Genomic DNA, 43454 nt, shown 5'->3' on the forward strand with positions numbered 1-43454 from the left:
TTTGGAACATTATAACTCTCATCATTCTCTGGGTAGAAATAATACATTGGGCTAATTAAAGGGGCACCTTCCTCGTGTGTCTTTACATTCATAGTGTATAGATATGGAATCATCTGATGTCTCAAACGAAGGTATTTCTTCATAATCTTAGATGTTGTTTCTGAAAAAAACCAAGGTTCTTTACTATTGAAGGGACTTCTAGAACTATGTAATCGAGTAATCGGACTAAAAACGCCAAACTGTAGCCATCTAGTTTGTAGCTCTTCGTCATAATCCCCCAGCATGTGTCCACCGATATCATGACTCCACCAACTATAACCGATATTAGATGCTGTCGCTGTAAAATAAGGTTGAAATCTTAAGGAATTCCAACTAATAATAGTGTCCCCTGAAAAACCAACAGGATATCGGTGACTGCCAGGACCTGCATATCTTGATAAAATCAAACCACCTTCTGAATGTTTACAACTATCCTGATAATGATAATGGTTTAAAAGCCATAGAGGATCCAACATGCCTTGTGTCCCTTGTTGCCAGTCAATCCACCAAAAATCTACTCCCTGCTTTTCTAGCTCATAATGAACATCTTTAAAGTAGGATTCTCTAAAAGAGGGATTAAAAAAATCAAAAATAGCAGGTTCTTCTAATTCTACATTTAACCCCAATCGTTTGGCAACTCGAGGATAAGCTTCTTCATAAGCCCGTATACCATCAGCAGGATGGACATTTAAGGAGAGTTTCAACTTTCTATCATGAAGTTGTTGCAATAACTGTTCTGGATTAGGTATTAAGTTTTTATTCCAACTATATCCTGTCCACCCACTTCCAAAACGTGCTGGAATTTCAGTTATATGCCAATCCATATCTAACACACCGATAGATAATGGAATTTTCTCTGTTTCAAATCTGTCTATTAAATCCAAGTATTCATCCGACGTATAAGGCCAATATCTACTCCACCAATTACCTAAAGCGTATCTTGGCAACAAGGGTGTTGAACCAGTCAAATGGTAAAAGTCTCTGATTGCTCCTCTATAATCATGCCCATAGGCAAAGAAATAGAGGTCAATTTGATTTTCTCTCTCAATATAACCAGACTGTTCATCCCAAATAAATCCTTGAGAATCATCCAATAAGGCTATACCATTTCGGCTAATAATTCCATCTTCTAACGAGATTGCTCCATCTGCCTTATCCAGAGTCCGAGCTGTTCCTTTTAACGTTTCAATCGATTCACCAAAATACCAGCGACTACCATATACGGCAAAATTTCCTTTTAATTCTATAAATAAATTTTCGGCGTTAAATTCTCCTTTATTAAAGTGCAGATGAAAATAGTCCGTCATAATATCTAGTACGTTTGATGTCTCGATATAATCTAACGAAACTTGGCCAAAATCTCTATTATAGATAAGTTGTGTAGTTCTATCCTCAAAACTTCCAGTTTGAGAGTATTCTAACCTTACTAGCTTGTCTGTTAATACAGAGATTCGATAAAACTCTCCCTTAAAAATTTTCAATTTGTTTCCCTCCTTTTAGTAAATTTCTTTACCTTATCAAACATTTTATTTGTTATCGTTACATTCATCAATCCGCAAAAAGCAAATCCCCCAAATGTAAATACGTAAATAGCTGTTAAAACTCGTTCTGGACTACTAAAACTCATATACAGTACAGAAATATTAAATAAAGCCAACATGATAGCTTGTATTGGATTTAACATACAAATTAATACGCTATTTACAATACTATTTTTTAGATTATCTTTAAATAGACCAATATAGGGAAAAATAACACTCATCAAAAGTATTATAACAAATAAAAAGGGCAACACTAACAATAAACTATACTCTGAAAATAAACTTGAATAGCCCCAAAGACAATAGTTCACATATAAAAGTAATTCTATTAGGAGGATAAACAACCAAATAAAAGTTGACTGTTTAAAATTTCGTCTAAAGATCCGAAAATAATGATAAGCAATATCGGTATCTTTACCTTTTAAAATACGATACCACATTGTCGTAAGAGAAGTTAATGATGCCCCAATTGTAACTATTGGAATACAACTAACAATAAATAGAGTATTTAAAATAATTAAATCTGTCAAAAAAGTTAAAATTCTAACCACTTTTCCATCTAATGAAAATAATTTTTGCATAATATATTCTCCATGAAATCAATCGTCTTAACTCTATATTTTAGAATGTCAGTTGCACAAAAATATTACCTAAATTATTAAAAAACATTTCCAAATTTCTTTAAAAATTAGAATAAAGGAAGCGAGATAATTTGATGTTATCAGTCTCGCTTCCTGTAATTAGCTAGTCCCTTGTTTATACAACCAAGAGTTCATATAAAGTATTACTCTTTGACTTCTTTTTGGTAACGATTATATGCTTCCTGTTGAATCTTCATAAATTCGTCCAATCCCATATTCTTAAGAGTTTCTTTGTATGAGTCCCATTCTTTTTCTATGCCACCTTCAACTACCCATTTAGATGCTTGTTGTTTGACATAGGATTCAATACTAACATAGATTGATGATAATTTGTTAAGCTCTTCTTGTGAATAAATCACATTAGGGTAAGCTGGCAACGCAAATTGTTTCAAATCTTGGTCCATCTTCAATTTCAATCCATCACCTTGTGTTTGATCGATTTCTACGCGACTATTGATATCATCACTTACGTATTTAGGACCAAAATCCCGAAGTGAATTAATCCATGCATACTCATCGGCGGATTTACCATCTTTAGGAGGTAATACTTTAAACTTATCACCATTCTTTTCAGTAGCTATTCCAAATGATCCATAGAAATTCTGAATACTTGCTTCATCTGTATATAATTTGTCCAACCATTTCAATAATTTAGCAGGGTTTTTGCTCTTATTTGTAATCAAAATTTCATTTCGACCATAGTTGTAATGATCTGGATCAGAAAAGACATATTGTTTTCCATCCATACCTTTTAAAGCAGGTAGGGCAATATATTCACTTGAATGTAAGCCAAACGTTGCATCTGCTGTCCAACCACTAGAAACACCTACTCTAGATACTCCCTTATCCATACGTTTTGCTACACTCATAGAGGTATCTTCTGTAAAGATTTCCGGATCAATCAAACCTTTTTTATAAGATTCGTGCATTGCTGCAATCCCTTGTTTATAACTTTCTTCTGTACGAAGGTAGACTGGTTTTCCATCTTTTACAGACATTTCATATGTATTATCTGCCCCTAAACGATTATTGAACGGAAGAATATATGAGAATGTTGGATCAAAGTTTCCTGCTCCAAATGGAATTTCATCAGACGCGTCTCCATTTCCGTTCGCATCTTTATCCTTAAATTCTTGCAGTACTTTTACTAAATCATCATAAGTTTCTGGAACCTTTAATCCTAAATTATCCAGCCACTTTTTATTAATAAATAGCTGATTAGCTACAGTAGGACGCATCGGTAATTTTTTAGGTAGACTGTAGATATGACCATCTGGTGAAGTAATCATAGCTTTAATCTTAGGTTCTTTCTCCATAGCCTTAGTTAAATTTGGCATGTTTTCTTTGATTAAATCTTCCAACGGGATAAATAGAGATTGGTTCTGAGCAATTTCTGAATCTGTAAAAGCATTTGAACCTAAAAATGCATCTGGTAAATCTCCACTAGCAACCAACACAGATTTCTTATCTGCCCAATCTGCAGCTACAAGTGTATCCCATTTAACATCGATACCTGATTCTTTGGCAGAATCAGTTAGAAAACCTTTATGATAATCTTCTCCCCAGTCAGACCAACGAACAGTTGTGATTTTATAAGAATCTTCTCCAGACTCATCGTCCTTATTCGCATTATTGGAATTTGCACAGGCTGTTAAGCCAGCAAGTGTAACTGTTCCTAAGAACAAATATGTAAATGATTTATTTTTCATGTTTTTCTCCTATTCTTTCAAAGCGCCAATCATTACGCCTTGATTAAAATATTTTTGAACAAAGGGATATAGCAACATTATCGGAGCGGTTGAAATAACAATTGCTGCATATTTCATCATATCGGCTTTGATACGAAGATCTGATGCCACTTCTCCTGTTGCTTGCGATTGTAACATTTGATTACTAATTAGTAAACGTCGTAAAATTAATTGCAATGGCTGTAAATTTTCATTCGTTAAATAAATTAAAGCATTAAACCACGAATTCCAAATACCAACTGCAGTCCAAAGTCCAATAACTGCTATAATAGCTTTTGATAACGGAACAACTATTTTAATAAAATAACGAATTGTACCACAGCCATCAATTTGCGCAGCCTCCCACATCCCGTCTGGAATACTATTATTAAAGAAAGTTCTAGCAACAATAATATTGTATGATGAAACTGCAAAAGGTATTACCATTACCCAAAATGTATCAATCAAACCTACATTCTTTACTGTTAGGTAGGTAGGAATCAAGCCACCTGATACAAACATAGGGATTATGTATAGAATACTCATCCACTTTCTACCAACTAATTCTTTTCTAGATAAAGCATAACCAGCTGGAATATTGACTACTAAAGCAACTAAGGTACCAACAACAGTATATAAAATTGTATTTAAATAGCTACGTAAAAATAAAGGTTGTTGAATAAGACGTAAATATCCATCTAATTTCCATTCTCTTGGAATAAACCATACCTTCCCATTTGCAACATCTGAAGGATTACTAAAAGATGCAATCACTACAAACCATAACGGATAAACAATTAACAGGATAAGGAAAATTGCTAAACCATAGGTAACTATATCAAATAATAATTCAGAGTTTGTTTTTCTTGATTTATGAAACCATTTCACCTTGAGCACTCCTTCCTTTAAAAAAGACCCGTTCTAGTATATCTTTTCGAGAACCAGTTAACAGATAACAAAATTATTAGATTGACTACGGTGTTAAATAACCCTATAGCTGTCGAATAACTATACTGAAAGTTCACCATACCAACTTTATAAACATAGGTCGAAATTATCTCACTTCCTGCTAAATTAAGTGGATTCTGCAGCAGTAACACTTTCTCAAAACCTACACTTAATAAACTACCTGCTCTTAATATTAGTAAAATCATAGCAGTTGGCAAAAGTAATGGTAATTCTATATGCCTAATTTTTTGTAATCTAGAGGCACCATCCATAGTTGCAGCCTCATAATATGTAGGATCAATTGCAGAAAGGGCTGCTAGATAAATAATACTATCCCAACCAATATGTTGCCATACATCACTCCAAACATAAACACCTGCAAAATTACTAGGTTTTGATAAAAAATCTGGAATAGTAATTCCAACAGACTTAAATACATTCGCTAACAAACCACTAGTAGGAGATAAAAATAAGATGATCATCCCACACATAACCATTGTAGAGATAAAATGAGGTAAGTAAGTTGTCACTTGAAATATTTTTCTAAATTTCCCAACTCTTAACTGATTACTAATGATAGCTAGTATAATAGGTAAGGGGAATCCTACTACAATACTATAAAGTGAAATTTTTAATGTATTGAACATAGTTGTCCCGAATTGGAATGATGAGAAAAATTGAGTAATGTACTTAAATCCTACCCACTGACTAGCAAAGATACCATTGGCTGGTGAATAGTCTTTAAATGCAATAATTAGTCCCAACATGGGAATATAGGAAAATAAAATTAATAGCAATATTGAAGGAAAAAGTAATATATATAACGGAATACTATGCTTTAATTTTATTTTATGAAGTTGAGATGCTACTTTCATGTTTTTCCTCCCATCTGATTTTCTACGATTATTTTACACCATATAGAATTCCCTTAATAGAACTTTTTGGACTAGGTTTATCAATTTTTCAGTTTTTTAATTTTAAAAACTATTACTTTTCCGACATCTTGATAAAACATATCTGTTTTGTTACATGATATCGTATTTTCAAAGTGCTATAATTTTAAGAGGAGAATAGTATATGAAATTAAATCACGACTTATCAAAAAAACATTCCATTCATTTTTTCTTTAAACTCCTACTTGTACTACTATTGATAAATATTTTAATCAATATTGCTATGAGTAACATAACCAGAAATTTTATTAAAAACCAAAATATAGTACACCTACGTAGTTCAATTGAAATTTATGCTGATTCTGTTAATGAGAAATTGCATTCTGTAGAACGCTTTATGTACTCAACAATAACGCATAATGAATCTTTAGAGAACTTAAATCATGTACAAACGTTTCTTGAGTATCAAGAAAATCTTAAAAAAGTTCAAACTAGCTTTATAGAGTTTGAATATCAAAATGAAACTCATATGACGTTCTTATTAGAAACCGATAGTACTGATCATTTTATAAATGTCTCCAATCTTTATATTCCATATGAAGATTATCTACTATTAAAATCAAATCTAAAATCATTGCGTAGTGATATAAGTGACCGTAAATGGAAAAATGTAACTACTAAAAACAGCGAATACTTAGTTAAATCTGTTCATTACGAAGGAAAAATCATTTATGCCGTCATATCTTCAGAAGATATCCTAAAACCTCTCAGAAAACTCAATATTGGAAATAATGGTAAACTTTCCCTAAAAGAGCCTAACAATATACCCTCCGAAAACTACCTAATTCATGCTCAAAATGAAAAAACGCATTTACCTTTCGATATTTATGTTTTAGTCGATTATGCCGAAGTCTTTAGAAATATCACACTCTTAGAAGTATTTTTGTCAGCCGTTCCTATTATTATCACCATTTTATCAATCATCATTATCTTGTATATTCGTCAGTGGATGATTAAACCGATAACAAGACTCACTGAACGACTCTCTCAACTTGGGGACTCCATCCCCCCTTCTGAATTTTTTATATCTGAAGGTATACTAGAAATTGATAAGGCAAATGATAAACTTAATAAAGTAATATTTGACATGCAAGAATTAAAAATACGGGAATACCATTCACAACTAGAACTTAAGAAGATCGAACTTAATTATCTTAAGAACCAAATCCGTCCACATTTCTACTTAAACATGTTATCAATGATTCATAGTATGCTTCAAACAAAAAACTACAAGGAAATTGAAGAGTTAACTATCCTAACTTCAAATTATCTCCGTCATTTATTTATGGCTAATCAAGATTTTTCAGAACTTAAAGATGAAGTTCAGCATATTAAAGATTATTTAGAAATACAACAAATTCGATATGGAAATAGCATCTACTTTTCACTAAACTACAATGATGACCTACAAAATACTCTTGTCCCATCATTACTGTTACAAACATTTATTGAAAACACAATAAAACACGGTTTTTCATTTCAGGATTTATTTACAATTTTACTATCAATAAAAAAAGTAAAAACTGAGGAATCAGATTATATTCAGATTTGTATCGAGGATAATGGTCCAGGTTTCTCTGAAGAAATTTTATCAAAACTAAATCAGAAACAGTCTCTAATAACAGAAGATGGACATCATATTGGGATCACAAATACCATCGAACGTTTAAATCTTCTCTATCCTAATGACTATAGTATTGCATTTGAAAATAATGAAGAAGGTGGGGCTAAAATTCTTTTACTTATTCCATACAAGATTATAGACGGAGGTTATAATGAACATCTTATTAGTTGATGACGATCGTTTTATCATTGAAGCTTTACGAGAGAAAATAAATTGGGCTAAACTACACATTGACACTGTTTATGTTGCCTATAGCCTCACTCAAGCTCAAAATATTATTAGAGAGAATCCTATTGATCTCATGATAAGCGATATAGAAATGCCTCAAGGTAGCGGTCTCGAACTCTTATCGTGGATTAGAAATGAAAAATATGATATAAAAACAATTTTTTTAACCAATTACGCCGACTTCAACTATGCTCAAAAAGCAATTGAATTGCAAAGTTTCGAATACTATCTAAAACCTATTAATTTTGAAAAATTAGAATTTATTATCCAAAAAGCCATTAGTAAAATTGAGAATCATAACTTAAACGGAAAAAATGATGCACTTTTACAAATGGAAGATAACTTCTGGTATGATTACCTTAGAAAACCTCAAATTTCTCGCATTGATGAGCTAGAAAATATAGCAAGCAAACAAGATTTTATTCTTCAAAAACACCAGTATTTTTTTCTTGCAGTTTTAACAATCAATCTTAATGAAGAAGATTATTCTGCAGAAACTCCATCATGGACTTCTCAACTAAAAAGAGAACTTCAAAGAATTTCACAACCTTCTAATAAGCTGATAAGTTTGTTCAAGATGGAAAGCCAGGTCGATCAATATGTTTGTCTCTTTAGAGTAGACTCTTCCAAACGTAGTGACAAATTAGCATATGAGATTCATTCTCAAATTTCTAATAACTTTAGCAAATACTCAAACATTATATATAAGAGTTGCCATAAACTATCCGATATTTTATTTCATACCAAAGAACTCTACACTTATAATGAACAATATGTTTCTTATTGGAATACTATTACATGTGTTCCACATAGTTTTCCAACTTCCTTTAAAATAGAAACTCTTTCAATTACTTTTTTAGATAGCTTAAGCGAATATGAATTAAGAGAAAAAATTAATTCACTTGCTTATAATTCTCAAATTCCTACTTTCACACTACAACAAATTTTACTAGATTGGACTCAACAAATAGGAATATATCTAGATCAAAAAGGAATTTCGGCACATAAATTGTTCCAAAACAGCACTCATGATTTCTTATTCCAACGACGCTTTCATTCAATTGAATCTTTTCAGGATTACTTTGATTATTACTGGTCACATGCTAAGAAATTTGCAACAAACATTGAAAACCAGAAAAATAGTATTCAACGCATTGTCGAATACATAGATCATCACTACTATGAAGATATAAATCGTTCTATATTAGCAGATATGGTTTATCTCAGCGCAGATCATTTAGCTAGAATTTTTAAAAAAGAAACTGGAGAAACTCTTGTTAAATATATAACGGATAAGCGCATTAATGCTGCTAAATCTCTCCTATCTCAAACAAATATCTCGATATCACAAGTATCTTGTCAAGTAGGGTATGATAATTATTCTTACTTTACTAAAATTTTTAAACAAAGGACTGGACTTTCTCCTGGAGATTACCGTAAAACTTATCAAAACAAAATGTAAGTAATCTAAATCATGGAAATGATAAGTAAAATTCAAGGTCTGTAGTAATTTTTGAAATTCTACAGTTTTTCCAAAGATAAGTTTAATGATCATTTTTTAGATTATCATCAGTACAATATCTTTCAGTCCAACATAGCTTCAAAAATGTCTTTAAAATTGTTGATAAGGCAACTTCTTAAAAAGTCAGTTTGAAAAGAAAATCCAGTAAATATTTCTAAGATAAACGTGTACTATCAAGCTTTTATATACCTGATAGTATGCGCTTTTTTATTTGAATACTTGCTACAAAACCTCACAAGATTTACTATCATGCCATACCAAAATGGACTATTTTTTGATTGCACAAAAATATTATTTTCAAACATTTAGAAATAATCGAACAAATTAAATATTATTTCTAAATATTTGAAAATAATTTCTATTTGTATTATACTATCTTTGAGGTATCTATTATGAACTATATCAAAAGACCACATTATTTAGACTTTTTAAGAAGACATCGTGACCGCCAAATCATCAAAGTTGTGAGCGGAGTTAGACGAGCTGGTAAATCTGTGCTTTTTCAACTCTATAAAGAGGAGTTACTAGCAACTGGGGTAGACGAGGATCAAATCATATCCATCAATTTTGAGGATCTGAGTTACTATGACCTCCGACATTTTCAAACATTATACGCTTATATAAAAGATCAATTAGTTAGCGAGAAAACATACTATATCTTTTTAGATGAAATTCAACATGTTGAAAAATTTGAACTGGTAGCAGATAGTCTATTCATCCTACCAAATGTTGACCTCTATTTGACTGGATCAAACGCCTACTTTATGAGCAGCCAATTAGCTACAAACTTGACTGGTCGGTATGTTGAGATAGAGGTTCTTCCTTTGTCATTTGAAGAATACCTATCAGGCCAATCTCTCTCAGAGAATCTGAATACAACAGAAATTTTTAACAATTATCTCTTTAGTGCTTTCCCTTACTTATTGCAAACATCATCTTACGCTGAAAAAATTGATTATCTAAGAGGAATATATAACTCCATACTGTTAAACGATATTGTCACTAGATTGGGAAATCCAAATCCTACTATTATTGAGCGCATTGTTCGAACCCTTCTCAGTAGTACAGGTAGCTTAATATCAACAAATAAGATTCGCAATACCCTGGTCAGCCAAAACGTTTCAATCTCCCATAATACTTTGGAAAATTATTTGACGACTTTGACAGATAGTTTGCTTTTTTATTCCGTTCCACGTTTTGATGTAAAAGGTAGAGCATTATTGCAACGCTTAGAAAAATATTATCCCGTTGATTTAGGTTTACGACACCTCTTATTGCCAGACCACAAAGAAGATATTGGCCATATCTTGGAAAATATTGTCTATTTGGAATTGAGACGTAGATATTCACAAGTATATGTTGGTAATTTAGATAAATATGAGGTTGATTTTGTTGTTGTAACTGATCTTGGTCACTACGCTTATTATCAAGTCAGTGAAACAACACTTGCTCCAGAAACACTCGAAAGAGAACTTAGACCACTAGAAGCCATTAAAGATCAATTCCCCAAGTATCTATTAACAATGGATACGATTCAGCCAACAGCCAATTACAATGGTATTGAGAAGAAAAATATCATAGATTGGTTACTAGAAAAATAGATAAATATAAATCATTCAGCTGACTAGATTTGCAACAGTCTGTTATCAATGATTCTACCCAAATCCTAACAAGATATATGGAAAAAACATCAAAATGCTGAACTATCAAAGTTTGGAATTATCCAATCCGATGAACAATATGTCTTTACTTATATCGATATGAAGGGTAATGTTAATAGCCCTCTACACTCTGACTATCTTAATAATAAAATGAAATCTGTCAAACGTCGTCATCCAGAACTTAAACATGCTACACCTCATAAATTACGACATACAGGAGCGACACTTGCTAAAAAGGCATGAATGAGCTTAGAAGCCATTTCTGAAGCATTAACTCATAGCGATACAATTACAACTAAAACTTATGTTAATGCTTCAAACATAGTTCCATTATCTGCTGGACAAGTTGCCTACCAACATCTTAAAAACAAGTAGGGTAATTTTAGGGCAAATTTTTTTAGAAAGTATAGAAAAAAGCACCCATAAGGTAAACTTTTGAATGCTTTGAAACGTTGATATAGTCGTATTGATTAACGTTTACTAAATTGTGATGCTTTACGAGCTTTCTTAAGACCTGGTTTGGCTAACTGAAAAATTAAATTAATTCAAATACCTTTGTTTAAGCAATATCTATCTGCAAAATATTAAGTTGATTTTTATCTACTTTCAAATAATTTTATCTAAATAGGGCAAATTATTCTACAAAATAAACAAATATGAGTCAGGTATATCAACAATTTGGCCTATAGCACAAAAAATCAATGACTAAATCAATAAACCAAGCGTACCATCTCTACTTTCAAAAAAGTAAAGATGGTACATTTTATATAAGTAATAAATTAAACACCAAAATGCTAACCACCTTCTACTACATTGTTGGAATAGAAAGATCAAAATATTCCTTTTATTTTCCCAAATAATTAAGGTTGACAAATATCTAGTTTTTTTATAAAATTAAATTACAAAATATATTTTTGGATTACATATGCATCGTTACCTAACAAATCATTATTTACTTAAGAAGTTCGTGTTTATTATGCCTCCTTAACACATTCAACTATTGAAAAAGCTAAAATTAAAAAGGAAATCAGAATATGAAAATACTAAACATTAATATTAATGACTTTGGTGGCCCCGAAAACCATCGTGAAGATTTTAAAAACAAACTTGGAAATGGCAAATATATTCAAGAATGGGACAAGCTGGATAAAAAGGAAACAATAAATTCTTTTATCAGTAAAATTGATGAATACAAACCTGATATTATTATCATACAAGAATATGATATAAATTCTACAGAATGTCAATATATTTTTGTACCCCTGATGCGTAAGAAAGGTTATATTCTAAAATCAGTACCACCAACTAAACGTGCATCTATGACAGTATTCTTTGTTAAAAACGGTCTAGGAGACAAAGAAATTTCGACAGACCATTTGCGTAATGGCAGAGCATATGCAATACAAGTAAATGATTTAGTAATTTACGGTACACATGTTCCACCAAGTGGCTATGTTGAGAGTTTCTGGAAGGAAATCAATAATTTTGTACAAAAATTCAAGAACAACAAGTTGTTGCTCATTGGAGATTTTAATACCGTGAACTTCAAGAATAATAAAGCACTAGATAATTTATTAGAAAATCCTATCCATAAAATCCATAAAATTTGGTCTCATGAAGGATGTAATACTCCAGGAGATTATGTATTGGCTAATTTTGATATCAATCAAGATGGGATTGATTATTTTCCTACTAAAGCCATTACTGACCATGAATTCGGTGTGGTTATTACAACAGACTAGACTAACTTCTCATTAAAGTTGAGTAAATAAACTGAATGACATTCTAGAATTAAAAGGAGAACTTATGGCATCAATATTCTTTTTTAACGCCCCTAATGTTTTAGTCTACCAAATTCAAAAAGAAAAGGTAGTGGCGAGAAATATAACTTTAGATTATTCAAATTCCGATTTTGTCTTCCCAGTAATAGATGCTTATATTGATTCAGGAAATAGTTTTGATTTTATTTTTAGCAACAATGTTTTAGTTATACCTGATCCTCGCCCAAAACAAAGCATTAAGACATATTCTCTCTATTTTAACAGTGATATGATTCCAATTTCTACACAAGGAGAATGGATAGCTTGTTTTGGCATTATAAAAAAAGAAAATGAGATGTTTGTTGCTGGAAATATTCAACTCGATCAAACGTTACATTTAATAAAACATTTTACAATAACAGATTCTAACAATAATCGTTTACCTATACAATACACATAGAGAAAAGTAAAAGTTAGCCACATTACTTGAGGTTCTTGATAAACATTTAACTTCCTTAGGTACTTATAGTGGAATAAAATAAAATTTGAACAAATCGGTTGAGAAGGCCAAGTTGATTTCTAGCGATATTTTAGAAGTTGCAATGTACTATTACTATAGAAACTGAATTGTTTATTGATAACATGCATTATCTTTTGTACTTTTCCCTAAAACAAATCTATTTTTAATTATAATAAACTACACAATTACTATAAAGGAGAATTTATAAGTGGAATTTCAAGTTAGAGTATCAAGTGAAGCTATTTTTTATTTTGAAAAATTGAAAAAAATGTATTCAAATAATTCTAAAATTGAACTCACGCGTAGTCAAATACTCACTAGAGCTTTCAAAGAAACTAAAGTTATTAGCAATTGGACATCTATCATTAATGATACAGAAACAATATCATTAGAATATTTAGAATATCAAAAAGGTTACGGAACTAATGTAAAAGTACAAATAAGTGATGAGGTTGAAAAGGGCATTAGGGAGTTAAAAATACTATTACCAAATTTTACAACTACTAGAAGTGTAACCATCGGAGTTGCTGTTAAATTTATGTTAAAAGGAGCTATTATATTAAATAAAACAGGAAAGATAAATACAAATAAAAATTTATCTACCATGGAAGCAATAGAGGAATTAAAACAAAATTTGCACGATATAGTTGCTCCCATAAATTATAATATACTAGAAAACATATTGAATAATTTCAAAGATAACATCTCATTGATAAAATAAAGTCTGAGCAAAAAGTCTTTAAAATCAAAAATGTATAATATCAGGCGTTGAAAAACCTTGATACTATGCGTTTTATTGTAGGAAGATTTACTCCATTTTTTACTAAAATTGAGTTTTTGCCAAACCTCCTTTATTATTTCATAAGTGATATCACTTATAAAGCCACTTATAAAAAAATTTTTCTAAAAAACTTACAAAAATCCTTGACATTATTTTTAGATAGGATTATAATAAAAGTATAGTCGTAGTTAGACAAAAAATATTTTCGTGGAGGCCCTTTATGGAAATTTACACTTATTCCGATTTTCTTCAAGAGAAAACTGCTTTGACTTTTGAAGATGCACATAAAATCTATAATGAACTAATTAGTTCATTTGACATAAAAGATCCAATTTTCCTTGATGACTGGACAATGTTGATTGAGTTAGCTGCAGAGTATACTGAAATTCGTGTCAAATCTGCAACATTATCAAAAGAAAGACAAGGCAAGCATGGGGAGCTTAGAACTTCTGCTCATAATGCTTTCATCATACAATTAAATGCACTAAAAAGCGAAATCGAATCTACAGGAGGAAATACTAGCTGGTTTGACAAAATTACGGATGATCGACAACGTCAGGGCGATTTTGCAAATTATTTAGCATACATTTATGCTTTAAGCACTAGATCATCATAAAATCAAAACTATTTTCAAAATTTCATTTATGATTATCAAAAGTAAACTTCATTGTAAAGAAAGGAACATATAATGGAACATCAAGAAGTTATTGATTGGTTGAAATATTGTGACGAAAATAGCATCAAACCATGGGAATGGGACTTTAAAAACCATTCACTTTCTCCACTACCCAATGATAGTATTATTGCTTTTTTAAAATACAAACAACTCCCTAACAATGTGGGTATAGATTGTGATAAAGCTGCATTATATCTATATAAACTTTTGGGATGGCAAGAGTCACAGGATAGTATCATTAGAGGAGAAACAATGAACTCCTTTATTACCACTTTTATAGAAGCAATTAAAAATAGTTCAAACTTTGATGAAGTTTCAGCAAAAATCGGCATAACAAAGAAGAAAATCTCAGTTTCTGTTCTTTGTGAACATCAGAATTATTTAAAATTTGAAACTATTCAAAATAATTTAGAGAACTTTAAATCATTTGCAAGAAACACTCATACAATCGGAAATTTTACAGTATTTCCTAATTGGATGAATTGTGGTAGAGGTCTTTGTTTAGGTGATTACTGGGATATCACTTTAATATCACTTCAAGAATTTTTAAACATTTTATCTCCTGAAGCATGGGAAAACTTTATAAAAATGTACCACCTTCAACCATATGTTAATTTTGATTATAGTGTAGAGTTATTTTGGGATAATCATGATAATAATGCCATCAAGCCCACAAAAGAAGAGAATTTCCAAATTTTTCTCAAAAAAGTCAATGAACGAATTGAAGAACGTGGAAAATTTATCATAAAACAAATCTGTGATCAATTAGATCAAAAAGATTTTCATTTCTACAAGGAAATTGAAAATATGGACACAATAAAATTTTCTAATGAATTTTAAACAGGAGGATATGTGGTCAGAGTATATAAAAGTGTTCGTCTTGCATATGAAGCCAAAGTATGGATAGATGAGCTTATTCAAAATAAAGAACGTAAAATTAAAGAACTAAGTCAGAATAATTTTCTAAGTACATTAGAACAAACACTTCTATCAAATCATTACGATGAATTAAATGGTGTTTCTTTCAATATCGTTTTAAAAGCTTCTATCGGAAGTGTCATTGAAGAATCATATAGAAATACAAAACATTACTCCACTGATAAATGGCAAAAACTACGTCAAGAAATGGAAAAAGATATCAAAAATGTCAATCCTAGTCTAGAAACATCCGTAACTCCTAGACTCTATTTAGATGAAAATGTTCTAAATGGTCTTGATGAATTTCGATATCATTTAATGAAAGAAGATGGTGCTACTAGATTACCAAGGCTTAGTTACATCATTAAACTTGTTGTATATTCCTATTGGAAGACACAACAATAACCTAAGCAGGGTTTGCTTAGGTTCTCTATACAAATAATTGTATAGTTGTTTTACTACTTAAAAAGGTGGTTGTTTATGTTTAAACTAAAAAAAGAAGCTAACTTAAAAAGAAATTATTTTATTACAAGTTCACGTTTAAAATGGTTACATCTGATAATAATTATCTTTTCTATCTTTGTTTTATTAGGTTTAATAGTAAGTATTAGAGCTCCTGCTTCTATTCAAATCTTATGTATTGTCTTTGGTATTCTAGCAATCTATAAAATAAATAATAAATTAAAAGATTTTAGATACGAACTAGATTTTGATTTAATTATCAGAGAGAGCTTACTATTTGTTTTATATACAAATCATCTCTACACTTCGGAAAAGGATAATTCCGGCTACGAAAAAATTATTAGAAGTGCGATTTTAAAATATGAATTAGATAATCAAAACGGTCGTATTATCATTAAAGCGCTTATCAGAGGTGACGAATTTAGTAAAAAGGTTCAGACACTTGATGATGTATTAGCTGGAGTTCTAGAACTTGAACTAGAAGAAAAAATTACTCATCCTAATATTGTGGAATATCACTTTTATTACAAGAAACCTGATAGACTAATATTATCAACTCACAGTCATAAAAAAGAGATAGATAATCTTGATATAGACTTAGGATATGATATAACTTATAATCCTATAAAATGTCCTCATATTTTAGTTTCAGGCGGTACAGGTAGTGGAAAATCTATATTTATATCTTTCTTAATTATTGAACTTCTTAAAAGAAACTCAACACTATATATTGCAGATCCCAAGAACAGTGATTTAGGTAGTTTATCTCATTATTTAAGCGATAAATATGTAGCAACCACACCAAATAATATTGCTCGGATTATCCGTTTAGTAGTTGAAGAAATGCAAGAACGATACCAATATATGCGTGATAACTTTCAATACGGCTCAAATTTTACTGACCATGGCTTTAAGCCAGTATGGCTTATATTTGATGAAATGGGAGCATTTCAAGCTTCAGCAACAGATAAAAAATCTAAAGAAGTTATCACCGAAGTAATGGACGGTATCAAACAAATTATCCTACTAGGGCGACAAGCAGGAGTATTTATTCTTATATCTGCTCAACAAATGAGATCTGAAACTTTAAACACTGATCTTAGAGATAATTTAGGACTAAGAATAGCTTTAGGAGCAAACTCAATAGAGGGATACCGCATGGTCTTTGGCTCAGCTACACCTGATAAGTTTAAATCTATTGAAGAAAAAGGAGCAGGATATCTTTATATGCAAGGCTCAGGGAAAGAAAAAGCTCAATATTGGGAAAGCCCTTATCTTGATACAACACAATTCGATTTTATAAAAGAACTACAATTATACATAACAAAGTCAAAATAATTTCAATAGATATTTTTGCTTAAATTCAATAGATTTTCAGCAAAAATATCTATTCCTCATCGCTTAAGCGATGACAAAAAGAAACGAGGTATTATATGAAAATTAACGATTTTCTTAAACCAGAATTATTGGGAAATAAATTCGTGGCAGTAAAAGGATATACAGAAGTTCTGGACAGAGAAACAAATAAACCTGTAGCACTACGTCTTAATGTTTCAATTCAAGATGAGGATTCTGATTTCTTTATGGAAATGATTCAGATAAAAGTTAATACGTTATCTCCTACGGCTACTCCTCAATTATTATCAGATAAAAAAACATGCCCCATTAAATTATCTAATTTAACAGTTGGACAATTTAACGGAAATTTATGGTTTTCTTGTAACGATGTAGTCCCTATTTCTAAATAATTCGGTGATACTATTTATGGCTAAACTTTTTGCAATATCTGATATACATGGTCACCTAGATGAGTTCCTATTCGCTCTCAGTAAAGTAGATTTATCTGATAAAAATAATCGTCTTATTTTAATCGGAGACTATATTGACAATGGACATCAATCTTTTCAAGTTATTTCCAAAATAATTGAGCTTGAGGAACTTCATCCTAATCAAATTATTACTCTTTTAGGAAATCACGAAGAATGGTTTTATGATTGGTTGATTTTAGAAAATCCTACTTCTTCTTCATTTTCGGAAACAATAAAAAGTTTCTTCTCTCCAGAGGAATTGACCTATATTTTAAAATCTAATGTTAACAACTTTGAAGCAGGTGTTAGAAATGAAATTAAAAATAATATCAAGTTCAACCCATTCATAAACTGGTTTAAAAAACGATATAGGGATAAACGCTATTATGAAACTGATACCCAAATTTTTGTTCATGCTGGTATTGATGAAGAAGCTGGCAAGCTTTGGAAAGACCTAACGAGTTCAGAGATGTTTACAAATAAATTTCCTATTACCACTGGTGGATTTTTTAAAGATATTGTTTCTGGTCATATTGCTTCTTGGGAAGTAGCTAAAGATAAAACTTATCAGGGTAAGATTTACTTTGATGGTAAAAATCATTACTTCATTGACGGCGATGTGTATCATAGCAAAACAATACCTGTTATCTGCTATGATACAGTTACAAAATCCTATCAATATTAAATAACATCCTAAAAAAAATGGTATAATTTAATTCTATTCTTAGACTAATATCAAAAATAAAGAGGGGAATCTATATGAAGACATTATTAATTGGCGACTTACATTTAAAATCTCAACTAATTTTACCTATTGTTGACAGGATTATCCAAACACATAATATTAAAAGAGTCATTTTTCTTGGTGATTATGTTGATTTACATGGACAAACTAACAATATCCAACTATATGCCAAAGATCTCACTTTTTTATACTCTTGGAAAATAGATAAAGAGCAAAACGGAATAGAGGTAATTAATCTTATAGGTAATCATGATGCTTATTATTTACTGGGAGATCAAGCTCCTTTCTCAATTCAAAATTTAGAAGTGTTTTTCGCAGTTCAAGGATTGTTGCAGGATTTAAAATTACAAGTGGCTTATCAACTAGATGATTATTTAGTCAGTCACGCTGGTTTCAATCAAATATTTGATCCTCAAAAATGGCATTTTTCCCCCTATACCAAAGAGCATGAAGAAGAATTAGATATTCTAGCTTATACAATAGGACCAATGCGTGGTGGGGAAGCTCTTGGGGGTTCTCCTTTATGGGCACATTTTAGAGAATTAGAACTGCTTCCCAACCAAGACTTTCCTAAACAAATTGTTGGACATACTCCAAAAGAATCTATTGATATTTCTAAAAATATTATTGGTATAGATACTTTTTCATTATATATTGACAAAGATAATAAATATCAATTTATTGGTAACGGAGATTTGCTAGTTTATGATCAAGGACGTCTTGAAATCATTTCAACTGACTGGGCTACAGACCAAACATTAAAACAATTACCTAAACCTCAAATTTAACTACTACTTCTCATCATGTGACTAAGCGAAACTGCCGACTAGAAGTCGGCAAGCTGGAAGCGTGTTTAGCAGAGCGATGCTTAGAAACACATGATAGAAGTGTGGAGAAGCTTTGCTTCTCCTAGTTTATTTATTATATAAGCAAACATTACGAGAAAAGGAGATGATTTTGTGAGTTACAATCGCAAAATTATCCGAACTTCTTCGTACCTTGAAATATGGGAATACGAATCTCCAATTTTTTCAAATGATACTACTCAAATTGATGAAGACCACATTTCACTAAAAGAAAAGAGGAAACGTAGAACTTTTGAAGAACTCACAACTGCTGAACAAGATGAACGAATAAAAAGAATTTCTAACACTCGTAAAAATTCTAAATGGAAACTTCAACGCCTAATAGATACAAATTTTGATGACAGAACTAGTTTCCTTACCCTTACAACTAAAGAAAATATACAAAACAGATATGAGTTTAATTTAATTTTTGATAAATTTATTAAACGTTTAAACTATTACATATACCATTCCAAAAAAAGACTTATTAAATATATCGCAGTATTAGAACGACAAAAAAGGGGAGCGTGGCATGCACACATTCTCCTTTTTTCATTTCCTTTTATCCCTCATAAAGAATTACTGACAATTTGGGGGTTAGGTGCAGTTCGGATAAACAAACTAAATAAGTTAGATGATTCTTCTAATGCTGGTCGTTATGTTGCAAAATATATGGAAAAAGGCATAGGCCAGGAATTATTAGAGAGTCTAGGAAAGAAGGCTTTTTATTCTTCTCGTAATTTACAAAAGCCTAAAGAAATAAAATTATTTACAAGCGAATCCTTAGATAACCTTGTTAAGAATGAAGATATCCTATATGAAAGCAACTATATTAGCAAAGTATTTCGAAAAGGACACTTAATTGACAATAAAGTAAAATACAAAAAAATAAAGTTAAGTAAGGAGTAAGGAGTAAGGAAAAAATGCAAGTTATTCTACCAACAGAACAAGTTCAAGAAATACAGTCGATGATTACTAATCTCTTGCAAAATGAAATTTCTCATTTCAAAGAAGATTTAGGTTTAGATAGTCCTTACCTTAACAAGGGGCAAACTTGCAAATATCTAGGGATATCTAACAATACATTAGATGGCTGGATACAAAAGGGGCTACCCGTTATTAAAATTGGTAAGACTGTCCGTTTCAATAAAAATGAGATTGATAAATGGCTTTGTAGAAAAGCTATGCTATAATATCTCTAATGATATATCCTGACTCGTAAAAGGAGAACATCATGACAGTTACAAAAACAAATAGTAACACTTACAATCTTAAAGTGTATATACCTAAAGAAATCCGACCTAAAATGGGGATTAAAGGAAATCACTTTGTTAAACGCTATAAAACAAGAAAGGAGGCCAAAGAAGCTGAACTAGAAATTTTAACTAAAATACATCAACTTGAAAATGGTGAGGATATCCTACTTTCTAAAACTAACGATATTCTATTCTCTGAGTTCTTTAATAATATTTGGTGGGATTCATACAAAGCTGGTCAAACAACTTCAACAACTAAACCACCAACACAGGTTACTATTGATAATACTAAAACTGTTTTCAGAAAGCATATCTTACCAATGTTCGGTAATTATTCAATCAATTTTCTGAATCAGAATAAGCAAGTTGTACTAAACTTAATGACTGCTAAAGCTGAAGAATATGCTAATTTCAAGGTTATTCGAAGCTATGTAAACTCAATTTTCGATTGGGCTGAGGAATTAGAATACATAGAATCAAATCGATTATCCAAGACAATTAAGCGAATTAAAGCCACCAAAAAGCTAAAACTCCAAGAATCCAAAAATGAGGAAGATTTGTATCTATCTAGTGAAGAATTACAAGATTGGTTTGATGCTTTTAGAGAAGATTTGGAGAACGATAAATTATCACTAAAAGATTATGTCCTATTCTTTACAACCTTTATTTTAAGCGATAGAAAATCTGAATCCTATGCCCTACATTGGAAAAACATAGACTTAGAAAACGCTCAAATTGACTTAAGGCATGCACTTGACAAATATAAGAATGTAAAGTCAACAAAAGGAAATAAGAAAACGATTTTTTCAATTCCTAGTTATCTTGTATCACTTCTTTCAGAATGGAAAAAACAGCAGAAATATGAGTTAGCGAAATTTGGTATAATGCAAACATCCGATCAACTAGTCTTTACCTATATAGATACGAAAGGTAATGTAAATAGCCCTCTACACGTTGATTATCTCAATAACAAAATGAACTCTGTTAAAAGACGACACCCAAAGTTAAAACACGCTACACCTCATAAATTACGACATACAGGAGCGACACTTGCTAAAAAAGCAGGAATGAGCTTAGAAGCCATTTCTGAATCATTAACTCATAGCGATACCGTTACAACTAAGACTTATGTTAATACTTCAAACATAGTTCCATTATCTGCTGGACAAGTTGCCTACCAACATCTTAAAAATAAGTAGGGTAATTTTAGGGCAAATTTTAGGGCAAACTTTTTTAGAAAGTATAGAAAAAAGCACCCATAGGGCAAACCTTTGAGTGCTTTGAAACGTTGATATAATCGTATTGATTAACGTTTTGAGAATTGTGATGCTTTACGAGCTTTCTTAAGACCTGGTTTCTTACGTTCAACTTTACGTGAGTCACGTGTAAGAAGTCCTGCGCGTTTCAATGAATCGCGGAAGTCTGGGTCTACTTGAAGAAGGGCACGAGCGATACCGTGACGGATAGCTCCTGATTGACCAGCGTATCCACCACCTACAACGTTAACGAAAACGTCGTATGAACCTACAGTTGAAGTAACTGCGAATGGTTGGTTGATTACAAGACGAAGGTCAGCGTGTGGGATGTACTCTTCAACATCTTTTTTGTTAACAGTGATTTTACCAGTTCCTGGAACAAGGCGAACGCGTGCAACAGCGTTTTTACGACGTCCAGTACCTGCATATTGTGCTTGTGACATACTTTATTGTTCCTTTCCTTAGATAAGTCCTGAAATATCAAGAACTTCTGGTTGTTGTGCAGCGTGAGTGTGCTCAGCCCCAACAAATACTTTCAACTTCATACCTTGAGCGCGTCCAAGAGTATTGTGTGGAAGCATACCTTTAACTGATTTCTCGATCAAACGTACTGCATTTTTAGAACGAAGTTCACCTGCAGAGATTTGTTTCAATCCACCTGGGTGGTTTGAGTGAGTGTAGTAGATTTTATCAGTTGCTTTTTTACCAGTCAATTTAACTTTTTCAGCATTGATAACAATCACAAAGTCACCTGTATCAGTGTGTGGTGTAAATGTTGGTTTGTTTTTTCCGCGAAGTACGCTAGCAACTACTGCAGAAAGACGTCCAAGTGGTACATCAGTTGCGTCAACTACGTACCATTTACGTTCAACTTGGCCTGGTTTAGCCATAAATGTTGTTTTGTTCATGATTTCTCCTATATATAGTTCGATTTTTGTTTACGGTGATGGGTGTTCCTTCCCATCGAAAAGTATTTGGAAGGTTCCGGGGCCTTTCAAATGGGGTAAACAATACCGCCTACTATAATACCAAATTTCAACCCTAAAAGTCAATAGATATGAAAAATATTTTTCTAAACTGTAACTTCTCAAAGTAACTTCCATCTCTCTCCCAAAACTGGAAGTTACTCTAAGGCGACTCTGTTTTAGGGCTATTTGTCGTGCACTTTTTTCTGAGTCTTTTCGCTTTTGAACCCTTATATATCAAGAAAAAGAAAAACAGTGGAAGTTAGTCTAAGACGGATTTCCACTGATTTCACGCGTCTTTCTCACACTAAAAGCTAGGTTGTGAGAAACTGGAAGTTAGTTTGGGAATTTACCCTCAAAGCGCTTTTTCTGATGTAAGCCCTATCTACGATACTGTTTCAAGAAACGAGTCATCTTTTCTTGGATTTGGGCTAGTTCATCAACACGAGGAAGGTAAACGATACGGAAGTGGTCTGGCTCCTGCCAGTTAAAGCCTCGACCATGAACCAATAGAACCTTTTCCTGCTTCAAGAAATTAAGGACAAACTGCTCATCATCATCGATACGGTACATATTGCGGTCGATTTTAGGGAAGATATAGAGCCCAGCCTTGGGTTTAACCGCAGATAAACCTGGAATCTCTTGAATGGCATTATAGATGAAATTTCTTTGCTCGTAAATTCGTCCACCAGGAAGGAGCAATTCATCAACTGATTGGTGGCCACCTAAAGAAGTTTGTACGACTTGTTGGGCCAAAACATTAGAGCAAAGGCGCATATTGGACAGCATATTGAGCCCTTCGATATAGCCCTTGACATGAGTCTTAGGTCCAGACAAGACCATCCAACCCACACGGAAACCAGCAATACGGTGGGATTTTGATAGACCATTCATGCTGACACAGAAGACATCTGGTGCCAAGCTCGCCACAGGCGTATGCACATGTCCATCCATTACCATGCGATCGTAAATTTCATCCGCAAAGATGATCAAATCGTTTTGACGGGCAATTTCAATAATCTCCAACAAGAGTTCCTTAGGATAAAGGGCTCCAGTTGGATTATTTGGATTGATAAGGACGATTGCCTTGGTATTGGAAGTAATTTTTGACTTGATATCGTCAATATCTGGATACCATTCTGCAGCTTCATCACAGATATAGTGAACGGCATTTCCTCCAGCTAGGCTGACAGCTGCTGTCCAGAGAGGATAGTCTGGCATTGGCACTAAGACCTCATCTCCATTGTCCAAAAGCCCCTGCATGGACATGACAATCAGTTCACTAACACCATTTCCAAGGTAAATATCATCAATATCTACGTTTGGGAATTTCTTCAATTGGCAATACTGCATGATAGCCTTACGGGCTGAGAAAATCCCTTTGGAGTCAGAATAACCTTCACTATCACGCGCATTCATAATCAAGTCATGAATGACTTCGTCTGGCGCTGTAAAACCAAATTCTGCTGGATTTCCTGTATTCAGACGTAAAATCTTTTCTCCGTTTGCTCGCATTCGCATGGCTTCTTCCAAAACAGGACCACGGATATCATAAGCAACATGCTCTAACTTACTAGACTTGTTATATTCTTTCATCTTGTTTCCTCAATTCATCAGGATAGTAACATTATACCACTAGAAAGAGAATGCGACAAGTTTGCTAAAACGTGTTACTAGCTTCGTACAGAAGAAAAGCCTCGCTAAAAGCGAGGTCAAGACAAGTGAGATAGCAGGTATTTTGCGAAAGACATATCACATACCAAAAGATAAACCTAGAAAAAGCAAGCCTAAAAAGGAGTCATAAAGAAGATTGAACATGAGGAAAAGTCCCCATATCATCAAGTAACCCCAACGCCCACTTCGTTTTGCAACTAGGAATAAGATTAGATGATAGAGTACATGAAAGACTAAAAATCCAATAAAACCTGGATAGAGAAGCGGTACCAGACTCTCTAATTGCCAGATCATGATAACTTCTACCAAGACCGAAACTAGGATGATTCCATAATAAAGGAAATTTGAATTTTTTGTTTCTTGAAAAGAGTTTTTCATCATTCTCCCTCCCTTCACTTCTTTCCTGCTATCCTTTCTTTTATTTTATCATATATTTATATAGATTTTAAGTGCTAACATTCTTTTAAAAAATACTTTTTTTGCTTTACTTCTATAGTGAAAAGGTTTACAATTATAGTAAGAAAATTTCAGGAGGTTTCATTATGGCACAACGTTACCAAAATATCATGGTCGCAATCGATGGTTCTAAGGAAGCGGACTTGGCTTTTATCAAGGGAGTTCATTCTGCTCTACGAAACGACGCTAAACTCACCATCGCCCATGTCATTGACACACGCGCGCTCCAAAGCGTATCCACCTTTGATGCTGAAGTTTACGAAGAACTCCAAGTCGACGCTGAAAATCTGATGAAAGAGTACGAAAAACGTGCTAAAGATGCTGGTGTGGCAGATGTTCACATCGTCATTGAAATGGGAAATCCAAAGACCCTACTGGCACGTACTATTCCCGATGCTGAAGAAGTGGACCTCATCCTCGTTGGCGCAACTGGTCTCAACGCCTTTGAACGCCTCTTGGTTGGCTCTTCATCTGAATACATTCTCCGCCATGCTAAGGTCGATTTGCTGGTTGTGAGAGAACAAGAAAAAACCTTATAATCACAAAGAAAAGGAGCTCAGCGCTCCTTTTTGTTTACTATTTATACTCTTCGAAAATCTCTTCAAACCACGTCAACGTCGCCTTGCCGTATATATGTGACTGACTTCGTCAGTTTCGTCTGCAACCTCAAAACAGTGTTTTGAGCTGACTTCGTCAGTTTCATCTACAACCTCAAAGCAGTGCTTTGAGCAACCTGCGGCTAGTTTCCTAGTTTGCTCTTTGATTTTCATTGAGTATTATTTCTCTCTTTATGACGTTCATAAGCCTTGAGTTGGCGCTGCAGTTCCTTTTTAATAGCAGGTTCTGGAGCATATTTTTCTTCCCAATCATCTGGTTTTAAGATTTTATGGGTCACTGGATCAAAATGAGCCTTGCCATCTGGGAAAATTTTCCCCATATTGGCCTGATGAACAATATCAAAAATACGTTCTGGATCCACCCCCATCAAGACAAAACTACCGTAGGTGAAATAAAGCGTGTCAATCAAGGCATCCACCTGCCCCACCAAATCTTGCTGGGCAGGTGTCTTCTTAGCTACCTTATCTGCTGCCTTATCAAGAGCTTGATGAAGTTGCGATAGAGCTTGACCAAAATCCTCTTCCGAAGAACTAGCTGCTCGAACAAACTCCACCAATTCTTCTATTTTAAAGCCAGCCCTGTGGGTTGCACCTTCTAAATCCCAAGCTCGTGGTTCTTCTTGGGTCCGTTCATCCATCATGTGGTGGAAGGTCTTGACCTTATTGAAATGATAGTCACGGCTGACAAAGACTTTTTCTGAAGCCAAAACACCAAAATGTTCCAAGGCCTTGTGGATCCCATCTTGTTGATTGCTAGTGGTAATGTGCTTGGCAACTTCCTTGACACTGCTACTACCATTTCCCATAGCAACAGACATCCCAACACCTGCCAGCATTTCTAGGTCGTTATCTGAGTCCCCAAAGGCCATGACTTGGTTGAGGTCAAAGCCATATTCTTTACCGACTCGGCGTATGCCTTCTAATTTAGAGTTTCCTTGATTGATGACATCTGCTGCAAAAGGATTGCTACGTGTCAATTTCAAATCTTCAAAATCAGCCGCCGCCTTCTCAGATTCTTCTGGTGTCATCAGTATCAAAACTTGGTAGATAGGCTGATTCATCAGATGAAGCAGGTCTTCTTCCTTTTGGGAGACCACCTTGCTGACCATACGATTAAAGGAATGGCTCACCGTCCTAGTTAAAACAGAGGGAACGAAACGACTGATTCGTTGAGAAAAAGAACCCAGACCAAAGGACATGATTTTGGAACCCAACATAGCATCCTTGGTCCCTAGGGCAATCTCCTTGCCCTCTTTTTTAGCATAAGTAATTAGCTGGCGCAAATGCAACTTGGAAATTGGGCTCGTGAACAGTACTTTGTCTTTAGTAAAGATATACTGGCCATTGTAGGTTACCGCAAAATCCAGATCCAAATCGTCCATCAATTCCTTAACAAAAAAAGGTCCTCGACCTGTCGCTACGCCGACAAGCACTCCTTGCTCTTTAACAATCTTAATCGCGTTCTTAGTGGATTTCAAAACACTCTTGCGATCGTTGACCAAGGTTCCATCGATATCAAAAAAAACAGCTTTGACTTCCATCCTATCCCAACCTCCCCTTTTGTGATACAATGATTATACCACATTTCAGAAAGAGTGAGTAAATCATGCCTAAGAAAATCCTTGTTTTACATACGGGTGGGACTATTTCCATGCAGGCCGATGCTTCTGGCGCTGTTGTGACGAGTTCAGATAATCCCATGAATCATGTGTCTAACCCACTTGAAGGAATCCAAGTCCACGCCTTGGACTTTTTTAACCTGCCAAGCCCCCATATCAAACCCAAACATATGCTGGCCCTCTACCAAAAAATCAAAGAGGAAGCAGATAACTACGATGGAGTGGTGATCACACACGGGACCGATACTTTAGAGGAAACAGCCTATTTCCTTGATACCATGGAAGTTCCCCATATACCTATCGTTCTAACAGGTGCCATGCGCAGCTCCAACGAACTCGGAAGTGACGGTGTTTATAATTATTTGAGTGCTTTGCGGGTAGCTAGCGATGACAGGGCTGCGGACAAAGGGGTTTTGGTTGTTATGAACGATGAGATCCACGCTGCCAAGTATGTTACCAAAACACATACGACCAATGTCAGTACCTTCCAAACTCCTACTCACGGCCCCCTTGGTCTCATCATGAAACAGGAAATCCTCTACTTCAAAACAGCTGAACCTCGTGTTCGCTTTGACCTTGATCACATACAAGGCTTGGTACCTATCATCTCGGCTTATGCTGGTATGACAGATGAGCTGATTGATATGCTGGATTTGGAACAACTGGACGGTTTGATTATCCAAGCATTCGGAGCTGGTAATATTCCCAAAGAAACGGCTCAAAAATTAGAAAGCCTTCTGCAAAAAGGAATCCCAGTCGCTCTGGTTTCACGATGCTTTAACGGTATTGCCGAGCCTGTTTATGCCTACCAAGGTGGGGGCGTGCAGTTGCAAAAGGCAGGTGTCTTCTTTGTTAAAGAACTCAATGCCCAAAAAGCTCGCTTGAAACTCCTCATTGCCCTCAATGCCGGACTAACAGAACAGGCTTTGAAAGACTATATGGAAGGCTAAGTCTCTTCTCCAGAAAGCAAAATCAGGAAATCTTCACGATTCCCTGATTTTTTCTATTTCCGTTTTCGTGTTGAACGACGTTCTGTCAAACCATGAGGTAAGAGAACTTCACGTTCTTCCAACTCTTCCTTGTGCATAATCTTAGTCAACATACGCATGCTAATAGCACCCAGGTCATAAAGAGGTTGGGCGATAGTTGTCAAGTTTGGACGAGTAAAGCGTGAGACTTGCGAATCATCACTAGTAATGATTTCAAACTCTTCTGGTACTGATACACCCTTATCAGCAAGGCCGTTCAAGACTCCTGCTGCCAACTCATCACCTGTTACAACTGCTGCAGTTGCGTTTGATGAAATTAAGCGTTCTGCCAAGGCATAACCGTCTTCATAAGTGTATTTAGACTCAAATACCAATCCTTCGCTATAAGAAATACCTGCTTTTTTCAAGGCTTCCTTGTAGCCAACCAAACGAACCTTACCATTGATGTCATCCACTAATGGACCGCTTACGAAAGCAATGCGCTCATTTTCTTTAGCAAGGTAGGTTACTGCATCAATCGTTGCTTGTTTGTAGTCAATATTAACACTTGGAAGTTGATGTTCTACGTCCACTGTCCCTGCAAGAACAACTGGTGTCCGAGAACGAGAAAACTCTGAACGAATTTTTTCAGTCAAGTGGTACCCCATAAAAATGATACCATCCACTTGCTTAGAAAACAGTGTATTGACCACTGAAACTTCCTTGTCATCATCCTCATCACTATTAGCAAGGACGATATTGTACTTGTACATTTCAGCGATATCATCAATTCCTTTAGCAAGCGTTGAGAAATAGCCATTGGTAATATTTGGAATCACGACACCGACAGTGGTTGTCTTTTTACTTGCAAGACCACGCGCCACTGCATTTGGACGGTAATCCAAACGGTCAATCACCTCAAGCACTTTTTTTCGAGTATTCTCTTTTACATTCTTATTGCCATTGACTACACGGCTAACTGTCGCCATTGAAACTCCTGCTTCACGGGCGACATCATAAATCGTTACTGTATCGTCTGTATTCATTCCATTTCCTTTCTATATCATACCTCACGAAACTCCAAAAAAGAGACGGTATGAAAATTTCGTTTTCATGATTCTACTTATTCCATTTTATCACTATTTGTAAACACTTTCAAGCTTTTTTTGAAGATTGTTTGAAAAAATTTCATAGAAAACTATGTTTATGAAGAAAGAATCACCTTTTCTTGATTTTTAATCCTATTTGCTGTATGATAAGGGAAAAGAAAGGAGGCAAAGATATGGCTTTTACCAATACCCACATGCGATCGGCTAGTTTTGGCATTGTTACCAGCTTGCCTGATGATGTCATTGACTCTTTTTGGTATATTATTGACCACTTCTTAAAAAATGTCTTTGAATTGGAAGAAGAACTCGAGTTTCAATTGCTTAATAACCAAGGAAAAATTACCTTCCATTTTTCAAGTCAACACCTCCCTACAGCTATTGATTTTGACTTTAACCATCCTTTTGACCCTCTTTATCCGCCAAGAGTACTGGTTTTAGACATGGACGGTAGAGAAACTATCCTCCTCCCAGAAGAAAATGACCTATTTTAAAAACTCTAGCCTTCAGTTGCAAGTGACTGAAAACTAGAGTTTTTCTATTTTTTCAAAGCATTATACAAGTTACGGATCGGTTGCTTTAAGGTAGGATGGATAAAATGAGGTGCAATTTCCTGTAAGGACTCAAGGACAAAAAGGCGTTCCGCTATGTAAGGATGAGGCAAGATAAGGTCATCTGTATAAATGACCTGGTCCTCCACAAAGAGCAAGTCCAAATCAATCAAACGAGGTCCCCAATGCACTTCTCTCACCCGTCCCATCTCTGACTCAATAGCTAACAAGGTCTCTAATAGAACTGGGGCCGGCAACCAGGTTTCAACCTCAATTACTTGATTAGCAAAGATATCCTGCTCCACACCTCCCCAAGGCTCCGTCGTCAAGACACTGGACTCTTTGAGAATATGGATACCTCGATTTTGCATTTTCTCAATGGCTTGCTTCAAGTTGGCTGACTTATCCCCCATATTGCTTCCTAGGGCGATAAAGGCCCGCTGCTTGCGGCGATGAATGGTTACCGAGCAAGTATCTAGTGGCAAATGCACTGGCGCCCAAGGTTTTTTCAGTTCCAGCTGAATTTCTTGGACAAGAGGATAAGCCTCAAAAGTACGTTCCACCAGTTTATAAGCTACCGTTTCAATCAAATCTTCACTCGTTTCCTGAAACCAAGTCGTCCACTGCTGACACAGTTCTCCATAATGGACAGAAGCTGTCAAATCCAAGTCTGTAGCCGCCTTAGTCATATCATAGGATAGGATTGCGGAAATAACAAACTTCTGCCCCAATTCTTTCTCACTAGGAAAAAGACCATGATAAGCAAAAATTTCCAAATCCTTAATCTGCAGTTGATCCATAAGTAGTCCTTTCTAGAAAAATCCGCCCAAAGCGGATTCTTTTTATACTCAATGAAAATCAAAGTTCAAACTAGGAAGCTAGCTGCAGGCTGCTCAAAACACTGTTTTGAGGTTGCAGATGGAAGCTGACGTGGTTTGAAGAGATTTTCGAAGAGTATTATAGTCCCATTAAACGATAAGCCTGATCTCGGAGGTCCTTATCTGTTTCAAATAGACCACGAGCTACTGTCGTCAAGGTTGCAGTGCCTGGTTTTCTGACACCACGCATGCTCATACACATATGTTCCGCCTCAATGACAACAAAGGCTCCTTTAGCACCTAGATAGTCCATCAAGGCATCAGCTACTTCGATATTCAAACGTTCTTGAATTTGCGGCTTTTTCGAATAAACTTCAACCGTACGGGCTAGCTTAGACAAACCTGCCACACGACCATCTGGAATATAGGCAATATGCGCTCTACCATAAAATGGCAAGAAGTGGTGTTCACACATAGTATGGAAAAAGATATCCTTTTCTACAACCATATTATCGTCGATAATCTCAAAGGATTTTGACAAATGTTCCTCCGCTGTTTGACCAAGCCCTGAAAAAATCTCTTGGTACATACGTGCCACACGAGCAGGCGTTTCCTGCAAGCCCTCACGGTTAGCGTCCTCTCCGACAGCCTCGATAATCATTTTTACAGCTGTTTCAATCTTTTGTGTATCCATTTTCGTTCTTCCTCTCCATCAAATAGGCTCTCACTTGGCTCAAGAAATACAAGGAACCCGTGATAATCCTAACTGTTTGTTTCTCTTCTTTTTTATCTGTCAATTTCTGCTCTAGAAAATCCTGCCAACCTTGGTAGCTGAGATTTCTAGACTTAGCTGCCTCTTTCAGCACGCTTTCATCAGTCGCCCGACTATCGTCAAAATGTGTCAGAGTAAGCTCGGTATCTGGCATGACCCCCAGCAAGTCCAACATATCCTCCAAGGCCTTGGTTTTGATACAAGTAAAGAGGATTTCCTTATGATAATCCGCAAAGCGTTCTTGCAAGGTTGCTAATAAAGCCTTGATAGCATGGGGATTGTGGGCCCCATCCAAAATCATCAAGGGGTTCCTTGACATGACCTCCAGACGCCCCGGCCATCTTGTTTCTTCCAGAGCTTGAGCAATCAAGATATTAGCTGGTAGCTCTCGGCCATCCTCCTGACAAAAAGTATCGAGTAAAGCTATGGCCATCCCAGCATTCTCTATCTGGTGCAAACCAAGCAGGCCAGTCTGGAAACGACCTTGTCTGACAACACTTGTATAGTCAAAGACTTCGCCTGTAACCACACTCTTTTGATGGCTGACCTGATAATCTTTCCCATAGGCAAGTCTCGGCGCATCTTTCCCTTCCGCAATGCGGTCAATCACAGCCAAAGCTTCTGGAGCGATACGGCCTGTTACCAAGGGAATACCTTGTTTGATAATACCAGCCTTCTGCTCTGCTATAGCTTCCAAGGTATCACCAAGTAGGGCTACATGGTCCAGTCCAATAGTCGTGATACCTGTTAAAATGGGTTGGCAGACATTGGTACTATCCAAGAGTCCGCCCATACCCACTTCCATGATGGCCACATCTACTTGCTCTGAGGCAAAGTAATCATAGGCTATGGCTGTGATAATCTCAAACTCGGTTGTCCCCTGTAAATTAGCGGCCGCTTCTCCCTCCAGCAAAGACCGGTAATCCGCCATGAGGGCTTCTAGTCTCGCTTCTAGGATAGATGCCCCATTGATGCTAATCTGGTCTGTGTAATGAATGAGATAGGGGGAGCTGAAAACACCAACTCTCAGCCCTAGCTTTTCTAGCATATTTTTCAAAAAAGCAATGGTCGAACCCTTGCCATTGGTCCCTCCGATATGGATGACCTTGAGTTTGAGATGGGGATTGCCACGCAAAGCTAACAGTTCCACCATTCGTTCCAAACCAAAATGCGGCTGGTCCGCCCGGTAGTTAGCAATCCACTGATTATTTTCAATTTCTTTCATCTTATTTATATTGTTTTAAATCTAGATTTTCCGCTTCATCAGCCAGACGAATAGCAGAAGCAATTTCAACTGCCATCCTATGACTAGCTACGTCATGCACGCGCACCACTTCCACACCCTGTCTCGCAGCGATACTGGTTACATGAGCAGAAGCCGTATCTCGATTGCGGAAACCAAGTTCTGTCTCAGGATTGACTTCAAAACCATTTTCTTCAAGGATATTGATGACAAACCGCTTGCGCGACACTCCAAGAAAGATTGGATAGCCCTTCTGATGTAGTTTATCCAGATCCCGTAAAAGAAACAAATTTTCTTTCTTGGTCAGACCAAAGCCGATTCCTGGATCCAACAGGATATTTTCTGGTGCAATCCCAGCTTCCTCTGCTCTCGCTAGTGCTCGTTCAAAAAAAGTCTCCATCAACTCTTCGATTGGCAATTTTTCAAAGTCAGCTAACTCTTCCTCTGTAAAAGCTTGTCCAAAACCAAAATGAGGAAATATGAGCGAGCTAGGATGCTGAGGTCGCGCCATGACTGGATTAAACATAATGACTACTTTCGCTCCAGCATTTGCAACCACATGGGCCATTTTTTCATCACCCATGAAACCAGTGATATCATTGACTAGATTGGCACCAGCAGCCAAAGCAGCCTCTGCTACCTGACTCTTCCAAGTATCAATAGAGATGAGGACATCACTTTCCTTGCGAATCGCTTTAATCACTGGAACAACACGCTGGATTTCCTCTTCTATCTCTATCTCAACATAGCTACTGCCCGGCCGAGTCGATTCTCCGCCGATATCTAGCATGCTGGCTCCTTCTGCTATCAATTTACGAGCCTGCTGGAGTGCCTGCTCAAGAGCAAAAAATTGACCACCGTCCGAAAAGGAGTCTGGGGTTACATTGATAATTCCGCAAATAGCTGTCTTTGCATGATTGGCTTTACTTAACATATCGGTCACTCCCTCAAGGCTTTTCACCATATTATTTCTCTATTTTACCATAAAAAGAAAAAGATGTACACGATTGCATTCATCTTTTTCCCAGTAGAAACATGTAAGCAATTGTCAAAAATCTTAAACAGAAATCCCTAATGTCCGACTCAAAATCACCACGAGAGCCAGCAAACAGAAAGCAACCCCATTCACAATCATGTGAAGTAAGATAGACATTTCCAAACGTTGGGTCTTGTAAGCCGTCCAAGTTAGAACGATAGACATACCTCCATAAATCAATAAAGAAGGTAAATTACTTGGTTGATGCAATAAAGCAAACACAATCGTACCGACTACAAATCCCAAGTTCTCCTTACCTCGGAAAATCTTTTTAGGAACAATCCCACGGCACAAGATTTCCTCACAAATTGGAGCAAGCAAGGCCAACAAGAAGAAACTGGAAATCAGAGAACTATTCTGAACCATATCGTTAATCTGAGACTGATTCCCCGTTGTCGTCTCATTTGACAGTTGTAACAAGATAGAGCCAAGTATATTTGAACAGATAATAACTAAATAACTCAAGCCCAATCGTGCCAAATCCTTAGCTCTAAAAAAAGAAAAATTAAAACTTGCTAATTGCGTTTTACGAGCTCCAAAAATAAATAGGACCAACACTACAATTGAAATACCAGCAACTATCAGTCCTGACTGTAACAGTGGTACTTCATTTAAAGTTAAAATGGAAGTAACCGCTAAAGGAATCTGATATAAAATTGTCGCTAGCAAAAAGACCAAAATCCAGCCTGCACGATTCAACAATTCTTTCCATATACTTTTCTCTTCCATCATTCATCTCCTTTATATTAAAAAAGGGGGGAAATCCCCCTGGGTTATCCTATTATAGGGCCATGCTGATGTAGTTAAGGATAAACAAGGCATCCAAAATCCAAATCATGACGTGAACATCTTTAGCTTGACCTTTGACAAGCTTAGTCAAAGTGTAAGTCAAGAAACCAACTGCAATCCCTTGAGTGATAGAGTAGCTGAATCCCATAAAGATAGATGTGAAGAAAGCAGGAACCGCTTCAGACATATCGTCCCAATGGATATTTTTCAAGCTAGCCAACATCATAATCCCAACGATAATCAAGATTGGAGCTGTAGCGGCTGTTGGTACGATCGCTAGAAGTGGACTAAAGAAGCTTGAGATCGCAAAACAGATAGCTACAACCAAGGCTGTCAAACCAGTACGTCCACCTGCACCGATACCAGCAGCAGACTCAATATAAGTCGTTACGTTTGAAGTACCTGCGATGGCACCAATTGAAGTACCAATCAAGTCAGAGTAAAGAGCCTTGTCCAACTTAACTGATTGGTGATTTTCACCATTTGTCGCTACGATACCAACTTTTTCACCTGTACCGATCAAGGTACCAATTGTATCAAAAATATCTGTCAATGAGAAGGCAAGAATAGCCATCAGAGTTTCAGGTAAGCGAGCTGTATCTGAAATCAAAGCTCCCAAACCTTCTGAACCAAGAGCTGCACCAAAGACTGTCTTCAAGTCTTCAAAGGCTGCACCAACATGGTTATTAGCAAAATCGATACTAGACAAATCTACCAAACCAACTGCGATAGCAAGAACAGTTGTTGTCAAGATAGAAAGGATAATTCCCCCTTTAATCCCTTTAATAACAAAGAAGATAGTAATGGCAAGTCCTGCAAGAGCCACCAAAACAGCTGGATTATTAAAGCTGACCAAGCCTGGAACCGCTGAAGAGTTTGCTGCAATCGTTGCTTGGGATTTGTCAGCCCCTTCTCCTACAACAATATAGTTTCCTGGATCAATCGTGAATTTCAAAAGTCCAGCATTCTTAATCCCCACGTAGGCAAGAAAGACACCAATACCAGCTGAAATTGCTGAGCGAAGGGCATTTGGAATCGATTCAATGATCATTTTACGAACATTTGTCAAGGTAATAATCAATGAGATGACCCCACAGATGAAGACCATAGCTAGAGCTTCTTGCCAAGAATAACCGAGTCCAAATACAACTGTAAAGGTAAAGAAGGCATTGAGTCCCATACCTGGTGCTTGGGCGTAAGGTAAGTTAGCGTAGAAGGCCATCATCAAGGTACCAGCAACTGCACCGATAATCGTTGCGAGGAATACACCCTGAGCAGGCATTCCTGTTTGCGAAAGAATTTGTGGGTTTACAAAGAGAATATAGCTCATTGCAAAGAAAGTTGTTAAACCAGCGAGAACCTCTGTACGAACGTCTGTACCGTTCTCTTTTAGTTTAAATAATTTGTCCATTATCAATCTCCTTTTAATTTTTACGAACAATAATAGAATTATATCATTTATCATTCACTTTTTCAATATCTTTGTTTGATTTATTTAAGAATTTGATGAAATTTCATTTTTTGTTTGGAATCTGCTTTTCTGCCTGCTTTCTGTTATAATAGTAGACATCTTATCTGAAAAGACACTAGAAAGGTCCCTATGACGAAAAAAATTATTGCAGTTGACCTGGATGGAACCCTGCTCAACTCGGACAGTAAAATTTCTGACTTTACCAAAGAAACCATTAAAAAAGTTGCTGAAAAAGGCCACCAGATTATTATTACGACCGGTCGCCCTTACCGAATGTCAAAAGATTTCTACCGTGAACTTAGCTTAGACACTCCTATGATTAATTTCAACGGCTCCCTTACTCATTTACCAGACCAAGTTTGGGATTTTGAAAAGTGTCTAACTGTAGACAAAAAATATCTGCTAGACATGGTTCGACGTTCAGAGGATATTCAAGCCGATTTTATCGCTGGAGAATATCGTAAAAAATTCTACATTACAAATCCTAATGAAGAAATTGCCAATCCCAAACTATTTGGCGTAGAAGCTTTCCAGCCTGAAAATCAATTTCAGCCTGAATTGGTGACCAAGAACCCTAACTGTATTCTCTTGCAGACCAGAGCCAGCGACAAATATGCCTTGGCAAAAGAAATGAACGCCTTCTACCAGCATCAACTGTCTATCAATACCTGGGGAGGTCCGCTCAATATCCTTGAGTGTACACCCAAAAGAGTCAATAAGGCCTTTGCCTTAGACTACTTGCTCAAGGTAATGAACCGTGACAAAAAAGATTTGATTGCCTTTGGAGATGAGCACAACGATACCGAAATGCTCGCTTTTGCTGGAAAGGGCTATGCCATGAAAAATGCCAACCCAGAGCTACTCCCTTATGCAGATGAGCAAATTTCCCTGACCAACGACCAAGATGGGGTTGCCAAAACCCTGCAAGACTTATTCTTATAGTCCCTACTGACCAGCTTGCAAGCTGGTCTTTGTGCTCTTTTCACAGTCTCATCAACCAGTTAATCGATTGTTCTACTTTTTGCCTCCAAAACCTTGGAAAAGGCTTTCTTTTGTGATATACTTCACATATAAATACAAGAGAGCTCGTCATACTCGACCCTGTTGACACAAAATCAATCCAGTCCTGTTTCTCCTGCTCTCAGTTAATATCAAGGAGGATAGCTATGAAAGCTGTTGTTGTAAATCCAGAAAGCACTGGTGTTGCTATTGAAGAAAAAGTACTCCGTCCACTTGAAACTGGGGAAGCACTCGTAGAAATTGAATACTGTGGTGTTTGCCACACTGACCTTCACGTTGCCCATGGTGACTTTGGTCAAGTACCAGGACGTGTCCTAGGTCACGAAGGTGTTGGTATCGTTAAAGAAATTGCTCCAGATGTAAAAAGCCTTAAAGTCGGCGACCGCGTCAGCGTTGCTTGGTTCTTTGAAGGATGTGGCACTTGCGAATACTGTACTACTGGCCGTGAAACTCTTTGCCGTACAGTGAAAAATGCCGGCTACTCAGTAGATGGTGGTATGGCTGAACAATGTATTGTAACTGCAGACTATGCTGTCAAAGTTCCTGACGGACTTGATCCAGCCCAAGCTTCTTCTATCACATGTGCTGGTGTAACAACCTATAAAGCTATTAAAGAGGCCAAAGTTGAACCAGGCCAATGGGTTGTTCTTTACGGTGCTGGTGGACTTGGTAATCTCGCAGTTCAATATGCTAAAAAAGTATTCAATGCTCATGTCATCGCAGTTGATATCAACAATGACAAACTTGCCCTTGCAAAAGAAGTAGGTGCTGACATTGTGATTAACGGCCTCGAAGTCGACGATGTACCTGGACTCATCAAGGAAAAAACTGATGGAGGGGCTCATTCAGCTGTCGTAACTGCTGTATCTAAAGTTGCCTTCAACCAAGCTGTTGACTCAGTTCGTGCTGGTGGTCGTGTCGTCGCAGTTGGTCTTCCTTCTGAAATGATGGAACTCAGCATTGTGAAAACCGTTCTAGATGGAATCCAAGTTATCGGTTCTCTTGTAGGAACTCGTAAAGACTTGGAAGAGGCCTTCCAATTCGGCGCAGAAGGTTTGGTAGTCCCAGTTGTCCAAAAGCGTCCAGTAGAAGATGCGGTAGCTGTTTTCGACGAAATGGAAAAAGGTCAAATCCAAGGACGTATGGTACTCGACTTCACCCACTAATTTAATAAAAACCTATTTTAAAAGTTGGAAGCTTCTTCCAACTTTTTTATATTAAATTTTTAAATATGGACTCTAGATTACCTTTCGAAAACTTAATATATCAACATCTTCAAAGGTAACCTTTTTAATTTTTTATGATAAATAGTTGCTTTTTACATGAAAACGGTTTATACTTATTTAGTCTTAAAGTTTTCTTAAATGAAGACTGAAACAACAAAAAGGAGGAATGACAATAATGAGTATCGGAATCATTATTGCGAGCCACGGCGAATTTGCTGCGGGTATTCATCAGTCAGGATCTATGATCTTTGGTGAACAAGAAAAGGTTCAAGTTGTAACCTTTATGCCAAATGAAGGTCCAGATGACCTATATGCTAAATTTAACAACGCTGTGGCTGCATTTGACGCAGAAGATGAGGTGCTAGTTTTGGCTGACCTTTGGAGTGGTTCTCCATTCAACCAAGCTAGTCGCGTGATGGGAGAAAATCCTGATCGTAAGTTTGCCATCATCACAGGACTTAACTTACCGATGTTAATCCAAGCCTATACAGAGCGCCTCATGGACGCTACAGCAGGTGTGGAAAAAGTCGCTGCGAATATTATCAAAGAAGCCAAAGATGGCATCAAAGCTCTTCCAGAAGAGTTAAATCCAGTTGAAGAAGTTGCAAGTGCTGCAGCTGCTCCAGTTGCCCAAGCTGCTATCCCAGAAGGAACTGTTATCGGTGATGGTAAACTGAAAATCAATCTTGCCCGTCTAGACACTCGTTTACTTCACGGTCAGGTTGCCACTGCTTGGACTCCAGATTCAAAAGCAGATCGTATCATCGTTGCTTCAGATAACGTTGCAAGCGACGACCTTCGTAAAGAATTGATTAAACAAGCAGCTCCAAATAATGTCAGAGCCAATGTGGTTCCAATTCAAAAATTGATCGAGGTTTCAAAAGACCCACGCTTTGGAGAAACACATGCCCTTATCTTGTTTGAAACACCTCAAGATGCCCTTCGTGCAATCGAAGGTGGCGTTCCAATCAAGACCCTTAACGTAGGATCAATGGCTCACTCAACAGGTAAAACAATGGTCAACAACGTTTTGTCTATGGACAAAGATGACGTTGCTACATTTGAAAAAATGCGTGACCTCGGTGTTGAATTTGACGTACGTAAAGTACCAAACGACACCAAAAAAGATTTGTTTGACTTGATTAACAAAGCCAACGTTCAATAATAGAAATCAATAACTATCGAAGAATTATAAGAAAATATTTCACTTTATTATCATTAAATAGAAAAGGAATAAAACCATGTCAGATATTTCAATTATTTCTGCTGTCTTGGTTGTAGTTGTTGCCTTCCTTGCAGGTCTTGAAGGTATCCTCGACCAATTCCAATTCCATCAACCAATCGTCGCATGTACACTTATCGGACTTGCAACTGGTAACCTCGAAGCAGGGGTTATGCTTGGTGGTTCACTTCAAATGATTGCCCTTGGTTGGGCAAATATCGGAGCTGCCGTAGCTCCTGACGCTGCTCTTGCATCTGTTGCTGCAGCAATCATCTTGATCAAAGGTGGTAACTTTACTACTGAAGGTATCGCCGTTGCAACAGCAACAGCTATCCCTCTTGCCGTAGCTGGACTTTTCCTAACTATGATTGTTCGTACAATCTCAGTTGGTTTGGTTCACACTGCAGATGCTGCTGCTAAAGAAGGAAATATTGCAGCTGTTGAACGTGCTCACTTTATCGCACTTCTTCTTCAAGGTCTTCGTATTGCTATCCCTGCAGCCTTCCTTATCGCTATCCCAGCTTCTGCCGTTCAAGATGCTCTTAAATTGATGCCAGACTGGTTGAACGGTGGTATGGCTGTCGGTGGTGCTATGGTCGTTGCCGTTGGTTACGCTATGGTTATCAACATGATGGCAACTCGTGAAGTATGGCCATTCTTCGCACTCGGTTTTGCTTTTGCTGCCATTTCTCAATTGACTTTGATTGCCCTTGGTGTAATCGGTGTTGCCCTTGCCTTCATCTACCTTAACCTTTCAAAACAAGGTGGTAACGGTGGCGGAGGAGCTACAACTTCTAACGACCCAATCGGTGATATCCTAGAAGACTACTAGAAAGGGGAACAATCATGACTGAAAAACTTCAATTATCAAAATCAGATCGTAAAAAAGTTTGGTGGCGTTCACAATTCCTTCAAGGTTCTTGGAACTACGAGCGTATGCAAAACTTGGGTTGGACTTATTCATTAATCCCAGCTATCAAAAAATTGTACACTACTAAAGAAGACCAAGCTGCTGCTCTTGAGCGCCACCTTGAGTTCTTTAACACTCACCCATACGTAGCTGCTCCAATCATGGGGGTTACTCTTGCACTTGAAGAAGAACGTGCGAACGGTGTTGAAATCGACGACGCTGCTATCCAAGGGGTTAAAATCGGTATGATGGGACCTCTTGCTGGTATCGGTGACCCAGTATTCTGGTTTACAGTTCGTCCTATCCTTGGAGCTCTTGGTGCATCACTTGCTGCATCTGGTAACTTAGTTGGTCCACTTCTCTTCTTCTTCGGATGGAACGCTATCCGTATGGCCTTCCTATGGTACACACAAGAGTTTGGTTACAAAGCTGGATCTGAAATCACTAAAGACATGTCTGGTGGTATCTTGAAAGACATCACTAAAGGTGCTTCTATCCTTGGTATGTTCATTCTTGCCGTTCTTGTACAACGTTGGGTATCGATTAACTTTACTGTTAACCTTCCAGGTAAACAACTGGCTGAAGGTGCCTACATCAACTTCCCAGAAGGAGCTGTATCAGGTGCTGAATTGAAAGGTATCCTTGGTCAAGCACTTGGTGGATTGAGCCTAGATAAGATTCAACCACAAACCCTTCAAGGACAGTTGAACTCATTGATTCCAGGATTGATGGGACTTCTCCTTACTTTCCTTTGCATGTGGTTGCTTAAGAAAAAAGTATCACCAATCTCAATCATCCTTGCACTCTTTGCAGTAGGTATCGCAGCTCGTTTCTTCGGTATCATGTAATCTTGGTGAGAATGTACAAACAAAAAAAGAATCAGGTTTATCACCTGATTCTTTTGGCTCTTTGTCAAATAGTGTTGATGAAGAACCTAATGAAAAAAGAATCCAACAAAAATTGGACTACCTGTCTCCGGTTGAATACCGAAGACGGTAGCCCTAGGGTGTTTTTATTAAATTCTCACTTTTTGGGGTCAGTCCCTAAGCCTGATAGTAATTTTTTGTTCATACTATTCCCCTTTAGTCATTTACTACTTTAAGTTGCATTGCTTTAGCTACTTCTTCTGCCTTTGATCCCTTAGGTGTATGGATTTCTACATCTGGGTTACAGTTATCCACAAAATAGAAGTATTCTGTAATTTCTGTTACACTTGCTGGAATTGTAATAGATTTAATTGATGATGTCCCCCAAAATACTAATGTTCCAATACTCTTTGTTCCTTCTGGGAATACAACTGATTCTAATGAACTATCAGAGTTGAAAACATCATCTTCTACTGTTTCTATTGACTTACCAAAGTGGACATACTTTAACTTATTGTCAATCGTAAACGCACCTTTTCCAATATATCGTACTGTATCTGGTAAAACGATTGCCTCACAATGTTTCAAGTTCGCAAGACCACGTTCTCCAATTGCGATAACAGGTTTACCTTTAATTTCCTTTGGTACACGAACAACCTTATCGTCAGAAGTACAACTATAGATGACATAACCTTCTTCCCATAAATATACGCATGTTAATATATTAATATATTTAAGGATTTATAACTATAGTTCCTTAATTTTCCCAGTAAAAAAACGAAAGGCACCACAAGTTATTTATGTGTTTTCTTTAAACGATTCATGTACTTCTGTCGCAACTTCTCACCCGCCTTTAATTGCGGTTGCGATAGATTGAGGACCTAAATATGCATCCCCTGTTATTAGTTCATTTCTATTGTATTCTGATGTTGACCGAAAGTCAAATTTTTACCTTTCATCTAGAACACTAAAGTCTACTTTTGTTCAATTGCTGCAACGACAAGGTCACATGGAATAATATGTTCACTACCTGCCACTTCATGCGTTGATCTTCTTCCACTTTCATCTGATTCACCAAGTTCCATTGTAATAACCTTTACACCAGTTACTTTCCCACTCTCATCACGCAATACTTCTTTAATATTCTCTAAGAAATGGAATGTAACACCTTCATTGTGTGCATCTTTGATTTGTAGTGTAGCTTCTAGTATATTGTTCATATGGTCATCATTCTTTTGTTTTAGGTTTCAGCGCTTTTAATATAATGGATGTTGGCCTTTTTGTATACACTAAAATAGGGTTGGTGGAAAATTTCCATCAACCCTAAAAATTATAGAACCACACAAAACCCTGACCAGAGATGGCCAGGGTTTTGTATTTCAAAAATTATTCTGTAAATTCTATAGTTACTTTTACTTCAGAATCCATTGAAGAAAATATTGTTTTATAATAATTGATTGCAGATTCTTTAATTTCACTCTTAAATTTATCTAAATACTCTGCTTGTTTATCACTAGAAAGTTGGTTAGCGACCAATTTCCCAGTATCAATATCTTCTGTAGTTCCACTTAATAACTCTCCATGACTATCATATAAATCATAAGGATTATCTTTTGAAAGTTCAACACCAATTACTTCCAATTTTGGAACAATAACCTTATATTCTTTTTCGCTTATTTGTTCAACCTTTACACTACTTTTAATTCCAAATTTAGCTTTATAATTTAAAATTACTAATGCTGCTTTTTTAGAGAACGGCACATCAAACCCAAAAACTTGAGTTGTTTTTGTTTCAGAAATAATTTCATTAATTCCCGCATTCAAAAATACAACTTCATTCACTTTTTCAATACTTTCGATATTAATTGACGATTTGACTTCTGATTTATGTTCCTTAGGTAAGAAAAATAGCACTCCAATAGCTATAATAGCTATTAATACCACATTCAATAGTACACTAAACATATTAACTTTCTTCTTTAATATAGACAAGATAAAAAAACCTCACTTTAAATAATCTATCTAAATTTTACACATTCTAAAGAAAATAGTCAATATTTTTTCGTACTATCTTCTAAAATTAATTGTGCCTATTAAAAATGAAATTAGTTTGTTGCATTTGATTATATTTTTTGAACACCAAATCCATTTAAAATTGAGTGCTATTTTGAGCACTAAAAAAGGGCTCTTTGTCAAATAGTGTTGATGAAGAAA

General features: G+C 36.0%; 45 protein-coding genes and 1 pseudogene (1 of these 46 running past the window's edge). 25 read left to right on the forward strand and 21 right to left on the reverse strand.

The genetic code is table 11. The features are described from left to right. From SMIDD28_RS02540 to SMIDD28_RS02560, 5 genes are all read right to left on the reverse strand, one after another. A protein-coding gene (locus SMIDD28_RS02540; RefSeq protein WP_061424462.1) for a glycoside hydrolase family 31 protein crosses the window boundary here: on the reverse strand, positions 1-1520 show its 5' portion. The gene continues 694 nt to the left of window position 1, outside the view; 1520 of the gene's 2214 nt are visible here — the first part of the coding sequence; it begins with the start codon at positions 1518-1520; its stop codon lies off the left edge, out of view. Next, positions 1517-2161 carry a DUF624 domain-containing protein gene (locus SMIDD28_RS02545; RefSeq protein ID WP_061424463.1) on the reverse strand — a complete coding sequence of 215 codons (645 nt, stop codon included), beginning with the start codon at positions 2159-2161 and terminating at the stop codon, positions 1517-1519. Before SMIDD28_RS02545 ends, SMIDD28_RS02540 begins: the two co-directional genes overlap by 4 nt. A 203-nt stretch (positions 2162-2364) precedes the next feature. Next, complete coding sequence (locus tag SMIDD28_RS02550) at positions 2365-3930, reverse strand: type 2 periplasmic-binding domain-containing protein (protein ID WP_061424465.1); 1566 nt, start codon at positions 3928-3930, stop codon at positions 2365-2367. A 9-nt stretch (positions 3931-3939) separates the two neighbouring features. Beyond that, positions 3940-4836, reverse strand: coding sequence for a carbohydrate ABC transporter permease (locus SMIDD28_RS02555; protein WP_000870790.1), 897 nt, complete (start codon positions 4834-4836; stop codon positions 3940-3942). Between the two features lie 17 nt (positions 4837-4853). Further along, positions 4854-5771, reverse strand: a complete 918-nt coding sequence (locus SMIDD28_RS02560) for an ABC transporter permease (RefSeq protein ID WP_061424467.1) — start codon at positions 5769-5771, stop codon at positions 4854-4856. A 202-nt stretch (positions 5772-5973) separates the two neighbouring features. On the opposite strand from SMIDD28_RS02560, the gene SMIDD28_RS02565 reads away from it, so the two are divergent. From SMIDD28_RS02565 to SMIDD28_RS02645, 17 genes and pseudogenes are all read left to right on the forward strand, one after another. Further along, positions 5974-7644 (forward strand): sensor histidine kinase, encoded by a 1671-nt coding sequence (locus tag SMIDD28_RS02565; RefSeq protein ID WP_061424469.1) that lies wholly within the window; start codon positions 5974-5976, stop codon positions 7642-7644. After that, positions 7625-9163 (forward strand): response regulator transcription factor, encoded by a 1539-nt coding sequence (locus SMIDD28_RS02570; protein ID WP_061424471.1) that lies wholly within the window; start codon positions 7625-7627, stop codon positions 9161-9163. The genes SMIDD28_RS02565 and SMIDD28_RS02570 overlap by 20 nt, the downstream gene beginning before the upstream one ends. A gap of 452 nt (positions 9164-9615) precedes the next feature. Then, positions 9616-10824 carry an ATP-binding protein gene (locus SMIDD28_RS02575; protein WP_061424473.1) on the forward strand — a complete coding sequence of 403 codons (1209 nt, stop codon included), beginning with the start codon at positions 9616-9618 and terminating at the stop codon, positions 10822-10824. A 78-nt stretch (positions 10825-10902) separates the two neighbouring features. Next, a pseudogene (locus SMIDD28_RS12050) lies at positions 10903-11259 on the forward strand (tyrosine-type recombinase/integrase); the annotation flags it as partial. Between the two features lie 659 nt (positions 11260-11918). Next, a complete protein-coding gene (locus SMIDD28_RS11825; RefSeq protein WP_196756348.1) occupies positions 11919-12626 on the forward strand; it encodes an exonuclease/endonuclease/phosphatase family protein in 708 nt (235 codons plus the stop codon). A 64-nt stretch (positions 12627-12690) separates the two neighbouring features. Continuing rightward, the gene (locus SMIDD28_RS02590; RefSeq protein ID WP_061424475.1) at positions 12691-13104 is read left to right on the forward strand and encodes a hypothetical protein; all 414 of its coding nucleotides are present in this window, start codon (positions 12691-12693) and stop codon (positions 13102-13104) included. Positions 13105-13372: 268 nt separating this feature from the next. Next, entirely contained in the window at positions 13373-13885 is a 513-nt protein-coding gene (locus SMIDD28_RS02595) for a hypothetical protein (protein ID WP_061424477.1), read from the forward strand. Between the two features lie 280 nt (positions 13886-14165). Next, positions 14166-14561, forward strand: coding sequence for a hypothetical protein (locus SMIDD28_RS02600; protein ID WP_061424479.1), 396 nt, complete (start codon positions 14166-14168; stop codon positions 14559-14561). A 72-nt stretch (positions 14562-14633) separates the two neighbouring features. Next, a complete protein-coding gene (locus SMIDD28_RS02605; protein ID WP_061424480.1) occupies positions 14634-15461 on the forward strand; it encodes a hypothetical protein in 828 nt (275 codons plus the stop codon). Positions 15462-15473: 12 nt separating this feature from the next. Beyond that, positions 15474-15944 carry a hypothetical protein gene (locus tag SMIDD28_RS02610; protein WP_033680728.1) on the forward strand — a complete coding sequence of 157 codons (471 nt, stop codon included), beginning with the start codon at positions 15474-15476 and terminating at the stop codon, positions 15942-15944. A gap of 75 nt (positions 15945-16019) precedes the next feature. Then, on the forward strand, positions 16020-17339 hold the full coding sequence (locus SMIDD28_RS02615; RefSeq protein WP_033680729.1) for an FtsK/SpoIIIE domain-containing protein: 1320 nt from the start codon (positions 16020-16022) through the stop codon (positions 17337-17339). Between the two features lie 95 nt (positions 17340-17434). Beyond that, complete coding sequence (locus SMIDD28_RS02620) at positions 17435-17749, forward strand: hypothetical protein (protein ID WP_033680730.1); 315 nt, start codon at positions 17435-17437, stop codon at positions 17747-17749. Between the two features lie 16 nt (positions 17750-17765). Then, the gene (locus SMIDD28_RS02625) at positions 17766-18494 is read left to right on the forward strand and encodes a metallophosphoesterase (RefSeq protein ID WP_033680731.1); all 729 of its coding nucleotides are present in this window, start codon (positions 17766-17768) and stop codon (positions 18492-18494) included. Between the two features lie 74 nt (positions 18495-18568). Beyond that, the gene (locus SMIDD28_RS02630) at positions 18569-19342 is read left to right on the forward strand and encodes a metallophosphoesterase family protein (RefSeq protein WP_033680732.1); all 774 of its coding nucleotides are present in this window, start codon (positions 18569-18571) and stop codon (positions 19340-19342) included. A 171-nt stretch (positions 19343-19513) separates the two neighbouring features. After that, complete coding sequence (locus SMIDD28_RS02635) at positions 19514-20308, forward strand: rolling circle replication-associated protein (RefSeq protein ID WP_061424482.1); 795 nt, start codon at positions 19514-19516, stop codon at positions 20306-20308. A 14-nt stretch (positions 20309-20322) separates the two neighbouring features. Next, on the forward strand, positions 20323-20592 hold the full coding sequence (locus tag SMIDD28_RS02640) for a helix-turn-helix domain-containing protein (protein ID WP_001196077.1): 270 nt from the start codon (positions 20323-20325) through the stop codon (positions 20590-20592). Positions 20593-20633: 41 nt separating this feature from the next. Next, complete coding sequence (locus tag SMIDD28_RS02645) at positions 20634-21854, forward strand: site-specific integrase (protein WP_033680733.1); 1221 nt, start codon at positions 20634-20636, stop codon at positions 21852-21854. Between the two features lie 107 nt (positions 21855-21961). Here SMIDD28_RS02645 and rpsI read toward each other — a convergent pair whose 3' ends face one another. The 4 genes from rpsI to SMIDD28_RS02665 form a co-directional block, all read right to left on the reverse strand. Then, a complete protein-coding gene (gene rpsI, locus SMIDD28_RS02650) occupies positions 21962-22354 on the reverse strand; it encodes a 30S ribosomal protein S9 (RefSeq protein WP_000075973.1) in 393 nt (130 codons plus the stop codon). A gap of 18 nt (positions 22355-22372) precedes the next feature. Then, positions 22373-22819 carry a 50S ribosomal protein L13 gene (gene rplM / locus SMIDD28_RS02655; RefSeq protein ID WP_001044624.1) on the reverse strand — a complete coding sequence of 149 codons (447 nt, stop codon included), beginning with the start codon at positions 22817-22819 and terminating at the stop codon, positions 22373-22375. A gap of 438 nt (positions 22820-23257) precedes the next feature. Beyond that, entirely contained in the window at positions 23258-24472 is a 1215-nt protein-coding gene (locus tag SMIDD28_RS02660; protein ID WP_000666462.1) for a pyridoxal phosphate-dependent aminotransferase, read from the reverse strand. A gap of 156 nt (positions 24473-24628) precedes the next feature. After that, positions 24629-24931 (reverse strand): hypothetical protein, encoded by a 303-nt coding sequence (locus SMIDD28_RS02665; RefSeq protein ID WP_061424487.1) that lies wholly within the window; start codon positions 24929-24931, stop codon positions 24629-24631. A gap of 161 nt (positions 24932-25092) precedes the next feature. Here SMIDD28_RS02665 and SMIDD28_RS02670 point away from each other — a divergent pair, with 161 nt between their 5' ends. Next, positions 25093-25545: a universal stress protein gene (locus tag SMIDD28_RS02670; protein WP_061424489.1), complete on the forward strand. Its 453-nt coding sequence runs from the start codon at positions 25093-25095 to the stop codon at positions 25543-25545. A 72-nt stretch (positions 25546-25617) separates the two neighbouring features. Here the strand turns inward: SMIDD28_RS02670 and SMIDD28_RS12055 are convergent, their stop codons facing one another. Both SMIDD28_RS12055 and SMIDD28_RS02675 read right to left on the reverse strand, forming a co-directional pair. Beyond that, a complete protein-coding gene (locus SMIDD28_RS12055; RefSeq protein ID WP_231075109.1) occupies positions 25618-25776 on the reverse strand; it encodes a hypothetical protein in 159 nt (52 codons plus the stop codon). Then, a complete protein-coding gene (locus tag SMIDD28_RS02675) occupies positions 25773-27164 on the reverse strand; it encodes a Cof-type HAD-IIB family hydrolase (RefSeq protein ID WP_061424490.1) in 1392 nt (463 codons plus the stop codon). The genes SMIDD28_RS12055 and SMIDD28_RS02675 overlap by 4 nt, the downstream gene beginning before the upstream one ends. A 65-nt stretch (positions 27165-27229) precedes the next feature. Between SMIDD28_RS02675 and SMIDD28_RS02680 the strand changes: the two genes are divergently transcribed. Beyond that, positions 27230-28192 (forward strand): asparaginase, encoded by a 963-nt coding sequence (locus SMIDD28_RS02680; RefSeq protein ID WP_061424492.1) that lies wholly within the window; start codon positions 27230-27232, stop codon positions 28190-28192. Positions 28193-28245: 53 nt separating this feature from the next. Here SMIDD28_RS02680 and ccpA read toward each other — a convergent pair whose 3' ends face one another. Next, the gene (gene ccpA, locus SMIDD28_RS02685; protein ID WP_001090628.1) at positions 28246-29256 is read right to left on the reverse strand and encodes a catabolite control protein A; all 1011 of its coding nucleotides are present in this window, start codon (positions 29254-29256) and stop codon (positions 28246-28248) included. A 236-nt stretch (positions 29257-29492) separates the two neighbouring features. On the opposite strand from ccpA, the gene SMIDD28_RS02690 reads away from it, so the two are divergent. After that, positions 29493-29810 carry a DUF960 domain-containing protein gene (locus SMIDD28_RS02690; protein WP_000886035.1) on the forward strand — a complete coding sequence of 106 codons (318 nt, stop codon included), beginning with the start codon at positions 29493-29495 and terminating at the stop codon, positions 29808-29810. A 44-nt stretch (positions 29811-29854) separates the two neighbouring features. Here SMIDD28_RS02690 and folB read toward each other — a convergent pair whose 3' ends face one another. The 6 genes from folB to SMIDD28_RS02720 all read right to left on the reverse strand — a co-directional run bounded on the left by folB (position 29855) and on the right by SMIDD28_RS02720 (position 35936). Next, the gene (folB, locus tag SMIDD28_RS02695) at positions 29855-30667 is read right to left on the reverse strand and encodes a dihydroneopterin aldolase (protein WP_061424494.1); all 813 of its coding nucleotides are present in this window, start codon (positions 30665-30667) and stop codon (positions 29855-29857) included. 157 nt (positions 30668-30824) lie between these two features. Beyond that, complete coding sequence (gene folE, locus SMIDD28_RS02700; RefSeq protein WP_000380931.1) at positions 30825-31379, reverse strand: GTP cyclohydrolase I FolE; 555 nt, start codon at positions 31377-31379, stop codon at positions 30825-30827. Continuing rightward, complete coding sequence (locus SMIDD28_RS02705; protein WP_061424496.1) at positions 31360-32682, reverse strand: bifunctional folylpolyglutamate synthase/dihydrofolate synthase; 1323 nt, start codon at positions 32680-32682, stop codon at positions 31360-31362. Before SMIDD28_RS02705 ends, folE begins: the two co-directional genes overlap by 20 nt. A gap of 1 nt (position 32683) precedes the next feature. Beyond that, the gene (folP, locus tag SMIDD28_RS02710; protein ID WP_061424498.1) at positions 32684-33664 is read right to left on the reverse strand and encodes a dihydropteroate synthase; all 981 of its coding nucleotides are present in this window, start codon (positions 33662-33664) and stop codon (positions 32684-32686) included. 93 nt (positions 33665-33757) lie between these two features. After that, positions 33758-34465 (reverse strand): CPBP family intramembrane glutamic endopeptidase, encoded by a 708-nt coding sequence (locus tag SMIDD28_RS02715; protein ID WP_061424500.1) that lies wholly within the window; start codon positions 34463-34465, stop codon positions 33758-33760. Positions 34466-34517: 52 nt separating this feature from the next. Continuing rightward, positions 34518-35936, reverse strand: a complete 1419-nt coding sequence (locus SMIDD28_RS02720; RefSeq protein ID WP_050084056.1) for an NCS2 family permease — start codon at positions 35934-35936, stop codon at positions 34518-34520. 189 nt (positions 35937-36125) lie between these two features. Between SMIDD28_RS02720 and SMIDD28_RS02725 the strand changes: the two genes are divergently transcribed. The 5 genes from SMIDD28_RS02725 (at position 36126) to SMIDD28_RS02745 (ending at position 41222) form a co-directional block, all read left to right on the forward strand. Next, positions 36126-36938, forward strand: a complete 813-nt coding sequence (locus SMIDD28_RS02725) for a Cof-type HAD-IIB family hydrolase (RefSeq protein ID WP_061424502.1) — start codon at positions 36126-36128, stop codon at positions 36936-36938. A 224-nt stretch (positions 36939-37162) separates the two neighbouring features. Further along, positions 37163-38182: an alcohol dehydrogenase AdhP gene (gene adhP, locus SMIDD28_RS02730; RefSeq protein ID WP_061424503.1), complete on the forward strand. Its 1020-nt coding sequence runs from the start codon at positions 37163-37165 to the stop codon at positions 38180-38182. Positions 38183-38417: 235 nt separating this feature from the next. After that, positions 38418-39407, forward strand: a complete 990-nt coding sequence (locus SMIDD28_RS02735) for a PTS sugar transporter subunit IIB (RefSeq protein ID WP_061424504.1) — start codon at positions 38418-38420, stop codon at positions 39405-39407. Between the two features lie 76 nt (positions 39408-39483). Beyond that, on the forward strand, positions 39484-40296 hold the full coding sequence (locus tag SMIDD28_RS02740) for a PTS mannose/fructose/sorbose transporter subunit IIC (RefSeq protein ID WP_061424505.1): 813 nt from the start codon (positions 39484-39486) through the stop codon (positions 40294-40296). 14 nt (positions 40297-40310) lie between these two features. Then, positions 40311-41222: a PTS system mannose/fructose/sorbose family transporter subunit IID gene (locus tag SMIDD28_RS02745; protein WP_061424506.1), complete on the forward strand. Its 912-nt coding sequence runs from the start codon at positions 40311-40313 to the stop codon at positions 41220-41222. Between the two features lie 234 nt (positions 41223-41456). Here the strand turns inward: SMIDD28_RS02745 and SMIDD28_RS02750 are convergent, their stop codons facing one another. The 3 genes from SMIDD28_RS02750 to SMIDD28_RS02760 form a co-directional block, all read right to left on the reverse strand. Continuing rightward, positions 41457-41876 (reverse strand): leucine-rich repeat domain-containing protein, encoded by a 420-nt coding sequence (locus SMIDD28_RS02750; RefSeq protein WP_223339927.1) that lies wholly within the window; start codon positions 41874-41876, stop codon positions 41457-41459. Positions 41877-42214: 338 nt separating this feature from the next. Continuing rightward, positions 42215-42460, reverse strand: a complete 246-nt coding sequence (locus SMIDD28_RS02755; protein WP_004238875.1) for a hypothetical protein — start codon at positions 42458-42460, stop codon at positions 42215-42217. 166 nt (positions 42461-42626) lie between these two features. Further along, entirely contained in the window at positions 42627-43205 is a 579-nt protein-coding gene (locus tag SMIDD28_RS02760) for a DUF4230 domain-containing protein (RefSeq protein WP_000493216.1), read from the reverse strand. Positions 43206-43454: the final 249 nt, after the last annotated feature.

Origin of the sequence: Streptococcus mitis, from assembly GCF_001579045.1 — a bacterium.
In the GTDB taxonomy this organism is placed as follows: Bacteria; Bacillota; Bacilli; order Lactobacillales; family Streptococcaceae; genus Streptococcus; species Streptococcus mitis_D.

Bases quoted from the DNA above. Each gene is read 5' to 3' on its own strand.
- SMIDD28_RS02690 (WP_000886035.1), top strand. From the start codon at position 29,493: ATGGCTTTTACCAATACCCACATGCGATCGGCTAGTTTTGGCATTGTT.
- SMIDD28_RS02725 (WP_061424502.1), top strand. From the start codon at position 36,126: ATGACGAAAAAAATTATTGCAGTTGACCTGGATGGAACCCTGCTCAAC.
- SMIDD28_RS02590 (WP_061424475.1), top strand. From the start codon at position 12,691: ATGGCATCAATATTCTTTTTTAACGCCCCTAATGTTTTAGTCTACCAA.
- SMIDD28_RS02715 (WP_061424500.1), bottom strand. From the start codon at position 34,465: ATGGAAGAGAAAAGTATATGGAAAGAATTGTTGAATCGTGCAGGCTGG.
- SMIDD28_RS02735 (WP_061424504.1), top strand. From the start codon at position 38,418: ATGAGTATCGGAATCATTATTGCGAGCCACGGCGAATTTGCTGCGGGT.
- SMIDD28_RS12055 (WP_231075109.1), bottom strand. From the start codon at position 25,776: ATGAAAATCAAAGAGCAAACTAGGAAACTAGCCGCAGGTTGCTCAAAG.
- SMIDD28_RS02680 (WP_061424492.1), top strand. From the start codon at position 27,230: ATGCCTAAGAAAATCCTTGTTTTACATACGGGTGGGACTATTTCCATG.
- SMIDD28_RS02600 (WP_061424479.1), top strand. From the start codon at position 14,166: ATGGAAATTTACACTTATTCCGATTTTCTTCAAGAGAAAACTGCTTTG.
- SMIDD28_RS02645 (WP_033680733.1), top strand. From the start codon at position 20,634: ATGACAGTTACAAAAACAAATAGTAACACTTACAATCTTAAAGTGTAT.
- SMIDD28_RS02675 (WP_061424490.1), bottom strand. From the start codon at position 27,164: ATGGAAGTCAAAGCTGTTTTTTTTGATATCGATGGAACCTTGGTCAAC.
- SMIDD28_RS02560 (WP_061424467.1), bottom strand. From the start codon at position 5,771: ATGAAAGTAGCATCTCAACTTCATAAAATAAAATTAAAGCATAGTATT.
- SMIDD28_RS02745 (WP_061424506.1), top strand. From the start codon at position 40,311: ATGACTGAAAAACTTCAATTATCAAAATCAGATCGTAAAAAAGTTTGG.
- SMIDD28_RS02640 (WP_001196077.1), top strand. From the start codon at position 20,323: ATGCAAGTTATTCTACCAACAGAACAAGTTCAAGAAATACAGTCGATG.
- SMIDD28_RS02670 (WP_061424489.1), top strand. From the start codon at position 25,093: ATGGCACAACGTTACCAAAATATCATGGTCGCAATCGATGGTTCTAAG.
- SMIDD28_RS02615 (WP_033680729.1), top strand. From the start codon at position 16,020: ATGTTTAAACTAAAAAAAGAAGCTAACTTAAAAAGAAATTATTTTATT.
- SMIDD28_RS02740 (WP_061424505.1), top strand. From the start codon at position 39,484: ATGTCAGATATTTCAATTATTTCTGCTGTCTTGGTTGTAGTTGTTGCC.
- SMIDD28_RS02660 (WP_000666462.1), bottom strand. From the start codon at position 24,472: ATGAAAGAATATAACAAGTCTAGTAAGTTAGAGCATGTTGCTTATGAT.
- SMIDD28_RS02575 (WP_061424473.1), top strand. From the start codon at position 9,616: ATGAACTATATCAAAAGACCACATTATTTAGACTTTTTAAGAAGACAT.
- SMIDD28_RS02720 (WP_050084056.1), bottom strand. From the start codon at position 35,936: ATGGACAAATTATTTAAACTAAAAGAGAACGGTACAGACGTTCGTACA.
- SMIDD28_RS02545 (WP_061424463.1), bottom strand. From the start codon at position 2,161: ATGCAAAAATTATTTTCATTAGATGGAAAAGTGGTTAGAATTTTAACT.
- SMIDD28_RS02620 (WP_033680730.1), top strand. From the start codon at position 17,435: ATGAAAATTAACGATTTTCTTAAACCAGAATTATTGGGAAATAAATTC.
- SMIDD28_RS02550 (WP_061424465.1), bottom strand. From the start codon at position 3,930: ATGAAAAATAAATCATTTACATATTTGTTCTTAGGAACAGTTACACTT.
- SMIDD28_RS02755 (WP_004238875.1), bottom strand. From the start codon at position 42,460: ATGAACAATATACTAGAAGCTACACTACAAATCAAAGATGCACACAAT.
- SMIDD28_RS02665 (WP_061424487.1), bottom strand. From the start codon at position 24,931: ATGATGAAAAACTCTTTTCAAGAAACAAAAAATTCAAATTTCCTTTAT.
- adhP (WP_061424503.1), top strand. From the start codon at position 37,163: ATGAAAGCTGTTGTTGTAAATCCAGAAAGCACTGGTGTTGCTATTGAA.
- ccpA (WP_001090628.1), bottom strand. From the start codon at position 29,256: ATGAATACAGACGATACAGTAACGATTTATGATGTCGCCCGTGAAGCA.
- rpsI (WP_000075973.1), bottom strand. From the start codon at position 22,354: ATGTCACAAGCACAATATGCAGGTACTGGACGTCGTAAAAACGCTGTT.
- folE (WP_000380931.1), bottom strand. From the start codon at position 31,379: ATGGATACACAAAAGATTGAAACAGCTGTAAAAATGATTATCGAGGCT.
- SMIDD28_RS02705 (WP_061424496.1), bottom strand. From the start codon at position 32,682: ATGAAAGAAATTGAAAATAATCAGTGGATTGCTAACTACCGGGCGGAC.
- SMIDD28_RS02760 (WP_000493216.1), bottom strand. From the start codon at position 43,205: ATGTTTAGTGTACTATTGAATGTGGTATTAATAGCTATTATAGCTATT.
- rplM (WP_001044624.1), bottom strand. From the start codon at position 22,819: ATGAACAAAACAACATTTATGGCTAAACCAGGCCAAGTTGAACGTAAA.
- SMIDD28_RS02625 (WP_033680731.1), top strand. From the start codon at position 17,766: ATGGCTAAACTTTTTGCAATATCTGATATACATGGTCACCTAGATGAG.
- SMIDD28_RS02565 (WP_061424469.1), top strand. From the start codon at position 5,974: ATGAAATTAAATCACGACTTATCAAAAAAACATTCCATTCATTTTTTC.
- SMIDD28_RS02605 (WP_061424480.1), top strand. From the start codon at position 14,634: ATGGAACATCAAGAAGTTATTGATTGGTTGAAATATTGTGACGAAAAT.
- SMIDD28_RS02570 (WP_061424471.1), top strand. From the start codon at position 7,625: ATGAACATCTTATTAGTTGATGACGATCGTTTTATCATTGAAGCTTTA.
- folP (WP_061424498.1), bottom strand. From the start codon at position 33,664: ATGGTGAAAAGCCTTGAGGGAGTGACCGATATGTTAAGTAAAGCCAAT.
- SMIDD28_RS11825 (WP_196756348.1), top strand. From the start codon at position 11,919: ATGAAAATACTAAACATTAATATTAATGACTTTGGTGGCCCCGAAAAC.
- SMIDD28_RS02630 (WP_033680732.1), top strand. From the start codon at position 18,569: ATGAAGACATTATTAATTGGCGACTTACATTTAAAATCTCAACTAATT.
- folB (WP_061424494.1), bottom strand. From the start codon at position 30,667: ATGGATCAACTGCAGATTAAGGATTTGGAAATTTTTGCTTATCATGGT.